The following is a 56,255-nucleotide window of genomic DNA, read 5'->3' on the forward strand; positions in this document are numbered from 1 at the left end:
GCTCGTCTGGGACGTCGCGACCCTGGGCGCCCCCGACGCGCTCGGCGTACTGAAGCACTTCAAGCAGGTCGTGCACTACACGGGCGCCGTCCGCCCGGGCGTGGCCACCCAACTCGAACTGCGTGCCTACCTCAACGAGGGCGGCAAGCTGATCGAGTCCGGTGAGAGCGCCGGCGGCGCCGTCGACCTCGGCGGCGGCACCCTGTCGAACGATTTCAGCCAGTACTACCTGGGCGCCTACAGCCGTACGTCCCTGCCGAACGCCACCTCCTTCGCGGGCAGCGGCAGGCTCGACGGCTTCACGGGAGCGCTCGGCGGCGCGCCGGGCAACCCGCTGGACACCGCCGGATCGTTCGGCCTCACCTCGGACGCCCTGCCCGTGGAGACGTTCCCGCAGTTCAAGAGCGCGGGCGCGGGCCAGTACCCCGGGACCGTCAACCCGTACGGCCCGTACGAGGGTGAGTCCATGGCGGCCGTCACGCACTCCGACTACGCCTGGAACCGCCTCACCCGCACCATCGACCTCACGTCGGTGAGCGCCGCCGACAAGCCCACCCTGCGCACTCAGCTCCTGTGGAACACGGAGGAGGGCTACGACCACGCGGTCCTGGAGGCGCACACGGCCGGGGCGGACGACTGGACCACGCTGCCGGAGGCGGGCGGCGCCACCTCCACCGCCGTGCCCACCGAATGCGAGGCCGGATACCTCGTACAGGCCCACCCGGCCCTGAAGCGCTACCTGACCCCGGGCTCCGGCGCCTGCACGCCCACCGGCACCAGCGGCGCCTGGAACAGCTTCACCGGTGCCTCCGACGGCTGGCAGCAGGTCGAGTTCGACCTGTCCGCGTACGCCGGCAGGACGGTCGAGGTGTCGCTCGGCTACATCACCGACCCCGGCTCCGGCGGTCGCGGACTCCTCGTCGACAACGCCACGGTCGTCAACGGCGGCACGGCCGGTCCCGTCGAGGGCTTCGAGACCTCCCTCGGCGCCTGGACCACCCCCGGCGCGCCCGAGGGCAGCCCGGCGGTCGTCAAGGACTGGGGTCTGTCCGGTGAACTCTTCAAGACGTACGGAGCGGTCACCACGGACGACACCGTGCTGCTGGGCTTCGGCCTGGAACAGGTCACCTCGGCGGTCGACCGCAAGGCACTCCTCGGCAAGGCACTGGCGGCCCTGAAGGTCTGAAATCAGATGATCAGAGGGGCGCTCAAAAGGTAATCACCTTGCAAAACCAGGGCGGTCCGTATCCCTACTGGCGGGTACGGGCCGCACCGCCATGTATAGGGCATCTCGATGTCACCGGACGGGCCCTGGGGAGGTAGGGTCGTAGGCGGTCGGGGACATCCCATACAGCTCGCCGGCACTGAGCCGGCGTACCAACGAGGAGATCGGTTCGTGACGATCCGCGTAGGCATCAACGGCTTTGGCCGCATCGGTCGTAACTACTTCCGCGCGCTGCTGGAGCAGGGTGCAGACATCGAGATCGTGGCTGTCAACGACCTGGGTGACACCGCGACCACCGCTCACCTGCTGAAGTACGACACCATCCTGGGCCGTCTCAAGGCCGAGGTGTCGCACACCGCCGACACGATCACCGTCGACGGTCACACCATCAAGGTCCTCTCCGAGCGCAACCCCGCCGACATCCCGTGGGGCGAGCTGGGCGTCGACATCGTCATCGAGTCCACCGGCATCTTCACGAAGAAGGCCGACGCCGCGAAGCACCTCGCCGGCGGCGCCAAGAAGGTCCTCATCTCGGCTCCGGCCAAGGACGAGGACATCACCATCGTGATGGGTGTCAACCAGGACAAGTACGACCCGGCGAACCACCACGTCATCTCCAACGCCTCCTGCACCACCAACTGTGTGGCGCCGATGGCCAAGGTCCTCGACGAGAACTTCGGCATCGTCAAGGGTCTGATGACGACGGTCCACGCCTACACCAACGACCAGCGCATCCTGGACTTCCCGCACTCGGACCTGCGTCGCGCCCGCGCCGCCGCCGAGAACATCATCCCGACCACCACCGGTGCCGCGAAGGCCACCGCGCTGGTCCTCCCGCAGCTCAAGGGCAAGCTCGACGGCATCGCGATGCGTGTCCCGGTCCCGACCGGCTCGGCCACCGACCTGGTCGTGCAGCTGCAGCGCGAGGTCACCAAGGACGAGGTCAACGCCGCGTTCAAGAAGGCCTCCGAGGACGGCGACCTCAAGGGCTACCTGGCCTACACCGAGGACCCGATCGTCTCCTCGGACATCGTCAGCGACCCGGCCTCCTGCACCTTCGACTCCTCCCTGACCATGGTCCAGGAGGGCAACTCGGTGAAGATCCTCGGCTGGTACGACAACGAGTGGGGCTACTCCAACCGCCTCGTCGACCTCACGGTCTTCGTCGGCAACCAGCTCTGATCAACAGAGCAGGCACTTGATGTGACGGCAGGGCTCGGGCGGCGCAGTGACGCGCCGCCCGGGCCCTGACTCACGTGCAGATCAGCCCTCTTAGGATCACGAGCACCACGAGTCCTCCCTCAGGAGCCCCTCTCCATGAAGACGATCGACGAACTCCTCGCCGAAGGGGTCACGGGTAAGCGGGTCTTCGTCCGCGCCGACCTCAATGTGCCGCTGTCCGGCACCACCATCACCGACGACGGCCGCATCCGGGCCGTCCTGCCCACCGTCAAGGCACTGGCCCAGGCGGGCGCGCGGGTCGTCGTCGCCTCGCACCTCGGCCGCCCCAAGGGCGCCCCGGACCCGGCCTTCTCGCTCGCCCCGGCCGCCGACCGCCTCGGTGAACTCCTCGGCGCCCAGGTCGAGTTCGCCACGGACACGGTCGGCGAGTCCGCCACGTCCACCGTCGCGGGCCTCACCGACGGCCAGGTCGCCGTCATCGAGAACCTGCGCTTCAACGCCGGTGAGACGGCCAAGGACGACGCCGAGCGCGCCGCCTTCGCGGACCGGCTCGCCGCCCTCGCCGACGTCTACGTGGGCGACGGCTTCGGCGCGGTGCACCGGAGGCACGCCTCGGTCTTCGACCTGCCGGCCCGGCTGCCGCACTACGCCGGGTACCTCATCGCCACCGAGGTCGGCGTCCTGAAGAAGCTCACCGAGGACGTCCAGCGCCCCTACGTGGTCGCCCTCGGCGGCGCCAAGGTCTCCGACAAGCTCGCCGTCATCGACCAGCTGCTCGGCAAGGCCGACCGCATCCTCATCGGCGGCGGCATGGCGTACACCTTCCTCAAGGCCAAGGGCCACGAGATCGGCAGCTCCCTGCTCCAGGAGGACCAGCTCGGCGCGGTCGCCGAGTACCTGGAGCGCGCGGAGAAGACCGGCGTCGAGCTGGTCCTGCCCGTCGACGCCGTCGTCGCGCCCGCGTTCCCGGACCTGAAGAGCAAGGAGCCGGCCGACGCCACCGCGGTCGCCGCGGACGCCATGCCGACCGACCAGATGGGCCTGGACGTCGGTCCGGAGTCCCGCAAGCTGTACGCCTCGAAGATCGCCGACGCCGCCACCGTCTTCTGGAACGGCCCCATGGGCGTCTTCGAGCACCCCGATTTCGCCGAGGGCACCAAGGCGGTCGCCCAGGCTCTCCTCGATTCCCAGGCCTTCACGGTCGTCGGCGGCGGAGACTCCGCCGCGGCCGTGCGCATCCTCGGCTTCGACGAGAACGCATTCGGCCACATCTCGACCGGTGGCGGCGCCTCCCTCGAATACCTCGAGGGCAAGACGCTCCCCGGCCTCGCCGCACTGGAGGACTGACCTTTGAGCACGCGTATGCCGCTGATGGCGGGCAACTGGAAGATGAACCTCAACCACCTGGAGGCCATCGCCCACGTCCAGAAGCTTGCCTTCGCCCTCGCCGACAAGGACTACGAGGCCTGTGAGGTCGCGGTCCTGCCGCCCTTCACCGACCTGCGTTCGGTCCAGACCCTGGTCGACGGCGACAAGCTCAAGATCAAGTACGGTGCCCAGGACCTCTCGGCCCATGACTCCGGCGCCTACACCGGCGAGATCTCGGGCCCGATGCTGGCCAAGCTCAAGTGCACGTTCGTGGCGATCGGCCACTCCGAGCGCCGCCAGTACCACGACGAGACCGACGAGATCGTCAACGCGAAGGTCAAGGCCGCCTTCAAGCACGGCCTGACGCCGATCCTGTGCGTCGGCGAGGAGCTGGAGGTCCGCGAGGCGGGCAACCACGTCTCCCACACCCTCGCCCAGGTCGAGGGCGGCCTCAAGGACGTCACCGCCGAGCACGCCATGACCATCGTGATCGCCTACGAGCCCGTCTGGGCCATCGGCACCGGCAAGGTCTGCGGCGCGGAGGACGCCCAGGAGGTCTGCGGGGCCATCCGCGGCAAGCTCGCCGAGCTGTACTCCCAGGAGACCGCCGACCAGATCCGCATCCAGTACGGCGGCTCCGTCAAGGCCGGCAACGTCGCCGAGATCATGGCCCAGGCCGACATCGACGGCGCCCTCGTCGGCGGCGCCTCGCTCGACGCGGACGAGTTCGTCAAGATCGTGCGCTTCCGCGACCAGTGAGGCGACCAGTGAGTATGCGGTAGCGGCGGAACGTCGTACCCTTGCGGGGGCATGGCGCTGCCGCCATGCCCCTGTCGTCCATCCAGATCCGAGGAAGTTGGTCCAGCCGTGGTTATGGGGTTCTCGATCGCCCTGATCGTCTTCAGCGGGCTGCTGATGCTGCTGGTGCTGATGCACAAGGGCAAGGGCGGCGGCCTCTCCGACATGTTCGGTGGCGGCATGCAGTCGTCCGTCGGCGGCTCCTCGGTCGCCGAGCGCAACCTCGACCGGATCACCGTCGTGGTCGGTCTGCTGTGGTTCGCGTGCATTGTCGTACTCGGCATCCTGATGAAGGTCAACAACTGACCGTCAGCCACGACGCCGGCGAAACAACGCGTCACGGACGCACCAATTCGCACGTAAAGCCCCATGCTGGGTACGCGACTTCGAGCGCGGCCTATCATGGGGCTTGCGTCTGTGGGAGGGATGTAACTCCAATCACTGGACGCGCGTTGGGCCTTACGTAGACTGAGGCGCTCGCAGCGAAGCGAAACGCCGACTCGCTTCGCCGCACCATCACGCAGGGAGTTACACCGTGGCAAGTGGCAACGCGATCCGAGGAAGCCGGGTCGGGGCGGGGCCGATGGGCGAAGCCGAGCGCGGCGAGTCCGCGCCCCGGCTGCGCATCTCCTTCTGGTGCTCCAACGGACATGAGACCCAGCCGAGCTTCGCCAGCGACGCGCAGGTCCCCGACACCTGGGACTGCCCGCGCTGCGGCTTCCCGGCCGGACAGGACCGGGACAACCCGCCGGACCCACCGCGCACCGAGCCCTACAAGACGCACCTCGCCTATGTGCGGGAGCGCCGCAGCGACGCGGACGGCGAGGCCATCCTCGCCGAGGCACTCGCCAAACTGCGGGGCGAGATCTAGAAGTTGAGACCGGCCGGGCATCCAGGGGTGCCCGGCCGGACGCGTTTACGGCGGCTGTGATCGCTCTGGTCCTGGTGGACGTATCTGTTGTCGAGCTCTGCTGTTGAGCCGGGCGACGACGAGGCGACAGCTTCGGTTTCGTCGTGATCAATTAAGTTGGACCGGCAGCGGGGCCAGGCAGGCAGGACCAGGTAGGAAAGAAGGCTGAAGTCCGAGATGAACGCAGAAAGCCGTACCAGGCTCAACCAGAGGCCCGAGTGGACGGCGCTGGCCGAGCACCGGGAGCAGCAGGGTGAGGTACAGCTGCGTGAGCTGTTCGCGGCCGACCCCGGGCGTGGTGCCGGGTACACGCTGGAGGTCGGCGATCTGCACGTCGACTACTCCAAGCACCTGGTCACGGACGAGACGCTGCGGCGCCTGCGCGAGCTGGCCGCCGCGACCGACGTGTTCGGGCTGCGGGACGCCATGTTCCGCGGCGAGAAGATCAACACCACCGAGGACCGTGCCGTCCTGCACACCGCGCTGCGTGCCTCGCGTGACGCGGTGGTCGAGGTCGACGGCGAGAACGTGGTGCCGGGTGTGCACGCGGTGCTCGACAGGATGACCGGCTTCGCCGAGCGCATCCGCTCCGGCGAGTGGACCGGCCACACCGGCAAGCGCATCAAGAACATCGTCAACGTCGGCATCGGCGGCTCCGACCTGGGCCCGGCGATGGCGTACGAGGTGCTGCGCTCCTACACCGACCGCGACCTGGTCGTCCGTTTCGTGTCCAACGTGGACGGGGCCGACCTGCACGAGGCCGTACGGGATCTCGACGCGGCGGAGACGCTCTTCATCATCGCCTCGAAGACGTTCACCACGATCGAGACGATCACCAACGCGACCTCCGCGCGGGACTGGCTGCTCACCGAGCTGAAGGCCGGCTCCGAGGCCGTCGCCAAGCACTTCGTGGCGCTGTCGACGAACGCCGAGAAGGTGTCGGACTTCGGTATCGACACGGCCAACATGTTCGAGTTCTGGGACTGGGTCGGCGGACGCTACTCGTACGACTCGGCGATCGGGCTGTCGCTGATGATCGCGATCGGTCCGGACCGCTTCCGGGAGATGCTCGACGGGTTCCGCATCGTCGACGAGCACTTCCGCACGGCGCCCGCCGAGTCCAATGTGCCGCTGCTGCTCGGCCTGTTGGGCATCTGGTACGGCAACTTCCACGACGCCCAGTCGCACGCGGTGTTGCCGTACAGCCACTACCTGTCCAAGTTCACGGCGTATCTGCAGCAGCTGGACATGGAGTCCAACGGCAAGTACGTGGGCCGGGACGGGGCCCCGGTGGAGTGGCAGACGGGCCCGGTGGTGTGGGGCACGCCGGGGACGAACGGGCAGCACGCTTACTACCAGCTGATCCACCAGGGTACGAAGCTGATCCCGGCCGACTTCATCGGTTTCGCCGAGCCGGTCGCCGAGCTCGGTGACCGGTTCAAGGCCCAGCACGACCTGCTCATGGCCAACTTCTTCGCCCAGACCCAGGCGCTGGCCTTCGGCAAGACGCCGGACGAGGTGCGGGCGGAGGGCGTGCCGGAGGAGCTGGTGTCGCACAAGACGTTCAAGGGGAACCACCCGACGACCACGATCCTGGCGAAGGAGCTGACCCCGTCGGTGCTCGGCCAGCTGATCGCGCTGTACGAGCACAAGGTGTTCGTCCAGGGCGCCGTCTGGAACATCGACTCCTTCGACCAGTGGGGCGTCGAGCTGGGCAAGGTCCTCGCGAAGAGGGTGGAGCCCGCGTTGACGGAGGGCGCCGAGGTGCCGGGACTCGACGAGTCCACGAAGGCCCTGGTCGCCAAGTACCGCCAGTTGCGCGGCCGGCAGTAGCCGTACGGGGGCGGGGAAGCGGGCGGCCGCGCGACGTCCGCTTCCCCACCCCCGGTCTCAGTGCCCTAGGCCCGCGCCTCCGTCGACGGGGATCACGGCGCCGCGGATGTAACCCGCGCGGGGACCGGTCAGGAAGGTCACCGCGTCGGCGACCTCCTCGGGGGTGCCGAGACGTCCGGCGGGGGTCGTGCGCAGCAGTTCGCGGCGCTGTTCCGGGGTGAGGGCGCGGCTCATGTCGGTCTCGGTGAGGCCGGGGGCCACCACGTTGCAGGTGATGTCGCGGGGGCCGAGTTCCTGGGTCAGGGAGCGGGCGAAACCGACCAGGCCGGCCTTGGCCGCCGCGTAGTTGGTCTGGCCGGGGGCGCCGTGCAGGGCGGCCGTGGAGGAGATCAGGACGATACGGCCGTGACCCGCGCGGAGCATGCCGCGCACCGCCCGCTGGGCGACACGGAAGGCCCCGGTGAGGTTGGTGTCGATGACGGAGGTGAAGTCCGCCTCGGTCATCCGTACGAGCAGCCGGTCGTGGGTGGCGCCCGCGTTGGCGACCAGGACGCCGACCGGGCCGTGGGCCGCCTCGGCCTCCTTGAAGGCCTGGTCCACTTGTTGGCTGTCCGTCACATCGCAGCGTACGGCGAGGAAATTCCCGGAGTTCTCGGTGTTCTCGGCTTCGGGTGGCATCTCGCCCCGGTAGGTGACCGTGACCCGGTCACCGGCAGCGGCGAAGCGGCGGGCTATGGCCAGGCCGATGCCCCGGTTTCCTCCGGTGACGAAGACCGAGCGGGCCGTCGCCTGCGTCATGGTGCTTTCCCTTTCCGTGCTGCTTCCAACGGTCTTGTGCGCTCTTGGCTCGTGCCTTCCGCCCGGGCGCGCAGCCCCACGACGGACACGGCGAAGCCGACGAGGGCCAGGGCGGCGATGGAGAGGGTGGCCGTGTACATCGCGTCGAGGAAGGCGCGGTCGGCCGTGGCGGCCAGTTCGGGCAGGCGCAGCGACTCGGCCAGGGAGCGGGCGGACTCGGCGGAGGTCCGGGCCTGTTCCTCGGCGGCCGGTGACAGCCCCTGCGCGGCGCCGGGCAACTCGGCGTCGGCCATCCGGTCCCGGTAGACACCGGACAGGATCGAGCCGGCCATCACCACGCCGAGGAGGCCGCCGACCTGCCGGGTGACACCGTTGACGGCGGATCCGGCGCCCGCGAGCCGCGGTGGCACCCCGCGCATCATCACGGCCGTGACCGGAGTGCCGACCAGGCCCATGCCGAAGCCCGAGATCCACAGCAGCGCGGCGATGACCCAGGCAGGGGTCTGCCCGTCGAGCCAGGCGTAGGCGAGGTATGTGGCGGCGGTGGCCAGGACGCCGGACGCGACCGTCCAGCGGGCCGTGAGCCACCGGCTCAGCGCAGGGGAGGCCTGGCTGCCCAGGACGATGCCGATCGCGGCGGCGATCATGACGGTTCCGGCGTCGGCGGGGGAGAGCCCCCGCGGGCCCTGGAGGTAGAAGGCCGCGTAGAACAGGTGCCCGGCCAGGGCCATGAAGGCGATCAGCAGCACCACGCTGCCGGCCGTGAAGCCGGGCTGCCGGAAGAGCCGAAGATCCAGGCTGGGCGTGGGGGACCTGCGCTGACCGGCGACGAACGCGGTGAGCAGAACGCCGCCCAGCGCGAGGGGCAGCAGCACATGGGGGCCGTACCAGGTGCTGCCGTTGCCGAGTTCGATGATGCCGTAGACCAGGCCGCCGAGGCCGAGCACCGACAGGGCGAGGCCCGGCAGGTCGAGCACCCGGCGGTGGGATCCGCCCAGGTCGGGCACGACGGCCATGACCGCCACCAGGCACAGGGCAACGATCGGCACGTTGACCAGGAACACCGAGCCCCACCAGAAGTGGCTGAGCAGCGCGCCGCCCACGACCGGGCCGACGGCCACGCCGAGACCGCTGGACGAGGACCAGATGGCGATCGCCCGGGTGCGCTTCTCCTCCGGGGTGCTCTGCATGATCACCGTCAGGGTCGCGGGCATCAGCAGCGCGCTGCCCGCGCCCATGAACGCCCGCGCCACGATCAGCCAGGCAGGACTGCCGGCGAACGCGCCCGCGCCGGAGGCCGCGCCGATCAGGGCGAGCCCGGCGAGCAGCGTGTTCCGGGGGCCGAACCGGTCGGCCAGCGCGCCGCCCGCGAAGAGCATGCCGGACAGGACCAGCGTGTACGCGCTCGCCACCCACTCCAACTCGGCGGGGCTCGCGCCGAGGCCCTCCTCCGGGTCGGCGAGGGTGGTGACGGCGACGTTGAGGATCGAGGTGTCCAGCCAGATCAGCATCTGGGCGCAGACCACGACGACGAGGACGGGCCACGACCGGGACGCCGGTGCCTTCTCCTCCGCCGGGCTCACGGTGCTCATGGGGTGCCTCCGTCGTTCTTGTACGCGCGTAGTGCCCGGTCGACCAGCGCGTCGGCCGCGCCCGTGTAGCGGGTGGGGTCGAGCAGTTCCGACAGCTCGGCGAGGGTGAACCGGTCGGACAGTTCGGGGTGGCCGGACAGCACCTCGCGCAGCGGGCGCCCGGTGTCGGCGGCCTCGGCGGAGGCGGCGGTGAGCAGCCTCTTCGCCCGCGCCTTGCCGAGCGCCGGGGCGAGCGCCACGTTCAGGCGTTCGGTGACGACGGCGCCGCCGGTCAGTTCGAGGTTGGCGAGCATCCGCTCCGGGTGGACGACCAGCCCCTCCGCGAGCTCCACAGCGGTGTGCGCCGCCCCGCCCGCCAACCGCAGCGCCTCCCGCAACGGCTGCCACTCCGCATGCCACGCCCCGGCGGGCCGCTCGTCCTCGGCCAGCAGGCACTGGGCGAGGACGAGCGCGTGCGCGGGCACCTGCCGGGCGGCCGACACGATCAGCGTGGCGAGCGCCGGGTTCCGCTTCTGGGGCATGGCGGAGGAGGCACCACGCCCGACGGCGGCAGGCTCGGAGACCTCACCGATCTCGGTACGTGACAGCGTCTGCACGTCGAGCGCGAACTTGCCGAGTGCGCCGGTGACGAGTTGGAGTACGGCACCGAGGTCGGCGATGGGGGTGCGGAGGGTGTGCCAGGGGAGGACGGGTTCGGCGAGCCCGAGGGCTTCGGCGAAGGGCGCGAGCAACTCGACCCCGCCGTCGTTCTGGCTGCCGTTTCCGATTCCGCCCCGCTGTAGCGCCCCTTCAGGGGCGCGGGGAACTGCGCGACCAGCCCCCAACGACCCGCAGCTACCCACAGCCTCATCGCCACGGTCCAAAGCCGCATACTCGCGGTAAGCGGCCAACGTGCCGGCAGCTCCCCCCAGCTGCGCCGGAAGCCGACCCCCGACCGACCGGACACGAACCAACGCATCGACGACCAACTGAAGCCACCCCGCGGCCTTGAGACCAAAGGTCGTCGGGACCGCGTGCTGGCCCAACGTACGCCAGGCCATGACCGTGTGACGGTGGCTGTCGGCCAGCCCAGCCAGCGCGGCGGCAACCCGCGACAGATCCCCGGCGATCAGTTCGAGCACCCGCCGGGACACCAGCATCGCCGCCGAGTCCAGGATGTCCTGACTCGTCGACCCTCGGTGCACATACTCCGCGGCGCCCGGATCCGTCGCCGCGACCACGTCGATGAAGGCCGCAACCAATGGCACCACCGGGTTCGCGGCGCCCCTGGCCGCGTGAGAGAGGGCGGCGAGGTCCAGCCTCGCCACATGCGCGGCCGAAGCGATCGCCTCCACCGCGGCGGCCGGCGTCAGCCCGACCGCGGGCTGGGCGCGGGCGAGCGCGACCTCGGCGTCGAACATGGCCTGCAGCCAGGCCTCGTCGGTCACCGCAGCCGCCGCGGGCGTACCCGCCCAGGTGGGGGCGAGCAGACCCGAGTCGGTGCCCACGGGCATCGCGTTCACACTCATTCACTCCCTCTCAGCGCCGCCCGCGTGATCGCGTCCGAGTCCTCCAGCGTCACCGAGCCGACACCTGGCCTGATGCCGACCGCCGTCACCCAGCGCACGCCCTCCGCCGGTACCCCGAAGGCGAACCGGCGAGGGTGCGCCCGGTCCGTCGCGTCCACCAGCCGGGGCGGACCGTCGGTCACCGCCAGCCCGCCCGGCTCGTAACCGTCCAGCCGGTACGGGCCGCACTCCCCGGCGGCGAGCAGCCCACGCAGCAGCGGACTGGTGCCGCGCCGCAGATCGACGGCGGGCAGCCGGGCCTCGACCAGTGCGTCGACCCGCACCGGGGGTTCGTTCACCTGCTCCGCGTCCACGAGGAATCCCCTCTCCGGCGCCGAGGGCCGTACCCGCATCCCAGGGCCCACCACGTGCAGCACCTCCGCCTCGATCAGCGCGATGAGCTGCTCGATGCGGAAGGCAGGCGGGCCGATGGAGGTGAAGGCGTTCAACGGGGTGTACCAGTCGTCTAGTTCGGCACGGTAGGAGTCCCCGGTGACGCCGCCATGGTCGACGACGAGCCGGATCTCGTTGCGCAGGTCGCGCAGGGCGTCCAGGGCCGCCTTCAGCGGGCCGTTCACGTTGCCCAGCCGCGCCTCGGCGACATCCCGCCGGAGATACTCCAGCAGCCAGTGCCGGAAGTCGTCCCGGTCGGCGAAGTCCCGCTCGCCGTACGGTCGTTCGATGCGCTGCCAGTCCCACCGCTCGGCCGGTGGTACGGCGTACCGGTCGAGCGGGTCCGCCTCGGGGACCCGGTCGTCGGCGAGACACGACCGTACGAACTCCTCGGCGGCCAGGGGGCCTTGGGCGGTCCGGATCCAGGCCTCGTAGTACACCGTGCGGATCTCGCGGTCGATCAGTGGCCAGAGGTCGCGGCGGAAGCCGATCGGTCGTTGCCGCAGTCCGGCGATGACCTTCGGGGTCAGGAACCGCGGCTCGTGGTGGCCGAGCGCGCCCTTCTCGTTCTCACCCCGGGCGTGGTACGGCACACCGCGCCGCGAGCCGGCGTACAGCACCGGCTCGTTGCCGCTCGGGAGGTACACGAGACCGTGCTGCCCCTCCTTGAACGTGCCGCCGCGGCCCTCGGTGAGCAGCGCCAGGCAGTCGAAGAAGTTCAGCCCCAGCCCGCGCAGGGCGACCGGGGCGCCCGGCGCGATCCCGCTCAGGTCGGCGTCGGCCGGGTTGGCCGCCGCCACATAGGTCAGGCCGTACCGGTCGGCGAAGGAGCGCAGCTCGCGCTCCGTCGGACTCGGCGTCAGGCCGCCGTGGCCGAGGGCCAGCACCACCGCGTCCAGCCCGGCCAGCGGGGCGCCCTCCGCCAACGTCACCGTCTGCCGGCCGTCCGTGGGGTCGTCGAGTGCGATCGCGGTCGTCCGGTGCGTGTGGACCGTGATCCGCGACGGGGCGGTGTGTAAGAGGTGCCGGAAGACCCACTCCAGGTAGTGGCCGTGGAAAGCACGGGTCGGGTAGGTGTCCGGGCCGAGCCGCCGGGCCTCCTCCAGGACCCGGGCTGGAAGGTCCAGGTCGATGGCCTTGTCGCGGATCGTGCACGCCCACTCGTACAGGCTGGGCCCCGGCACCGATGGTCCCGCGCACTCCACGCTGTCGTCGGTGAACAGGGTCACCTGGGAGGCGACCGTGTTCATCAGCAGCTCGGCGGGCTGGTCGGTACGCCACACCGCGCCCGCGCCGGGCGGGTACGGGTCGACGAGGTGGACCACGACCCGCCGCCCGGCGACCTCCTCGGCGTTGGCGAGGATCCGCTCCAGCACGGAGAGGCCGCGCGGGCCGGCGCCGATCACACAGAGGGCGAGAGCGCCACCAGCGTCACCGGGGTCGGTCATTCCTGGCCCAGCCCGTCACGCCAGCTCGGTCTCGCCGGCTTCCAGCCGAGTGCCGCGCGGGCCCGGTCGTTGGCCGCGCCGTGGGCGGCGGTGAGCTGATGAGCCATGAACCAGCCCAGCAGCCGGGGCGCGAGCGCCGCCGGAACCGTACGGGGCGACGGACCGGCCATCATGCGGGCGAGATGCGGCAGCCACTGCGCGGCCGGGGCCGGGTCGTCGTCCGTCACATGGAAGACCCCGGTGACGTCGGACTCGATGGCCGCCACCGTCGCCGTCACGGCGTCCTCGACATGCAGGAACGACATGATCCCGGCGCCGCCCCCGGGCAACGGAAGCCGCCCGGCCGCCACGGACTGCGCTGTCGAGCCGGTACGCGCGTACGCGGTGCGAGGGCCGTACAGCGTGCCGTACCGCAGGACCACGCCGGCAAGGTCGCTGCTCGTCACCAGCCGCTCCAGCTCGGCGACGGCCCGTACCGTCGAGGCCCAGCCCGGGTCGGGGGCGTCCACGTACAGCGGCGCGTCCTCGTCGAGGACCGGCTCCCCGGCCGGGGCGGCGGCGAACGCGATGGACTGGGCGACGAGCCGCCGCGCACCGGCCACCCGGGCCGCCTCGATCAGGTGGGCGGTGCCCTCGGTGCGCAGCCGCGCGGTACGGGCGAACGCCTCCGGCGGGTCGTCGCGCAGCAGCCGCAGGGCCGTCATCTGGTGGACGACCGCCTCGGGACGGGCGGCCGACACCGCCGACAGCAAGGCCTCACGATCGAGGGCGTCGGCGACCACCACCTCGTCCGCCTCGGGCGCCCGCCCCTGCGCCCCCTGACGCACCAACGCGCTCACCTCGTGGCCCCGCGCCCTGAGCGCGCCCACCAGCGGATACCCGATCACTCCAGTGGCCCCGGCGACAAGTACACGCAACGTTCAGCCCTCCCCACCCGCGGCCACCGGCAGGGCGACCCGCATCAGCAGCCGGCACTCCTTGTCGCCGTCCCGCAGACAGCTCTCGGCCCGGTTCTCCCTCAACGTCACGCCGAGACCCTCCGACCAGCCGGCGTGGATGTCGGTGCACGGACACTTGTAGCCCTCCAGGGAACCGGCCATCCGGACCATCGTGATCGCGAAGTTCCGCTTCAGGGTCAGCACGATCAGGTCGTCGTCCTCGACCTCGGTGGAGGCGTTGCGCAGCTCCGGCGGGAACATCCGGTCCCCGCAGTCGTCGTACCGGCGGCGCAGCTCCTCCAGGTCCTTGCGGCCGTCACCCGTGTCGGGGAGCGGCCCGGCCCGGCGGCCGACCCGCTGCCCCACATGCAGGGCGACCTTGCGCAGCGCCTCGGCGTTGATCTCGTTCGCGACGTCCTGCCCGAACCGCGCGGCCACGCCCTGGTACCAGTTGGCGTCGTGCTGCCACCACAGGCGGTACGCCTCACTCGCCCGGGCACGGTGGTTGACGGCGTCGGCGTCGGTGTTCGTGCTCATACGTGGTGCTCCTTGGCGGCGACGACATCGGCCGCGTCGGCGGCGAACCGGTCGCGCATCACTCGTTTGAGAACCTTGCCGGTGGCGCCCTTGGCCACGTCGTCGGGCTTCATCCGCAGGGCGCGGGTCACCGGTGGGAACCCGGTGTTCGTCAGCACGGAGTTGACCCGGTCCGTCCACCCTTCGTCGCCGTCGCCGCTCTCCTCGTCCGCCAGCTGGAGCAGCACGTACGCGTCGGCCACCCCGTCGCCGTCCCAGTCGGCCCGTACGCCGTCCGGGGCGACCCCGACGACCGTGCAGTCGGCGAGTCCGGGCAGCTCGGCCAGGAGCAACTCCTCGGTACGGGTGCTGAAGACGATGCCGGCGCGGGTGCGGATGGCGTCCGGGGCCCGGTCGAGGTGGTAGAAGTTGCCGTCCTCGTCCTGGTGGGCGAGGTCGCCGGTGAGCCAGTAGCCGCCGAGCCGCATCCGGTTCCAGGTCAGCGAGTCGTTCCAGTAACCCGGCGTGAGGGTGGGGGACTTGAGGCCCAGGCGGCCGATCTCGCCGGGCGGCAGCGGGGTGCCGTCCTCCGCGAGCACGGCGGCCTCGGCGAAACTGATCGGCTTGCCGACACAGCGCGAGTACGCCGAGGTGTCCTTGGTGTGCCGGTTGTGGAAGACGGAGTAGCCCGCCTCGGACGAACCGAGACCGTCCACGAAGACCGAGCCCTCGACGCGCGTCCGGCTGAGGTCCCGGCGGATCTCGATACGGCTCCCGTGCTGGACGAGCGATCGGATGTGGGCCTCGTGCGCCGCGTCCCCGGTGTTGAACCACACCTGCACGCTGGACAGATCACGGGCGCTCAGATCCTCGGCCGCCATCTCGCCGAACGTCCCGGCGAAGGCCAGCACGGTCGTCGGCCGGAACTCCTCGATGCCGTCCAGCACATCGGTGCCGCGCTGGCTGGAGAGCAGCTTGATGTCCGTGCGCAGCAGCAGGCAGTACAGCAGTGTCGCCACCATCGCGTTGTGCGCGCCCGGCAGCCCCACCAGCGTGCGCTCCATGTCGGTGCCGGTGGAGTAGCGCAGCCGGTGCAACTGCGCGTACATCAGCGTCCGATGGGTGTGCGGCACCCCCTTCGGCATGCCGGTGGTGCCGGAGGAGTGGGAGATGAGCACCGGGTCGGTGGGGTCGTGCCGGTACGGGTACGAAGCCGGGAGGGACGCGCGGTGCTCGGGCCGGATGTCGGCGGCGGTCACACAGAAGCCGAGCCCCGAGCCCTCCAGCACGTCGTGGTGCGTCGCGTCCGTGAAGGCGCCCACCGCGCCCTGCCGTCGTATGTACTCACGGGCGATCTCGGGGGAGAGGTTGCCGTTGACGAACGACGGGATCGCGCCGAGGGAGGTCAGCGCCAGGAAGTTCACGGCGAACTCGGCCGCCGAGTAGGAGTGGATGGCCACCGGGTCGCGGGGGCGTACGCCCCGGGCCGCGTACCAGCCCGCGTACGTCTCGACCACCTCGTACAGCTGCCCGAGCGTCAGCACCTCGGGGTGGCTGCCGTCCGGGGCCCGCCAGGTGCCGTCCGTACGCAGCACGGGCTCGTCCAGCGGACGGCCGTACGCCTTGAGGCGAGCCAGGACGTTGCCGGCGCCGAGTTCGGTGTCGGAGCAGATCCGCGCCCGCTCCTGCCTACTGATGAGCATGGGTGTAGGTCTCGTTTCTTTAGGGGAGCGCGTTCGTGGGGGGATGGGGGTCGGCGGTCAGGACGAAGGCGGGGGCCACCGGGAGCCGGCCGCCTTCGGCCGGCAGCCGCCGGTGGGCGGCGACCAGGTCGAACAGGCCCTGGACGCCGCCCGGGTGCCGGGCTCCGTCGGCGTGGGGGGACGTCTCGGCCGCTGTGACCGTCACCGGGGTGTCGGCGCCGGGGCGGCCGAGCAGCACCGCCGCCGCCAGGGCCGCGGACTCCGGGAGGTCCGGGACCGAGCGGCCGCCGTCCCCGACCAACTCCCGGTACGCGGCGGCCAGCCGCTCGCTGCCGCCCAGTTCGATGCCGATCACCAGGACCCGGTCCAGTTCGGGGTCCTCCAGGAGCAGGTCCGCCATCGCCAGCAGCTCGGTCACCGGGTCGTCGAGGGTGGAGAGGCTGAACATCTGCCCCGTGATCCCGAACTCCCGGCTCATGTGCCCCAGCACGGAGTTGGCGGTGGCCTGCATGAACAGCAGCGGGTTGTGCACCTTGCCGGAGACCACCCGCCGGCTCGCCAGATCCGCGGTGGTGGTGTCGCCCATCAGGCTCGCCAGCGCCACGGCCGTACGGGAGCCGTCCCCGGGGTACTCGGTCAGACACCGCGCGGCCACCTCGTACGCCAGCGGACTGAACGCCGACTCCACGAAGCCGGGCAGCCTCGGCAGCGCGATGTCGCCGTCGCCGCCGGTGCCGTGGGTGGCGGTGGTGGCGGTGAGGATGCCGAGGGGGGAGCGGAGAGCCGCTTTGTCCGTTGAAGTCGAGGTCGTGGTCACGGCCGCTCCAGGACGAGTGCGGTGTTGGCGCCCCCGAAGGCGGCGTTGATGGTGAGGGCCCGGTGGAGGTCGGCCGGGCGGGGCTCGTTCGGCACGTAGTCCAGGTCGCACTCCGGGTCCGGAGTGGTGAAGCCGGCGGTGGGCGGGAGTACGCCGTCCATCAGGGCCAGCATCGTGATCACGAACTCCACGACGCCCGCCGCCTCCAGCATGTGCCCGGTGGTGCTCTTGGTGGAGCTGACCGGTATCGCCTCGGCCCGCTCGGGGAAGGCGGCCCGCAGCCCCCGGGTCTCGGCACCGTCGTTGTACTTGGTGCCGGTGCCATGGGCGTTGACATAGCCGAGGGTCGCCCCGTCCGGATCACCGGCGAGCCGCAGCGCCTGCCGTGCCGCGCGGGTCAGGCCGACGCCCTCCGGGTGCGGCTGGGCGATGTGGTGCGCGTCCGTGGCCGCACCCCAGCCGACGATGCTCGTCAGCGGCCGGGCACCGCGCCGCCGGGCGTGCTCGGCGGACTCCAGTACGACGGCCGCGACCCCGTCGCCGAGCAGCAGCCCGCTGCGGTCGGCGCTGAACGGCCGCACCATGCCATCCTTGGACAGCGCCCGCCCGGAGTCGAACTTGCCGAACGTCTCCTCCTCCACCAGATAGCCCCCGGCGCAGACCGCCACATCGACGCGGCCGGAGGAGATCAGCCGACAGGCGTGGATGATCGCGGCGGCGGAGGCGACACAGGCGTTGGTGAAGGTCAGCCGGGGCCCGGTCAACCCCAGCCCGCCGGCCAGCAACTCGGCGAGCCGCGCGGGCACGGCGTCCGCGAGCCGGTCCACCGCCCCTTCCGGCACACCTGTTTCAGAGTCGGCGTTTCTCCAGTACCGCGTGACGCTCGTGCAGTCACCGGCGATGCCCAGCAGCACTGCCGCCTCCGAGCCCCGGGGCAGGTCCGCCATGTCGAGGGCGTCCGCCCCGCACTGGGCGAGGGCGTGCCGCAGGGCCCAGTCCTCGACGGCGTCGGGGCCCTCCGGGGCCACACCGGCCATCGGCGTACGGTACGGGCCGGTGTCGAACCTGGTGGTGGGGGCGAACGAAGGCACGCCCGCGAACACCCCGCGCCGCAGGGCCTCGGCACCCGTGCCGAACGCGGTACGCACGCCGAACCCGGTCACCGTCACCTCACCGGTCAACGGGCTCACCCCCCTCCGGGGCCTCCGGCCGGGCGGTGCTCAGGAACTCGGTGAGCCGGCGGAGCGAGGTGAGCTGGGCGATGTCGTCGTCGCTGGGCTCCACGACCAGGCCGTACCGCTCCTCCACCACATGCAGCAGCCACACCAACCCGAGGGAGTCCAGGACCAGTTCGGCGTCCTCGCCGAGGTCGTCGGGCACACCGGGGAAGATCTTGCGGTCCGACAGCAGCTCCCGGACGGTGTCGGTCGTGATGACGGCCGGCGCGGAGGCTTCCGCGCTCATGCCTTCGCACCGCGTCGAACGACCTCGGCGACCAGCCCGCCGAGGGTCAACGAGGCCAGCGGCTCGATATCGGTGTCCGGTATCTCCACCCCGAACCGCGACTCCAGCCGCAGCGTGAGCTCGATCAGCGACAACGAGTCCACCTCCAGCCCGCCGACGGTCACCGGGCTCTCGTCCGTGATGCCGTCGCGGCTGGTCAGGATGTTCATCTCGTCGATGACCGCGTTGAGAACGAACTCGCGGATCTCGTCTTCAAGCGTTGACGTACTCATGATCAAGTCTCCAGTAACTGTTTTCAGCAAGGTCCGAGTCGAGCGCCCCTTGAGGGGCGCGGCTCACCCGGCGGCGCGAAGGGCGTCAGCCTGGCGTACGAGCTTCCCGTTCGACGTACGAGGCAACGCCTCCAACAGCCGAACCACCCGAGGCAGCTTGTAATCGGCCAACCGCTCCCGGCACCAGCGCAGCAATTCCTCGGCGGATGGGGCCGGTTCGACCCCGTCGGTCAGCACCACATACGCCTCGGTCACGCCCTCGTGGACGAGGACCGCCTGCTCGACCGCCGGATGCTCACGCAGCACATGCTCGACCTCCGTGAGGTCGACCTTGAGGCCGCCGATCACGACGAGGGAGTCGGTCCGGCCCCGCACGGTGACGGTTCCGTCGGCGTCCACGGTGGCCCGGTCCCTGGTGTACAGCCAGCCGTCCGCGTACTGGCTGCCGCCCGAGTCGTAGAGGTACGGCGACTCGGCCAGCGCCACGTCCAGCTCGCCCGTGCGCTCCCGTACGACGACACCGGGCGCGGCGGGGCCGATGGCCGGCCGGGGCAGTGTGCCGCTCGCGTCCATGGCGACCACACCGGTCTCGGTGGTGCCGTAGGACTCGCCGACCGGCACGCCGTACGTCTCGGCGAAGCGCGCGGCGACCTCCGGGGGCATCAGCTCACCGCCCGACACGGCGACCCGCAGATCGGGCAGGGCGGGGGGATCGATCGCGGCGGCGAGCAGCTCGTAGTGCATCGGCACCCCGAACAGGGCGGTGATCCGGTGTTCCAGCGCCGTCCGCAGGATGTCCCGGGCGGTGACCCGGGGCGCGAAGACCACGCAGACACCGGCCGCGAGCGAGTGCAGCAGCCCGGCGATCAGGCCGAAGCTGTGCGCGGTCGAGCTGAGCAGCAGGAGTCGGTCGCCCTCGCCCGGCATACCGGGGATCGCGGCGAACCGCTGCACCTCCTCGGCCAGCGACCGGGCCGTCCTGCCGATCACTTTCGGCCGCCCGGTGGAGCCCGAGCTGAACTGGACCAGCCGGTGCCCGGTGGCGGCGGGGCGCCCGCCCCTGCGCACCTCGGTGGTGACCTCGTACTCGGGCCGGAAACCGAACGCCGCCCGGACGTTCGTACCCGCCCCGACCATGAACTGCGGCCGGCAGACGGCGGAGAGCGCCTCCACCTCGGCCGGTTTCAGCCGGAAGTCGAACAGCAGCACCTGCGCGCCCAGCCGCCACAGCGCGAGCAGCACCTCGACCTGGGTGAAACTGGGCGGGGTCCGGAGGGCCACCGTGCTGCCGGCCCCGATGCCGTACCCGGCGAACACGGCGGCCTGCTTGGCCACCCGTTCCCGCAACTCGCCCCGGGTGACGGTCTCCTGCTGGTGTGTCAGATAGGGAAGCCCGTCGTCCTGGGCGTCGAACAGCCGCTGGACGAGGGAGCCCATCCCGTCGTCATCCACGAGCTGAACCATGAGGTCTCAGACCTCCTTGCAGAACTCGCCGATGGGCAGGCCCACATGGCGCTTGTCCTGGGCCAGATAGCCGAGCAGCTCGTCGCCGGTCTGCAGTTCGGTGACGTTGAGGACCTTGCCGCCAGGGCCGAGCACCCGTACGTGCCAGTCGTCCTGCACGGTCAGGCTGACGAGCCGCCCGTCCTCGGCGTGGGTACGGATCTCAAGGAGGGGGCGTGACTCCAGCTTGGCCCGCCCGACCACCACGCGCCGGGTCCGCCCGTCGGCGCCGACCGCCAGCAGCGCGCTCCCGGAGCCGACCTCGCTGAGGTAGTTGGTCCGGTTGTCGGGGCCCAGCGTGTACGAGTGCAGGGCACCGGCGTTGACCCGGAACGGCCTGGTCGGCATGTACGGCAACGGGTGGGTCTCGCTGCAGCAGAGCACGAACCCGGAGGAGTACGAGCCGACGAGGATGCCCTCGTCCTCCTCGAAGTGCGAGCACGTGTCCACACAGACCCGGTCGCCGAGCCCGACGTGCCGGATGCTCTCCACGGTCAGGGTCGACAGCTCCAGCTGCGGCGTGGTCGCCTCCAGCAGCCGGGCCAGCGCGAAGACGTCGTCGGCGCTCCGGGGCGTGAACAGGATGCCGTCGGAGCCGCGTTCGAGGACGTCGAAGACGATGGCCGCCTCTTCCAGGTCACCGACGACGGTCACCAGCTTGCCCTCGGCCGGCTCGGCCGCCGCGAGGACGATCTCCAGCGGGATCTTCGTCGGGTCCGCGAAGTGGATGACCGTGTACGGCAACGCCATGGCGCCCGCGCACGACAGCTGGAGCGTCCGGTCGTCGCGTACGTCGATGAAGCCGGCCGCCGGGGTGCCGCTCGCGGCGCGGTTCTCCGCGGAGAGGGCGTCCAGCTCGTCCTGGGTGGTGAACTTCCGCAGCAGGAGGTCGATTCCGGTGCCGGACTTGGCCTCCTTGGCCTCCTTGGAGCTCCCGGAGTCCTTCGCCTCCTTCGCCTCCTTGTCGCCCTTCTTCGCGGAGGGCGTGGTCGGCCCGCCCGGAACCAGCACCCGCGTCACGGTCGGCGGCAGCGTCCCGAGCAACTCGGCGTCGGCGGAGACCACTCCGGCCATCCGGGCGTGGACGGCCGCGTCCACCACCGCCTGGAGCTGCGGACGGGGGACTTCACGGAGATCGATCCACGCGAACCTCATGCGACACCTGCCACGATCGTCGAGTAATGGGTATTGGGGGTATTCGGGGCATTCGGGGTATTGGGGGAATCAGTGGTACTGGAGGTCATGCTCATGCCGTCAGTGCCCCTGTCGCCGCCGTGGACGACCGCGGCGAGCCGGGACACCAGGGTGGCGGGAGAGGGGGACGAGAAGATCCGGCGGCCGACGGCCAGGCCCCGGCAGCCGGCGGCCATCACGGCGGTGCCGTACTCGATGAGGTCGGAGCCGTCCGGTGGTCCGCCCGCCGCGAGGACGGGGATGGGGCTGTGGGCCACCACCTCGGCCATCCGGTCGAGCGGCAGGGCCACCGTGGTCTTCACCATGTCGGCGCCCAGGTCGGCCGCGACGTTCACGATATGCGCGAGCAGGGCCGGGTCGTGCGGGTTCTCGATGCGGGGCCCGCGCGGGTAGACCATCGCGATCAGCGGCATGCCCCAGGTGTCACAGGACCGGGCCACCGCTCCCAGGTCGGCGAGCTGCCGCCCCTCGGTGTCCGAGCCGATGTTCACATGCACGCTCACCGCGTCCGCGCCGAGCGCCACCGCCTCCTCGGCATCGCCGACCAGCACCTTGGCGTCGACATCGGGGGAACAGGCCGTACTGGCGCTCAGATGCACGATCAGTGCGCAGCCCTTGAGGAGTTCGGGGCCGAGGGCGCGGGCCCGCCCTTTGTGGACGATGATCCCGTCGGCCCCGCCCGCCACCAGCGCTCTCAACAGCTCTTCCCATTGGCCCGGAGGGGCCACCGGGCCGTCCGAAACGCTGTGGTCGAGTGGTATGAGCAAGTGCCGGTCATCGCCGGTCAGGGAAAGTCTTCTTAAACGCAATGGCTTGCCAGTCTTCATCATGGGCAAAAAGCCTTCCCGGGCTGGAGACCGCATTTTTCATGTCCGAAAAACGATGGTCGTAGAACTTTCAAGTTCTGCCGGACGCCAGCATTCCGTGGGTGATCGTCGGTTGGCAAGGCGTGATCGTGGGCAAATTTTTATGCGGACATAGGTATGAATATTGACAGCACTTCGACAGGAAGCCCAGGGTTGACGGCATTGCGGGGGTCGTGTTCTTGGGTTGTTATGCGGCAAGTGTCGAGGAGGTGGATGTGGTGTGCTCTGGGTGTGTTTCGAGAGACATGCCGGATCTGTACTCACTCATAGCCGCATCACACACTTTATTTAGGTTGGACTGCGCAAAAGAGGCAGGAAAGAGGCGTAAAAGAGGGGCTTAATCCGTCCATGCGCGCACGCACAGTCCCGTCCGATTTATCGAACGCGAGACTTCCTTGTGTAAATCGAATTTCCCCGCCTAGGGTGACAGGCGCACTCCGGTTCGTGTTACATGCGTGGCCGTCCCCCCTCTGGTCCCGGACCATTCCTGTCCGGGCGTACCGGAAGTGAGCCCCCCATGCCCGAATCCCCGTCCAAGACCGTCAGTGAGGCCGTCGGCCCCAGATCGGCCGCCCTGCCCGCACCGCCGGCGGAGCAGACCAAGGCGTCGAAGGTCGCCGTCGCGAGCCTGGTCGGCACGACGATCGAGTACTACGACTTCGCCGTGTACGGCACGGCCTCCGCGCTCGTCCTCGGTCCCGCCTTCTTCCCCTCAGGCAACGCCACGGTCTCCTCCCTCGCGGCATTCCTCACCTTCGCCGCGGCCTTCGTGTCCCGCCCCCTCGGCGTCGCGCTCTTCGGGACGATCGGCGACCGGCTGGGCCGCCGGAACGCCCTCGTCACCTCCCTGCTGCTGATGGGTGTGGCCACGGTCGGTGTCGGCCTGCTGCCGACCTACGAGACCGCCGGACTCCTCGCCCCCGTACTCCTGGTGACGCTCCGTCTGCTGCAAGGCGTCAGCATGGGCGGCGAGTGGGGCGGGGCGGTACTCCTCGCCGCCGAACACGCCCCACCCGGACGCCGGGCCTTGTACGCAGCCATCCCGAACGTCGGTCCCTCGCTCGGCTTCCTGCTGTCCAGCGCCGTCATCCTGCCGACCCTCAACTTCGCCGGGCGGGACGGTTTCACCGACTGGGCGTGGCGGCTTCCGTTCCTGCTCAGCACGGTGCTCGTCGTCGTGGGGCTGTGGGTGCGTACGACCGTGTCGGAGTCGCCGGTGTTCAGCGCGGAGGCCCGCCGTGAGACGCGGGCGCCGGCCGCCCCGACGTCCCGCTTTCCGCTCGGGACGCTCATCGCGCGGCATCCCGGGCGGCTGCTGCTCGGTACCGGTGCGGCGATCGGTGGCTCGGCCGTCTACTACCTGACGATCGTCTACAGCCTCTCGTACGGGCCGAAGGCGCTCGGTATCGCGCAGAACACGATGCTCACCGCGGCGAGTGTCGGGGCGGCGGCCGGGATCGCCGTCACGCTGCCGGCCGCACGGCTCGCCGATCGGGTCGGGCGGCGGCCGGTGATGCTCGCGGGGGCCGTGGGCAGTGTGGTGTGGGCCGTGCCCATGTACGCGTCCCTGAGCACGGGGAACGGTCTCGTCATCACCGGGGCCTACACGGTCGGGCTCATGCTGCTGGCCCTGATGTTCTCGCCGGTGGCGGCGTTCCTCGCCGAGCTGTTCCCGGCGCGGCTTCGCTACACGGGGGCTTCTGCGGCGTTCATCCTCGCCAACACGCTGGGCGGCGGCTTCGCGCCGCTCGTTGCCACGTGGCTGAACAGCCAGTGGTCCTCGCCGCTGGTGCTCGGCTTCTACACGGGTGGCTTGTGTCTGGTGAGCCTGCTGTGCCTGATGGCTCTGCCGGAAACCCGAGAGGGCGAGTTCGCCAACTGAGGGATTACGCCCCCGCCGTCCCTACCCTCCCCCCACTCTCGACTTCGCTCGAGTGGGGGGACCCCCATCATCCCCAGGGGCGGCTGCCCCTTCGACCCGGCTTCGCCTGAGAGCTCGGGGGGTGCGGTTTGTATGGCGGGTGCGGGCTGTATTGGGTTGCTCGCGCAGTTCCCCGCGCCCCTAAAAGCACGGCCCTGCGGGCCGCTTTTTCAGGGGCGCGGGGAACTGCGCGACAAGCCCCCACCCGCCCGCACCCGGCGCAGGGGTTGAAGGGGCGCAGCCCCTGGGGGATGGGAATGGGCAGGGGCGGCGGGGGCGAAATCAGCCCCCTCAACCCCTCAGGCTGAGGCCGGGGGATACAGGGACCGGGGCAGTTGTGAGGCCGCCGCCGCGTCCAGGAGCCACAAGGTTCGCGACCGGCCGTACGCCCCGGCGGCCGGTGCCTGGATCTCCCCGGCACCGGAGAGCGCGATCGCCGCAGCCCCCGCCTTGTCCGCCCCCGCCGCGAGCAACCACACCTCACGAGCCGCCCGAATCGCCGGCAGCGTCAACGTCACCCGAGTCGGCGGCGGCTTGGGCGCACCATGCACCCCCACGACCGTCCGCTCGGTCTCCCGTACGGCCGGCAACTCGGGGAAGAGCGACGCCACATGGGTGTCCGGCCCGACCCCCAGCATCAGCACATCGAACGTCGGCACCGACCCATGGTTCTCCGGCCCCGCCGCCCGCGCCAACTCCTCCGCGTACGCCGCGGCCGCCGCGTCCACATCGGCACCCCACGGCCCGTCCGAGGCCGGCATCGCATGCACCCGCTTCGGATCCACCGGCACCGAGTCGAGCAACGCCTCCCGGGCCTGGGTGACGTTGCGCTCGGGGTCACCCTCGGGCAGGAACCGCTCGTCGCCCCACCACAGGTCCAGCCGAGCCCAGTCGATGGCGTCGCGCGCGGGCGCGGCGGCCAGCGCGGCGAGCAGGCCGTTGCCGTTGCGCCCGCCGGTGAGGACCACCGAGGCGTAGCCGCGCGAGGCCTGCGCGTCCACGACCTTGGTGATCAGCCGGGCCGCCGCGGCCTGCGCCATCAGCTCCTTGTCGTGGTGCACGACCAGCTGCGGAGTACTCACTGCTGTGTGTCCGCCTTCTTCACCGCAGGCATCTGCGCCGGAGTCGGCCGATCGACATCACCGTCATCAGTCGAACCCGAACCCGAACCCGAGCCCAGAGCCGGAGCCAAGGCAAGCGCCGACGACGCCGGAGCCGCAGAGGTCTCAGCCGACGAAGCCGCAGCCGAAGCAGTCGCAGCCGCCGCCACCCCCACCGACGACCCACCCCCCAACCGATCCACCCCGAACCGCAGCGCGGACGCATACGTGTCGTCCGGATCCAGCCGGCGCAACTCCTCCGCCATCAGCTCGGCCGTCTCACGGCGCTTGAGCGCCACCGCCCGGTCCGGCTGGTCCTCCAGCGTGAGGAGGGCGAGCCCACCGGCGGGCCGGTACAGCCGGATGGGTCCGGTGCTGGTCAGCATCCGTACCTCGGTGAGGCCGGGCCCGGCCGACACCCCGCGCCGTACGTGGACATGGAGCCGGTCCGCCAGCCACATGGCCAGCAGCTCGACGCTCGGGTTGTACTGCTCGCCCTGTACCTCCGCGGAGATGACCTCGCAGTCGATCTGGTCGAGCGCGGCGGCCAGCATGGAGCGCCAGGGCGTGATCCGGGTCCAGGCGAGATCCGTGTCGCCGGGCTCGTAGTTGTCGGCGCGGGCCCGCAGCTCGTCGATGGGCTTCTCGGCGGCGTAGCTGTCGGTGACCCGGCGCTGGGCGAGCGCGCCCAGCGGGTCGCGGGCCGGGTCGAGGGGCGCGTTGACCGGCCACCACACCACGACCGGCGCGTCCGGCAGCAGCAGCGGCAGGACCACCGACTGGGCGTGGTCCGCGACCTCGCCGTAGAGCCGGAGGATGATCGTCTCGCCGGTGCCCGCGTCCGCGCCCACCTGCACCTCGGCGTCGAGACGGGACTTCGTACGGTCGCGGGGCGAACGGGAGACGCGCTTGATGACCACGAGCGTGCGCGAGGGGTGCTCGCGGGACGCGTCGTTCGCGGCCTTGAGCGCGTCGTACGCGTTCTCCTCGTCCGTCACGATGACCAGCGTCAGCACCATGCCGACGGCCGGGGTACCGATCGCCCGGCGGCCCTTGACGAGCGCCTTGTTGATCTTGCTGGCCGTGGTGTCCGTGAGGTCGATCTTCATGGCCGGCGCCAGCTCCGTCCGTCTCGTTCGAGCATCTCGTCCGCCTCGACGGGACCCCAGGTGCCCGCCTGGTACTGCGCGGGCCTGCCGTGCTTGTCCCAGTACTCCTCGATCGGGTCGAGGATCTTCCAGGACAGCTCGACCTCCTCGGTGCGTGGGAAGAGGTTCGAGTCGCCGAGCAGCACGTCGAGGATCAGTCGCTCGTACGCCTCGGGCGAGGACTCCGTGAAGGACTCGCCGTAGGCGAAGTCCATGGACACGTCCCGGATCTCCATCGACGTGCCGGGGACCTTCGAACCGAAGCGGACCGTCACACCCTCGTCCGGCTGGACGCGGATGACGATCGCGTTCTGGCCCAGCTCCTCGGTGGCGGTGGAGTCGAAGGGGGAGTGGGGTGCCCGCTGGAAGACCACCGCGATCTCGGTGACCCGGCGGCCGAGGCGCTTGCCCGTCCGCAGGTAGAAGGGGACGCCCGCCCAACGGCGGTTGTCGATCTCGACCTTGATCGCCGCGTACGTGTCGGTCTTCGACTTGCGGTCGATGCCGTCCTCTTCGAGATAGCCGATGACCTTCTCGCCGCCCTGCCAGCCGGCCGCGTACTGCGCGAACACGGTGTCCCGGCCGAGGTCCTTCGGCAGCTTCACCGCGCCGAGCACCTTGGTCTTCTCGGCGGCGAGCGCGTCCGCGTCGAAGGAGGCGGGCTCCTCCATCGCGGTCAGGGCCATCAGCTGGAGCAGGTGGTTCTGGATGACGTCACGGGCCGCGCCGATGCCGTCGTAGTAACCCGCGCGACCGCCGATGCCGATGTCCTCGGCCATCGTGATCTGCACATGGTCGACGAAGGACCGGTTCCAGATCGGCTCGAACATCGTGTTGGCGAAGCGGAGCGCCAGGATGTTCTGGACGGTCTCCTTGCCCAGGTAGTGGTCGATACGGAAGACCTGGTCCGGGGCGAAGACCTCGTGGACCACCTTGTTGAGGTCCTCGGCGGACTCCAGGTTGTGGCCGAAGGGCTTCTCGATGACCGCGCGCCGCCAGGAGCCGCTCGACTGGTCGGCCAGACCGTGCTTCTTCAGCTGCTGGATGACGACCGGGAACGCGGACGGCGGCACGGAGAGGTAGAAGGCGAAGTTGCCGCCGGTGCCCTGCGCCTTGTCCAGCTCCTGGATGGTGTCGCGCAGCCGCTCGAACGAGGCGTCGTCGTCGAAGGTGCCCTGCACGAAGCGCATGCCCTGGATGAGCTGCTGCCAGACCTCCTCGCGGAAGGGCGTGCGGGCGTGCTCCTTGACCGCGTCGTGGACCTCCTGCGCGAAGTCCTCGTGCTCCCACTCCCGGCGGGCGAAGCCGACGAGCGAGAAGCCCGGCGGCAGCAGTCCGCGGTTGGCGAGGTCGTACACGGCAGGCATCAGCTTTTTACGTGACAGATCGCCTGTGACGCCGAAGATGACCAGGCCCGACGGCCCCGCGATACGCGGGAGCCGTCGGTCCGCGGCGTCACGCAGCGGATTGCTGCTCGACAAGGTTTTAGCCCTCCGAGGGTGCGAGGCGCGTCAGCTCCGCCTCGGTCGACTTGAGCAGGTCGTTCCAGGACGCCTCGAACTTCTCGACGCCCTCGTCCTCCAGCAGCTGGACCACGTCGTCGTAACGGATCCCGAGCTTCTCCACCGCGTCCAGTTCGGCACGCGACTGCTCGTAGGTCCCGGCGACGGCGTCGCCGCGGATCTCGCCGCTCTCGGCGGTGGCCTCCAGCGTGGCCTCCGGCATGGTGTTCACGGTGTTGGGCGCGACCAGCTCGTCGACGTACAGCGTGCTCTTGTACGCCGGGTCCTTCACGCCGGTCGAGGCCCACAGCGGACGCTGCTTGTTGGCGCCCGCGTTCTCCAGGGCGGTCCAGCGGTCGGTCGAGAAGACCTCCTCGTACGCCTGGTAGGCGAGGCGGGCGTTGGCGACACCGGCCTTGCCGCGGGCGGCCTTGGCCTCGTCGGTGCCGAGGGCGTCGAGGCGCTTGTCGATCTCGGTGTCCACGCGGGACACGAAGAAGGACGCCACGGAGTGGATCTTCGACAGGTCGAGACCCCGCTCCTTCGCCTTCTCCAGACCGGCCAGGTAGGCGTCCATGACCGCGCGGTAGCGCTCCAGCGAGAAGATCAGCGTGACGTTGACGCTGATGCCGAGGCCGATGGTCTCGGTGATCGCGGGCAGGCCCGCCTTCGTCGCCGGGATCTTGATCAGGGTGTTGGGGCGGTCCACCAGCCAGGCCAGCTGCTTGGCCTCGGCGACGGTCGCCTGGGTGTTGTGCGCCAGGCGCGGGTCGACCTCGATGGAGACCCGGCCGTCCTGGCCGCCGGTCGCGTCGAACACCGGGCGCAGGATGTCGGCGGCGTCGCGGACGTCCGCCGTCGTGATCATGCGGATCGCCTCTTCGACGGTGACCTTGCGGGCGGCGAGGTCGGCGAGCTGCTGCTCGTAACCGTCACCGCTGCTGATCGCCTTCTGGAAGATCGAGGGGTTGGTGGTGACGCCCACGACGTGCTGCTGGTCGATCAGCTCGGCGAGGTTGCCGGACGTGATGCGCTTGCGCGACAGGTCGTCCAGCCAGATCGCGACGCCCTCCTCGGAGAGGCGCTTGAGTGCGTCTGTCATGGAATTACATCTCCTACGTGTCGTATGTAGAGCGTCAGCGCTGGGCGGCCGCGATCGATTCCTGGGCCACGGTGGCCACGTTCTCCGCAGTGAAGCCGTACTCCTGGAAGAGGACCTTGCCGTCGGCCGAAGCGCCGAAGTGCTCCAGCGAAACGATGCGACCCGCGTCACCGACGTACTTGTGCCAGGTGAGCCCGATCCCGGCCTCGACCGCGACACGCGCCTTGACGGACGGTGGCAGAACGCTGTCCCGGTACCCCTGGTCCTGCTCCTCGAACCACTCCACGGACGGCATGGACACCACCCGTGTGGGCACACCCTGCGCCTGAAGCTGCTCGCGAGCGTCCACGGCGACGTGCACCTCGGAACCGGTGGCGATCAGGATGACCTGCGCCTCGCCGCCCTCGGCCTCGAAGAGGACGTAACCACCCTTGGCGGCACCCTCGTTGGGCTCGTACGTCGGCACGCCCTGACGGGTCAGCGCGAGGCCGTGCGGGGCGCCCTTGCCGAACTCCTTGGTCCAGCGCCCCAGGATCTCGCGCCAGGCGATCGCCGTCTCGTTGGCGTCGGCCGGGCGGACGATGTTCAGGCCCGGGATCGCGCGCAGCGAGGCGAGGTGCTCGATCGGCTGGTGCGTCGGACCGTCCTCACCGAGACCGATCGAGTCGTGCGTCCACACGTACGTCACCGGCAGGTGCATCAGCGCCGACAGCCGCACCGCGTTGCGCATGTAGTCGGAGAACACGAGGAACGTGCCGCCGTAGATACGGGTGTTGCCGTGCAGCGCGATGCCGTTCATCTCCGCGGCCATGGAGTGCTCGCGGATGCCGAAGTGGATCGTGCGGCCGTAGGGGTTCGCCTCCGGCAGCGGGTTGTCCGCCGGCAGGAAGGACGACGTCTTGTCGATCGTGGTGTTGTTCGAACCGGCGAGGTCGGCGGAGCCGCCCCACAGCTCGGGGATCACCGCGCCGAGCGCCTGCAGGACCTTGCCGGACGCGGCACGCGTGGCGACACCCTTGCCCGGCTCGAACACGGGAAGGTGCGACTCCCAGCCGGCGGGCAGCTCACCGGCGGCGATCCGGTCGAACTCGGCGGCCCGCTCGGCGTTGTTGTTGCGCCACTCCTGGAGCCGCTTCTCCCAGCTGGCCCGGGCCTCACGGCCACGCTCGCCGAGCGCACGCGTGTGCTGGATGACGTCGGCGGCGACGTCGAAGCTCTTCTCCGGGTCGAAGCCCAGGACCTGCTTGGTGGCCGCGACCTCGTCCGAGCCGAGTGCCGAGCCGTGCGCGGCCTCGGTGTTCTGCGCGTTCGGGGCGGGCCAGGCGATGATCGAGCGCATCGCGATGAACGACGGCCTGTCGGTGACGGCCTTCGCCGCCTCGATCGCCGCGTACAGCGCGGCCGGGTCGAGGTCGCCGTTCTCCTTCGGCTCAACACGCTGCACATGCCAGCCGTAGGCCTCGTACCGCTTGGTGACGTCCTCGGAGACGGCCGTCTCGGTGTCGCCCTCGATCGAGATGTGGTTGTCGTCCCACAGCAGGATCAGGTTGCCGAGCTTCTGGTGACCCGCGAGGGACGAGGCCTCGGCGGAGATGCCCTCCTGGAGGCAGCCGTCACCGGCGATCACGAAGACATGGTGGTCGAACGGGGACTCGCCCTGCGGGGCCTCCGGGTCGAACAGACCGCGCTCGTAGCGGGCGGCCATCGCCATGCCCACGGCGTTGGCGACACCCTGGCCGAGCGGCCCGGTCGTCGTCTCGACGCCCCTGGTGTGCCCGTACTCGGGGTGACCCGGGGTCTTCGAGCCCCAGGTGCGGAAGGACTCCAGGTCCTCCAGCTCCAGGCCGAAGCCCCCCAGGTACAGCTGGATGTAGAGAGTCAGGGACGAGTGGCCCGCGGACAGCACGAAGCGGTCACGGCCGGTCCAGTCCGGGTCGGCGGGATCGTGGCGCATCACCTTCTGGAAGAGGGTGTACGCGGCGGGCGCGAGGCTCATCGCCGTACCCGGATGGCCGTTTCCGACCTTCTGTACGGCGTCGGCGGCGAGGACGCGGGCGGTGTCCACGGCCCGCTGGTCCAGTTCGGTCCACGCGAGGTCTTTAGTGGTCGGCTTGGTGCTCACCCTGGGTCAGGGCTCCTCTCCACATGTTTTGGTGCCGGCGTTCTCAGGGCGCCGGCCGCAGTCGAGCCTACCCCTGTGACAACGCGCATTTTTTCGAGTCATTCCACACTGCAAGGGCTATGTCTGGCCCGCCTCCCGACCAGTGGTTCCGCATGGTGAGACCAGGGGGTTCCGCTGTTCGACATCTGAATACGGAGCCGCTCATCCGACTGCTCAACCGAAGTGCGTTCGGGGTCTCCGAGAGGGCCCTGCCAACACGACCCGACCCCCTTGAAAGGCTGACTCTGGGCAACGTCTACAGTGGCGTGGTACGCGCGAGCCGTTACGGGGAGTTCACAACCGGAGGGCTTGCTGGGAGTCTCTGTCAGGGGTGTGCGTGACGGCCGTCGAATCCCGTCCACCGGGAGCGCTGGGCGCGAGCAACACGATCAGCAGCCGGGGTCAGCGGCCGTTCGGGGCCCGCGTCAAGGCGTTCGTGGCGCTGACGAAGCCGCGGATCATCGAGCTTCTGCTGATCACCACCGTGCCGGTGATGTTCCTGGCCGAACAGGGCGTCCCGGATCTCTGGCTGGTGCTCGCCACCTGCATCGGCGGCTACCTCTCGGCGGGCGGCGCCAACGCGCTCAACATGTACATCGACCGCGACATCGACGCGCTCATGGCGCGCACCTCGCAGCGTCCGCTGGTCACCGGAATGGTCACCCCGCGTGAGGGCCTCGTCTTCGGTCTCACTCTGGCCGTTGTGTCCACCGTCTGGTTCGGCGTCCTCGTCAACTGGCTGTCCGCCTGGCTGTCGCTCGGCGCGCTCCTCTTCTACGTCGTCGTCTACACGATGCTCCTGAAACGGCGTACGTCACAGAACATCGTCTGGGGCGGCATCGCAGGCTGCATGCCGGTCCTCATCGGCTGGTCCGCCGTGACGAACTCGATGTCCTGGGCCGCCGTCATCCTCTTCCTCGTCATCTTCTTCTGGACGCCGCCGCACTACTGGCCGCTGTCGATGAAGGTGAAGGACGACTACGCGCGCGTCGGCGTCCCGATGCTCCCGGTCATCGCCTCCAACCGGGTCGTGGCCCGCCAGATCGTCCTCTACAGCTGGGTCATGGTCGCGGTCTCCCTGATGCTGACCCCCCTCGGCTACACGGGCTGGTTCTACACGTCGGTCGCCCTGGTGACGGGCGGCTGGTGGCTGTGGGAGGCGCACGGGCTGCAGAACCGCGCGAAGGGCGGCGCGACCGGCGCGAAGCTGAAGGAAATGCGCCTGTTCCACTGGTCGATCACGTACGTGTCGCTGCTGTTCGTGGCGGTGGCGGTGGACCCGTTCCTGAGGTGAGTTCTTCGGCCGCGTGGATTGGCCGCGTGGATTTCGTGGTCAAGGCCACGTAGCCCTGCCGTCGCTCCCCGCTCTACCCATCGGTAGCATCCTGACCATGGCAGACACCAAGCAGGTTGACGAGGCCAAGGACGCCAAGGCGGCGGCGAAGGCCGAGCGTAAGGCAGCCAAGTTGGCGAAGCAGATCGGCACGTTCGCCAAGGCCCACGGTGGAGCCGAGGCCCAGGTCGCCTACATCGGCCAGCGCGGCGCCCGTATCGTCCTGGTCGGCGAGGACGGCGGCTGGGGCGACCTCGTGGCCCCCACCTACGCCGTCGCCGAGGAAGCGGTGAAGAAGGCCGGCGTCACGGTCCACGACGACTTCGACGGCGAGTTCGCCGCCAAGGTGAAGACCGGCCCGTACGAGTGGACGCGGATGGCCGGAATCCAGCTCGGCGGACCCGGCAACAGCAACACCTGAGACCGACTCACCCGTTAGGACCTGTGGGAGCACACGGGTCCAGCCACGGGGAGTCCGGATGATCGAAACCATGTCCCTCGTGGACCAGTACTGCCACGGCGTACTGAGAACGGAGCTGGGCCTCGGCACCTTCGAGGCCCACCTCGCCCGCAGCGAGGGACCGCCGGCGCCCGGCACCACCTTCTTCGACACCCAGACCGGCTTCGCCGTACGCCGCTGGTGTCCGCCCCTGCTCGGCCTGGAACCCCACTGCCCACCGGCCCGCTATCTCGCCCGGCGCCGCGAACTGGGCGTACTGGAGGCGGGCCGCAGACTGCTGCGGGGCAGCGGCATCACCACCTACCTCGTCGACACCGGCCTGCCCGGCGATCTCACCGGCCCGGCCGAGATGGCCTCCACGGGGGACGCCGACGCCCACGAGATCGTCCGCCTCGAACTCCTCGCCGAACAGGTCGCCGACACCTCCGGCACCGTCGAGTCCTTCCTCGCCAACCTCGCCGAGTCGGTGCACGCCGCCGCCGAGCACACCGTCGCCTTCGCGTCGGTCGCGGGCGTACGGCACGGGCTGGCGCTCGCGCCCGAACCGCCGGGCCCGGGGGAGGTGCGGGGCGCCGCCGGACGCTGGCTCACCCACCGGCCCGTCGGCGGGAGCCTCACCGACCCGGTCCTCCTGCGGCATCTGCTGTGGATCGCCGTCGCCTCCGGCCGCCCCCTCCAACTCCACGCGGGCCTCGGCGAACCGGGCCTGCGCCTCGACCGCACCGACCCCGCCCTGCTCACCGACTTCGCCCGCGCCACGGCTGGCCTCGGCACCGACCTGGTCCTGCTGCACGGCTACCCGTACCACCGCCACGCGGCCCATCTCGCCGGGGTCTTCCCGCACGTCTACGCCGGCCTGGGCGCCGAGCTGGTCCGCACCGGCGCCCGGGCCGCCGCCGTACTCGCCGAGGTCCTCGAACTCGCCCCCTTCGGCAAGCTCCTCTTCTCCAGCGGCGCCCACGGCCTGCCCGAGCTGCACGTGGTCGGGGCCCGGCTGTTCCGCGAGGCGCTGGCACGGGTGCTGGGGACCTGGGTGGCGGAGGGCGCCTGGTCCCTGGGGGACGCGCAACGCGTGGCGGGACTGATCGCGGAGGGGAACGCGCGGCGGGTGTACGGGCTGGAGTAGCTGCCCAGAATCTCCGCATGACACATGAATTGACACATGGAATGACACATGGAGACGTGACTGGCCAGCTTCTCGGCCGCTTCCTCGCCGGATTACGCGACCTCGCGCCCGTCGCCGTCTGGGCCCACGGCTCGCTCGGCGGTGGCGACTACCGGGAGGGCCGCAGCGACCTCGATCTGATCGCCGTACTGGACGGCCCGATCACGCTCAGGACTGTCTGGCGCGTGGCGCGGCTGCACGCCCGCCTCGGTCGCGAGCCACTCGCCGGACAGCTCCACTGCACCTATCTGACGCCCGCCACGGCGCACGACGCGGAGCGCAAGCACCTCACCTGGGCGCACGAGCAGCTGTTTCGGCGGACGGTCACCCTGGTCACCCGGCGTGAGCTGCACACCTTCGGTGTGGTCCTGCACGGCGAGCGGCCCGAGGCGCTGCTGTTGCCGGTGTCGGACATCGAACTGGACGCCTTCGTCGTCCGGGACCAGAAGGAGTACCGGCGTCTGGTGGTCGACAAGGCCCACCTCTGGACCCAGGACGTCTGGGTCGACCTCGGTCTGCTCACCTTCGCCCGGGCCACGGCCACCCTGCGCGACGGCCGCCTGATCTCCAAACGCGAGGCCCTGGACCTGCTGCCCACCCTGGGCGCACCCGTCGAGGTGGTCGAGGACATCCGACGGCGCCGGTACGGGAAGCGGGCCGAGGAGGTACCCGGAAGGGCCGAGCTGACCAGGGAGTACCTCGCCCCGGCGATCGATGCCCTCGTACGGGCGTACTCCTGATACCGGCTTACGCGCCTGCCGCTTACGCGCGAGCGGCGACCGGGGTCTCCACCGCCGGTTCCGGCATGTCCACCTCGGCCGCCGGCCGCTCACGCAGGGCCAGCAGGACCCGGAGCGTCGCGATCCATACCAGGCAGGAGCCCAGCATGTGGGCGCCGACCAGGACCTCGGGGAGGTCGGTGAAGTACTGGACGTAGCCCACGAGCCCCTGAGCGAGAAGGATCAGGAACAGGTCGCGGGTGCGGTTCAGCGGGACGCGCGGGGCGTCGACCGCCTTCAGGACGAACCACAGGGCGAAGGTGAGCGTCACCACGATCCAGGCCAGGACGGCGTGCAGCCTGGTGACGTTCTCCCAGTTCAGCGGGATGCGCGCGACCTCGCTGGAGTCACCGGCGTGCGGGCCCGCGCCGGTGACGACCGTGCCGACCGCGATCAGCAGGGCGGTCGTGGCCACCAGGAACCACACCAGCTGCCGCACCGCCGTGCCGACCAGCGGACGCGGCTCGGTGTCGCCCTCGCGGGTCCGCTGCCACATCACCGTGGCGACGGCGATCAGCGCGGTGGAGAGCAGGAAGTGGGCGGCCACCGTATACGGGTTGAGGCCGACCAGCACGACGATGCCGCCGAGCACCGCGTTGCCCATGACGACCCAGAACTGCGCCCAGCCCAGCTTGGTGAGGCTCCGCCGGTACGGCTTCTCCGAGCGCGCCGCGATGATCGCCCAGCCGACCGCCGCGCACAGCACGTACGTCAGCATGCGGTTGCCGAACTCGATGTAGCCGTGCACGCCCATCGCGCGGGTCGCGGTGAGCGAGTCGTCGGTGCACTTGGGCCAGGTCGGGCAGCCGAGGCCCGACCCGGTGAGCCGTACGGCACCGCCGGTGACCACGATGACCACCGCCATGACGAGCGCGGCGAGGGCCGCGCGCCGGACCGTTCTGGGGTCCGGGGTCCAGCGTTCGGCGATGAAGGCGAGCGGGTTGCGCGCAGCGGATACGGCGTCGGCGCGGGTCACTTTTGGCACGGCCCCATGGTAGAGCGCAGCTTGTGCACGTATTCACGAGGGGTCGGACCGCCGCTATGACCTGCGGTTACTCCCAGCGGAAGAACCGGGCGGCCGCGCCCAGTCCGAGCACCGCCCAGACCGCCAGGATCCCCAGGTCGCCCCACGGCATTCCGGCGCCGTGCTGGAGTACGTCCCGCAGCCCGTCGGACAGCGCGGCGATCGGCAGCAGCCCGAGCACGCTCTGTGCCGCGTCCGGGAACTTGTCCAGCGGCACCACGACGCCGCCGCCCACGAGCAGCAGCAGGAACACCAGGTTCGCCGCAGCCAGCGTCGCCTCCGCCTTCAGCGTGCCCGCCATCAGCAGACCGAGGCCGGAGAACGCCGCCGTACCGAGGATCAGGAGGAGGAGTACGGCCACGGGGTTGCCCTGCGGCGACCAGCCCATCGCGAAGGCGATCACCGTGAGGAGAACCACCTGGAGGACCTCGGTGACCAGCACGGACAGGGTCTTCGCGGTCATCAGGCCCCAGCGGGGGAGCGGTGATACGGCCAGCCGCTTGAGCACGCCGTACCGGCGCTCGAAGCCCGTGGCGATCGCCTGCCCCGTGAACGCCGTCGACATCACGGCGAGCGCGAGGATGCCGGGGGCCAGGAAGTCGACGGCCTTCCCCTCACCCGTGTCGACGATGTCCACGGAACCGAAGAGGACCAGCAGGAGGGTGGGGATGACGATCGTCAGGAGCAGCTGCTCGCCGTTGCGCAGCAGCATCTTCGTCTCCAGGGCCGCCTGCGCCGCGATCATGCGGGGGAGGGAGGCGGCGCCGGGCCTCGGCGTATAGGTGCCGGTGGTCACGAGCGCAGCTCCTTGCCGGTGAGTTCGAGGAAGACGTCTTCGAGGGTGTGCCGCTCCACCGAGATCCTGTCCGGCATCACGCCGTGCTGGGCGCACCAGGACGTGACGGTGGCGAGGAGTTGCGGGTCGACCTTGCCGGTCACGCGGTACACGCCCGGGGTCAGTTCGACGGCGGTGGAGTCGGCGGGGAGCGCCTTCAGCAGGGAGGCGACGTCGAGGGCCGGGCGGCCGGTGAAGCCGAGGGTGTTCTCGGCGCCGCCGCGGCACAGTTCCTCTGGGGTGCCCCGGGCTATGACCCGGCCGGCGTCGATGATCGCGACGTCGTCCGCGAGCTGCTCGGCCTCGTCCATGTAGTGCGTGGTCAGGATGACCGAGACGCCGTCCGCGCGCAGGTCCCGTACGAGGTCCCAGGTGGCCCGGCGGGCCTGCGGGTCGAGGCCGGCGGTCGGCTCGTCGAGGAAGACCAGCTCCGGCCGGCCGACCACGGCCATCGCGAGGGCGAGCCGCTGCTGCTGGCCGCCGGAGAGCCGCCGGTACGTGGTGCGGCCGCAGCTGCCGAGGCCCAGGCGCTCGATGAGGGCGTCGACGTCGAGGGGGTGGGCGTGCAGTTTGGCCACGTGGCGGAGCATCTCGTCGGCGCGGGCGCCGGAGTAGACGCCGCCGGACTGGAGCATCACGCCGATGCGCGGGCGCAGTGCGGTGGCCTCGCGGATCGGGTCGAGTCCGAGGACGCGGACCGTGCCCTCGTCGGGCTTCCGGTACCCCTCGCAGGTCTCGATGGTGGTCGTCTTGCCCGCGCCGTTCGGCCCGAGCACGGCGGTGACACCCGCTCTGGCCGTGAGGTCGAGCCCATCCACCGCGGTCTTCTCGCCGTACCTCTTCACCAGGGCCCGGACCTGGACCACGGGGTCGCTTCGCATGGGCCCGAGTCTAGGTACGGCGCCGGGTGCCAAGGTGGGCGGGTCCGGAGAACTCCTCCTCACGGGGCCGGTGTACCGGGGTCGGCGCCTGGCGGATCGCGCCCCCGCCGCCCCTTCGACCTCCGCAGGAGAGTTCGGGGGGCGCGGTTTGTGTGGCGGGTGCGGGTGGGTGGGGGTTGTTCGCGCAGTTCCCCGCGCCCCTTAAAAGCAGGGGGCGCCCCCGGGTAACCAGGGGCGCGGGGAACTGCGCGACCAGCCACGACGAACCTGCAGCCGCCCCACGAACCGCACCTCCCGCGCTCTCCGGCGCCCCTCTCCGCCCCTCAATCTGATCGATCAAAGATCATTTCCGCAGGTCAGGTTAGCTTTACCTAAGTGATGCACGGCACCGTCCGTCGCCACCGGCGCGGCTTGCTCGGGTCTGATGAATTACGCAACAATGGCGTTGTGAAAAACGTTGGCGCGGCTCCGCAGGAGGAACTCGCGACCGGTGAGCGTTCTACGCGCAACCGGGTCGCGCGGTCGATCCTGGACCACGGCCCGTCGACCGTGGCCGATCTCGCGGGGCGCTTGGGGCTGACCCAGGCGGCCGTTCGCCGGCACCTCGACGCACTGGTCGCCGATGATGTCGTACAGCCGCGTGAGCAGCGTGTCTACGGTGCGCGGACGCGGGGGCGGCCTGCCAAGGTGTTCGCCTTGACGGACTGCGGCCGCGACGCCTTCGATCAGTCGTACGACAAGCTCGCCGTGGACGCGCTCCGCTGGATCGCGGACCGGGAGGGCGGGCCGCAGGCGGTCGCCGCCTTCGCCCGCGCCCGGATCGCCGCCCAGGCGGGCGCGTACCGCAAGGCCGTCGAGGCGGCCGGCCTCGAACGGAAGACCGAAGCCCTGGCCAAGGCCTTGAGCGTCGACGGGTACGCTGCTACGGCACGCAGCGCTCCCCACCCCCACCAGGGTGAGCAGCTCTGCCAGCACCACTGCCCGGTAGCCCATGTCGCCGAGCAGTTCCCGCAGCTCTGCGAGGCCGAGACCGAGCTCTTCGCCGAACTGCTCGGTACGCACGTCCAGCGGCTGGCCACCATCGCCCACGGCGACGGCGTCTGCACGACGTTCATCCCCAGAGTTTCCAAGACAGCCACCAACGCATCTGCAAGCACGGCCGGGAGGAACCCCGCATGACTCTCCCCATCGAGGAGACCGCCCACCCTGAGCTCGAGGGCCTGGGTAAATACGAATACGGCTGGGCGGACTCCGACGAGGCCGGTGCCGCTGCGAAGCGCGGTCTGAGCGAGGACGTCGTCCGCGACATCTCCGCGAAGAAGAACGAGCCGGAGTGGATGACCAAGCTCCGCCTCAAGGGCCTGCGCCTGTTCGAGAAGAAGCCCATGCCGAACTGGGGCTCGGACCTGTCGGGCATCGACTTCGACAACATCAAGTACTTCGTGCGCTCCACGGAGAAGCAGGCGGAGTCCTGGGAGGACCTGCCCGAGGACATCAAGAACACGTACGACAAGCTCGGCATCCCCGAGGCGGAGAAGCAGCGCCTCGTCGCCGGTGTCGCGGCCCAGTACGAGTCCGAGGTCGTCTACCACCAGATCCGCGAGGACCTGGAGGAGCAGGGCGTCATCTTCCTGGACACCGACACCGCCCTGAAGGAGCACCCGGAGCTCTTCAAGGAGTACTTCGGCACCGTCATCCCGGTCGGCGACAACAAGTTCGCGTCGCTGAACACCGCGGTGTGGTCCGGCGGCTCCTTCATCTACGTGCCGAAGGGCGTGCACGTCGAGATTCCGCTCCAGGCCTACTTCCGTATCAACACGGAGAACATGGGTCAGTTCGAGCGGACGCTGATCATCGTCGACGAGGACGCCTACGTCCACTACGTCGAGGGCTGCACGGCGCCGATCTACAAGAGCGACTCTCTGCACAGCGCGGTCGTCGAGATCATCGTCAAGAAGGGCGCCCGCTGCCGCTACACGACCATCCAGAACTGGTCGAACAACGTCTACAACCTGGTCACCAAGCGCGCCGTCGCCTACGAGGGCGCGACCATGGAGTGGGTCGACGGCAACATCGGCTCCAAGGTGACGATGAAGTACCCGGCCGTCTACCTGATGGGCGAGCACGCCAAGGGCGAGACCCTCTCCATCGCCTTCGCGGGCGAGGGGCAGCACCAGGACGCCGGTTCCAAGATGGTCCACATGGCGCCGAACACCTCCTCCAACATCGTGTCGAAGTCCGTGGCGCGTGGTGGCGGTCGTACGTCCTACCGCGGTCTCGTCGAGATCGGTGAGGGCGCTGCCGGATCCAAGTCGAACGTGCTGTGCGACGCGCTGCTCGTCGACACCATCTCCCGCTCCGACACGTACCCCTACGTGGACGTCCGCGAGGACGACGTGTCCATGGGCCACGAGGCGACCGTCTCCAAGGTCTCCGAGGACCAGCTCTTCTACCTGATGAGCCGTGGTCTGAGCGAGTTCGAGGCGATGGCGATGATCGTGCGCGGCTTCGTCGAGCCCATCGCGAAGGAGCTGCCCATGGAGTACGCCCTTGAGCTCAACCGGCTGATCGAGCTGCAGATGGAAGGCGCGGTCGGCTGAGGCCCGCCTCCGGAACCAGCTAGCGAAATCTGACGTAGGAAAGAGAGCAGACCGACAGCCATGGCTGAGGCTCAGAACATCCCCGTGGGGTCCACCACCGCGGGCCAGATCGCGGTGGCCGCCGAGTCGACCGTCGCCACGCGCATGAGCGCGCCCCCGTCCTTCGACGTGGCGGACTTCCCCGTGCCGCACGGCCGCGAGGAGGAGTGGCGGTTCACCCCGCTGGAGCGCCTGCGCGGGCTGCACGACGGCACCGCCGCCGCCACCGGCGACGGCCTGAAGGTCGACGTCCAGGCCCCCGAGGGCGTCACCGTCGAGACCGTCGGCCGTGACGACGCGCGCCTCGGCAAGGCCGGCACCCCGGTGGACCGCGTCGCCGCCCAGGCGTACTCGGCGTTCGAGAAGGCCGGTGTGATCACCGTCCCCAAGGAGACGGTCCTCACCGAGCCGATCCGGATCGCTGTGCACGGCGAGGGCGGCACCGCCTTCGCCCACCAGGTGATCGAGCTGGGCGCCTTCGCCGAGGCCGTCGTCGTCATCGACCACACCGGTGACGCCGTGCTCGCCGCGAACGTCGACTACATCCTGGGCGACGGCGCCAAGCTGACCGTCGTCTCGGTCCAGGACTGGGACGACAAGGCCGTGCACGTGGCCCAGCACAACGCCCTCGTCGGCCGGGACGCGAGCTTCAAGTCGGTCGTGGTCACCTTCGGCGGCGACGTCGTACGGCTGCACCCGCGCGTCCAGTACGCCGGCACTGGCGGTGAGGCCGAGCTCTTCGGCCTGTACTTCACCGACGCCGGCCAGCACCAGGAGCACCGCCTCCTGGTCGACCACAATACCCCGCACTGCAAGTCGAACGTGGTCTACAAGGGCGCGCTCCAGGGCGAGGGCGCCCACGCGGTGTGGATCGGCGACGTGCTGATCGAGGCCAAGGCCGAGGGCACGGACACCTACGAGATGAACCGGAACCTGGTCCTCACGGACGGCGCCCGGGTCGACTCGGTGCCGAACCTGGAGATCGAGACCGGCGAGATCGTCGGCGCGGGTCACGCGAGCGCGACCGGCCGCTTCGACGACGAGCAGCTCTTCTATCTGATGGCCCGCGGCATCCCCGCCGAGGAGGCCCGCCGCCTCGTCGTCCGCGGCTTCTTCGCCGAGCTGGTCCAGCAGATCGGCCTCGACGACATCGAGGAGCGCCTCCTCGAGAAGATCGACGAGGAGCTGGAGGCGTCGGTCTGATGACCACCTACGTACGCGCCTGCGGACTGAGCGAGCTGGAGGAGGACACCCCGAAGCGGGTGGAACTCGACGGCACGCCGGTCTCGGTCGTGCGGACCGAGGGCGAGGTGTTCGCCATCTACGACATCTGCTCCCACGCGAACGTCTCGCTCTCCGAGGGCGAGGTGGAGGACTGCCAGATCGAGTGCTGGCTGCACGGCTCCGCGTTCGACCTCCGCACCGGCAAGCCGTCCGGTCTTCCCGCGACGCGCCCCGTCCCCGTATACCCCGTAAAGATCGAAGGGGACGACGTGCTCGTCTCCCTCACCCAGGAGTCCTGAGGCACCCATGGCAACGCTTGAAATCCGAGACCTGCACGTCACCGTCGAGGCCGACAACGCCACGAAGGAGATCCTCAAGGGCGTCGACCTCACCGTGAAGCAGGGCGAGACGCACGCCATCATGGGCCCCAACGGCTCCGGCAAGTCGACCCTCGCCTACTCGCTCGCGGGTCACCCGAAGTACACGATCACCGGCGGCACCGTGCTGCTCGACGGCGAGGACGTCCTGGAGATGTCCGTCGACGAGCGCGCCCGCGCGGGCCTGTTCCTGGCGATGCAGTACCCGGTCGAGGTCCCCGGCGTCTCGGTCTCCAACTTCCTGCGCACCTCCGCCACCGCGATCCGCGGCGAGGCCCCCAAGCTGCGCACCTGGGTGAAGGAGGTCAAGGAGGCCATGCAGCGCCTCAACATGGACCCCTCCTTCGCCGAGCGCAACGTCAACGAGGGCTTCTCCGGCGGTGAGAAGAAGCGCCACGAGATCCTCCAGCTCGAACTGCTCAAGCCGAAGGTCGCGATCCTCGACGAGACCGACTCCGGCCTCGACGTCGACGCGCTCCGGGTCGTCTCCGAGGGCGTCAACCGCGTCCGCGAGACCGGCGAGGTCGGCACCCTGCTGATCACGCACTACACGCGCATCCTGCGCTACATCAAGCCCGACTTCGTCCACGTGTTCTCGGCCGGCCGCATCGTCGAGTCCGGTGGTGCCGAACTCGCCGACAAGCTGGAGAACGAGGGCTACGAGGCATACACGAAGGGTGGCGTATCCGCGTGACACAGCTGCCGGGCCTCCTCGACACCGAGGCGATCCGCAAGGACTTCCCGATCCTGGACCGGCTGGTCCACGACGACCGGAAGCTCGTCTACCTGGACAACGCGGCGACCTCGCAGAAGCCGCGCCAGGTGCTGGACGCCCTGAGCGAGTACTACGAGCGCTACAACGCCAACGTCCACCGCGGTGTGCATGTGCTCGCCGAGGAGGCCACGGCGCTGTACGAGGGTGCGCGCGACAAGGTCGCCGCGTTCATCAACGCGCCCAGCCGCGACGAGGTGATCTTCACCAAGAACGCCTCGGAGTCGCTGAACCTCGTGGCGAACATGCTCGGCTGGGCCGACGAGCCCTACCGGGTGGACTCCGAGACCGAGATCGTCATCACGGAGATGGAGCACCACTCCAACATCGTGCCGTGGCAGCTGCTCGCGCAGCGCACGGGCGCGAAGCTGAAGTGGTTCGGCCTGACCGACGACGGCCGTCTGGACCTCTCCAACATCGACGAGATCATCACGGAGAAGACGAAGATCGTCTCCTTCGTGCTGGTGTCGAACATCCTGGGCACGGTCAACCCCGTCGAGGCGATAGTCCGCCGGGCGCAGGAGGTCGGCGCGCTGGTCTGCATCGATGCCTCCCAGGCCGCGCCGCACATGCCGCTGGACGTGCAGGCCCTCCAGGCCGACTTCGTGGCCTTCACCGGCCACAAGATGTGCGGCCCGACCGGCATCGGCGTCCTCTGGGGCCGCCAGGAGCTCCTGGAGGACCTGCCCCCGTTCCTCGGCGGCGGCGAGATGATCGAGACGGTGTCGATGCACTCGTCGACGTACGCTCCCGCCCCGCACAAGTTCGAGGCGGGCACCCCTCCGATCGCGCAGGCGGTCGGTCTCGGCGCGGCGATCGACTACCTGAACTCGATCGGCATGGACAAGATCCTCGCCCATGAGCACGCGCTCACCGAGTACGCGGTGAAGCGGCTCGCGGAGGTCCCGGACCTGCGCATCATCGGCCCCACCACGGCCGAGGACCGGGGCGCGGCGATCTCCTTCACCCTCGGCGACATCCACCCGCACGACGTGGGCCAGGTCCTCGACGAGCAGGGCATCGCCGTCCGGGTCGGCCACCACTGCGCCCGGCCGGTCTGCCTGCGCTACGGAATTCCTGCGACCACACGAGCGTCGTTCTATCTGTACTCCACGCCGGCCGAGATCGACGCACTGGTCGACGGCCTGGAGCACGTACGGAACTTCTTCGGCTGACGGGACGAGCGATCGCATGAAGCTGGACTCGATGTACCAGGAAGTCATCCTGGACCACTACAAGCACCCGCACGGGCGTGGTCTGCGCGATGGCGACGCCGAGGTACACCATGTGAACCCGACGTGCGGCGACGAGATCACGCTGCGCGTGAAGTACGACGGCACGAAGATCGAGGACGTCTCGTACGAGGGCCAGGGCTGCTCGATCAGCCAGGCCTCGGCCTCCGTGCTGAACGACCTCCTCGTCGGCAAGGAACTGACCCAGGCGCAGAAGATCCAGGAGACCTTCCTGGAGCTGATGCAGTCCAAGGGGAAGATCGAGCCGGACGACGCGATGGAGGAGGTTCTGGAGGACGCCGTCGCGTTCGCCGGAGTCTCCAAGTACCCGGCCCGGGTCAAGTGCGCCCTCCTGAGCTGGATGGCGTGGAAGGACGCGACAGCCCAGGCCCTGGGCGAAGCCGACGCCGAAAGGAAGACGGCATGACCGACACCGTGGAGATGAAGCCGGCCTCCGAGGAGGAGATCCGCGAGGCCCTGTACGACGTCGTCGACCCCGAGCTGGGCATCGACGTCGTCAACCTCGGCCTCATCTACGGCATCCACATCGACGACGCGAACATCGCGACGATCGACATGACCCTGACCTCCGCGGCCTGCCCGCTGACGGACGTCATCGAGGACCAGGCCAAGTCCGCCACGGACGGCCTCGTGGGCGAACTCCGCATCAACTGGGTCTGGATGCCCCCGTGGGGCCCCGACAAGATCACCGACGACGGCCGCGAGCAGCTTCGGGCGCTCGGGTTCAACGTCTGAGATCGACCGTGCATATGGCTGTGGCCCCCGGCGGACGCCGGGGGCCACAGCTGTGTTCAGGGTGACGACCGCTCAGGACTCAGGAGGAGAAGGCCTTCGTCAGCTGGAAGGTCGAGTCGGCGAGGTAGAGCCGGTTGTGGTCGTAGCGGTCCAGGCGGAGCTGGAAGTTGCGGTGGCGGACGAAGTAGCCGGGGTAGTTGACCGACTCCAGCATGACCGTGCCCGAGGTGTAGGAGCGGGGGCAGAAGGTGGCGTCCTGCTTGAAGAGGTTCGAGCCGTCGTTGCTCGCCGCGCGCAGCACGAAACTCTGGTGGCGCACGTAGCGGCCGTCCGCCATGCGGAAGGAGTAGCAGGAGGAGTTCGCGAGGCCGGAGACCAGCTTGAAGGAGGAATCCTCCCTGGTCTCGCTGCCGCTGTGGGAACTCACCTGGTCCAGCTGGATCCCGCCGCTGCGGTAGTGCCAGTAGCGGTCCGGGTAGTTGACGGACCGTAGGGACTTCCAGTTGGCGGACGTGGACGGCGGCCTCTTGGTGGGCGTCGTCGACTTCGACGGCTTGGCCGTCGGTTCGGCACCGCCCTGCTCGCTCTCGGACGAGTCGGAGTCGCCGGAATTCTCGGAGTCCGAGGAGCCCTTGCCCGCGTCCTTGCCGTCCTTCGACGCGTCCGCGGACTCCTGCGGCTCGGACAGACCGCTCTTCCCGTCGGGAGGCGTGGTCTGGGTGGGCGGCGTCGGGGGCAGGGAGAGGGAGGGGATCACCGGCTCGCCGGCCGAGGTGGTCCGGTCCGTCCGGTTCTGTGACGCGTCGTCATCGCGCGTGTCCTGCAAGGTGATCGCCGTGACGCAGGAGGAGACGACGGCCAGGGCCAGGGCGCCGGCCAGCCAGAGGCGGCGCGTGCCCGGTATGCGGGTGTCCTCCGGAGCCACGCCGGTCTCCCACACCTTCGCGGATCTGAGCACGGGAAGGTTGGGCGTGGTCTGGTCCGGATCAGGTCCGGGCTTTTTTGGCGGCATGCGCGGTTCCCTCGGCGTCGCCGAAGCGGACGCGAACTCGTCATGTGGGTCGGTGGTGGAGTCAGCTTCACCGGGGTGCGGGATCGTTGCGGTCGTCACGCATCCGGGAGATCGACCGTTGAAACAGTAGTGGACCAAGTGGCGTCCGTGGAGTGCTTTCAGTCAGCGCTTCCATAACGGAACGGCCCCGAAAGAACGCGTTGTTGGGGCCGCATTGCGCATGCGGAGGGCGTAAACAGGGATATGTACGGCCGATACGCGCGGCCGATGTGTACGGCCGTACGCATCATGTGTACGCTCGTACACATGGGATATCTGTTGCTCGGCTTCGCGATCGCCGCCGAGGTCGCCGCCACCACCGCCATGAAGTACAGCGACGGGTTCAGCAAGCTGCTCCCCTCGGTGGTCACTGCCGTCGGCTACGTCGTCTCGTTCGTACTGCTCGCCCAGGCGCTGAAGTCGATGTCGATCGGTACGGCGTACGCGATCTGGTCCGGCGTCGGCACCGCCACCGTCGCCGCGCTCGGTCTGGTGCTGTTCGGGGAGGGGCTGAGCCTCCCCAAGGTCGCAGGGATCGTGCTGATCATCGCCGGAGTCGTGGTACTCAACCTGGGAGGCGCCCACTGATGGCCCGGCGCTACGACCCCGAGCGACGGCGGCGGATCATCGACGCCGCGATCCGCGTGGTCGGCGAGAAGGGCATCGCCGGGCTGAGCCACCGCACCGTCGCCGCTGAGGCCGACGTACCGCTCGGCTCGACGACGTACCACTTCAAGGACCTCGACGATCTGCTGGTCGCCGCGCTGCGCCAGGCCAACGAGGACTTCTGCAAGGCGGTCGCCGCGCGCGATGCCCTCCAGGACCCCGACACCGACCTCGCCGCCGAACTCGCCGCGCTGGGACGCGAATGGCTCTCCGGCGACCGTACGGGCATCGAGGTCGAGTACGAGCTCTACCTCGCCGCCCTGCGCCGCCCCGCCCTCCGCCCCGTCGCCGACGAGTGGGGCCGGAGTTTCGCCGACTGCCTCGCCGGCCGCACCGATCCGGTAACCGCGCGGGCGCTGGTCGCGCTGATCGACGGGATCTGTCTGCAGGTGCTGCTGACAGGGGCGCCGTACGACGAGGAGTACGCGCGGGAGGTGCTGGGGCGGGTGATTCCCTGAGAATCCGGTGGCGCCGACCGTGAACCTTCCTTCGCCCAGCGGGGAACAGGGGGATGACAGGAACACGGCCGAGCAGGGGGAGAGCCTGGTGAGCGGACCACCGCAACGGGTGGGTACGGAGAGCTCGGCCGAGCGTGTGGAGGACGACGCCGAGGTCGTCGCGCAGTCGCTGGAGCAGCCCGAGTTGTTCGCGCGGCTCTACGACCGGTACGCGCCCGACATCCACCGGTACGTGGCCCGGCGGCTCGGCGACGGCATGGCCGACGACATCACCGCGGACACCTTCCTCACGGCGTTCCGTATCCGCGCCCGCTACGACCGCGCCCACACCAACGCCCGCCCCTGGCTCTACGGCATCGCGGGCAACCTCATCGGCAGGCACCGCCGTACGGAGGTGCGGGCGCTCAAGGCGCTGGCGCGCACCGGGCACGATCCGGTCGCCGCGTCCTGGAGCGAGACCTGGGTCGAGGAGACCGACAGCCGGGTGGCCGCGCAGGGGCCGCTCGCCGGAGCGCTGGCGGCGCTGTCGGCGGGGGACCGGCATGTGCTGCTGCTGGTCGCCTGGGCCGACCTCAGCTACCAGGAGGTCGCCCGGGCCCTGGACATCCCGGTGGGGACGGTCCGCTCGCGGCTCAACCGGGCGCGGCGGAAGGTGCGTATGGCACTGGGCGCCGATCCGACATTCGTGACCGACGCGGCGGAGGTGATGTGATCATGCAGGAACTGACGCGGGTGAGGGAGCTGCGCGCGGACGCCCCCGCCCCCGACAGGGCCCGCCTGACGCCGGGACGGCAGCGGCTGCTGGCGGCGGCGCGGACCGACGAGCGACCCCGGGCGGTGTGGGATCAGCGCCGCAAGGTTGTGGTCGCCCTGGTCTTCGTGGCCGTGTCGGCGATCGCCGTCGCCACGACGGTCGTCGTGGACGGGGGCGGCGCCGAACGGAAGGTCACGCCCGCGGTGTCGCCCACCACCACCGGCCCGCACCTGGAGGGGATGACCGCCCCCGAGCTGCTGGAGCGGGCGGCGACAGCCGTGGAACGGCAGCGACTCCTCGTCGAGCCACGGGAGACCGACTCGATCGTCACCGAGCAGTACCTGGAGTACCCCGGCGTCGAGGACTCCGTCAGGGAGCGGTGGGTCAAGTTCGACGAGGCCGCCTACAACCTCGGCCCCGCGACCCCGGCGGACCGGAGGGAGGAGCGCCGGATCGTGCACGACGGCCCGGAGGACTGGCAGCCCCTCAGCCACTCGCCGAAGCAGGTGTACGACTTCCTGGCCACCCTGCCCGCCGACGGCGAGGGGACGCTGCAGGCGCTGCGTGAGCGGAACGCCGTTCCCGATGCCGCCGGCGCCGGTCAGGCAGAGCGGGACTATGCCGAGATCGCCCCCCTCCTGGACGCCGACGCCCAGCCGATGAGGGGGCTCGCGAGCCTCTACCGTGCCCTCGCCACCGTGCCGGGCGGCACCGTCGTCGACCACCAGGTCGAGTACGGGTACGGGGAACGAGCCGTGGCCCTGAGCTACCCCGCCCGCCTGGACACCCCGAACGCCCCCGCGAACGCCACGACCGAGTGGCTGCTCGACCCGGAGACGTACCGGGTCGTGGGCCACCGTTCGCTCGTCGACGGCGAGGTGCGCAGCAGCGTCTCGGTGGCGAGCCGGATCGTGGTCCACGAGGAGCAGGAACAGCAGGAACGCAAGACCGACTGACCACTCCCGAAACGGGCGGCCCGCGCCATTGGGGGGACGCGGGCCGCCCGTACTTTCCGCGGCGGGGCGCCGCCGGCCCGTACCCTGAGACGCCCCGGCGGCTGGTTGGCCCGCACCCTGAGACGCCCCCGCCGCTGGTTGGCCCGTACCGCCCCCGGCCGGTTAGGTTGCCCTCATGACCGAAACGACTGCTCCTCGCACCACCGGCGCCGTGGCCGCCGGCCTCGCCACGATCGCCGCCGACGGCACTGTTCTCGACACCTGGTTCCCCGCGCCCGAACTCGTCGCCGAGCCGGGCCCGTCCGGTACGGAGCGGCTCTCCGCCGAGCAGGCCTCCGACCTGCTGGGCGGCGGCGCGACGGCCGCCCTCGGTCCGGACACGCGCCGGGGCGTCGAGGTCGTCGCGGTCCGTACGGTCATCTCCTCCCTCGACGAGAAGCCGATCGACACGCACGACGCCTACCTGCGTCTGCACCTGCTCTCGCACCGCCTGGTCAAGCCGCACGGCCAGAGCCTGGACGGCATCTTCGGCCTCCTCGCCAACGTCGCCTGGACCTCGCTGGGCCCGGTCGCCGTCGACGACATCGACAAGGTCCGCCTGAACGCCCGCGCCGAGGGCCTGCACCTCCAGGTGACGTCCGTCGACAAGTTCCCGCGCATGACGGACTACGTGGCCCCCAAGGGCGTCCGTATCGCCGACGCGGACCGGGTGCGGCTGGGCGCCCACCTCGCCGAGGGCACGACCGTCATGCACGAGGGCTTCGTCAACTTCAACGCCGGCACCCTCGGCACGTCGATGGTCGAGGGCCGCATCTCTGCGGGCGTCGTCGTCGGCGACGGCTCGGACATCGGCGGCGGCGCCTCCACCATGGGCACCCTCTCCGGCGGCGGCAACGTCATCATCTCCATCGGCGAGCGCTGCCTGATCGGCGCCGAGGCGGGCGTCGGTATCGCCCTCGGCGACGAGTGCGTGGTCGAGGCCGGCCTCTACGTCACCGCCGGTACCCGCGTCACCATGCCCGACGGCCAGATCGTCAAGGCCCGCGAGCTCTCCGGCGCCTCCCACATCCTCTTCCGCCGCAACTCGGTCACCGGCGCGATCGAGGCCCGACCGAACAACGCGGTCTGGGGCGGCCTGAACGAGATCCTGCACAGCCACAACTGAGCCCACGAAAGTCCCACGTACGAGGTATTCGGCGTGACCTTCCGGCGGTGCAGGCAGATGAACGGGTGGACCCAGGGTCCGATCAGAAGCCGAACCGACGAAATGAGGGGCCGAGGGATGAGGAACGACCGGGCGAGGACCGTGGCACGAGTGGCCACCGGGGTACTGGCCACGGCGGTGGTGTGCTGGCTGCCGGCCGGGGCCGCGCACGCCGACGAGACCAACAAGAACTCGCACAACGGCCCCCGGATCGGGCTCATCAACGTCGGGCAGGTCGACGACCCGGCGGAGGACGTGCTGGAGCACACCCTGCTGTTCGGTAACGGGTACCGCTGGGGCTGATCCCCACCGTTCGTTTCGGGGCCCGTACGCGTTCGCGCGTACGGGCCCCGAACCCGTTTCCGGGACTTTCTTCGCCGTGGTGGCATAGCGGGGGGCGGGTCGGCTCGTCACATGGGGCACAGGGGGCGGGACACAGGGCTCCCCGAGGAAGAGAAGGTGACGATGGATGCCGCAGGGCAGGAGAGTTTCCGGGAGTTCGTGGCCGGGCGGTCGTCGGCGCTGCTGAAGACGGCCGTACTGCTGAGCGGCGGGGACCGGCACGCCGCGGAGGACCTGCTGCAGAACGCGCTCATCAAGGCGGCCGGGCGGTGGCAGCGGATCGACGAGCCCGAGGCGTATGTACGGCAGATCCTCTACCGGCAGCAGGTCAGCCGCTGGCGGCTGAAGTGGCGGCGCCGGGAGCTGACCGTCGCCGAACCGCCGGAGAGCGCCGGCGCCGCGGACGGGGTGGCCGGGGTGGAGCTGCGGCTGGTGATGCGCGGCGCGCTGGCCCGGCTGACCGCGCGTCAGCGGACCGTGCTCGTACTCCGTTACTTCGAGGACCTGCCCGAGGCCGAGGTGGCCCGGATCCTCGGATGTTCCGTCGGGACCGTCCGGTCCACGACCCACCGCTCGCTCGCCCGGCTGCGCGCCCTCGCGCCCGAACTGGGCGCGCTCGGCCCCGCCGCGGTCGAACAGAAGCCGTCCGCTGACTTCTCGCCCGTGGAGGTGCGTCCGTGAACGTCGATGAACTGGTGCGTGACGCGCTCCGCGAGCAGGCCGACGAGCAGTCGCCGCTCGCCTCGGGCTTCGCCGACCGGGTGCTGGCCGTCCGGCGGCGCCGCCGGAACCGTACGATCGCGGGTGCTGCCGCCGCCACGGCCGCGGTGGTGGCCGTCGCGGTGGGGGTGCCCGCGCTGAGCGGCGGCGGGGAGGACGTGCGGCCCGCCAGTGAGATGAACAAGAGCGACATCATCGCGCACCCCGACCAGTCGCCGCCGAAGAACATGATCGCCGCGGGGGACACGGCGCTCGCCGCGTTCTTCGTGTACGACCTTGTCAAGCAGTCGAACGGCGACAACATCCGCACCCGTACCTACGGGCTCCTCGACCAGAAGACGGGCAAGTACCGCAAGGTCAAGTGGGCGTTCCTCGACGTCGCGCCCGGTATGCGCACCGCGGCCGTGCTGGAGGGCGAACTGCCCGCCAAGCGGATCGGGTTGCTCGACATGATCACGGGCAAGGTGGACCGCTGGATCCCGGTGGACCACGGTGTCGCGTTCGTCGAGTTCTCCCCGGACGGGCAGAAGCTGCTCGCGACGACCTACTCCAAGAACCCCGACCGGAACTTCGCCGACCATCCGCAGAGCGTCAACGGCAAGGAGGAGCCGGGCCCGGTCGCCAGCCGGACCGGGTTCTCCGTCGTGGACGTGGACACGGGCGAGGAGAAGTGGCACAAGGCGCCGCAGTGGAAGGACGAGTGGGGCTTCTTCTACAACAGCCGGGAAGACTTCCAGTGGAGCCACGACGGCGAGACCGTCTGGTCCGACACCGGCGAAGAGCCGTTCAAGGAGTTCTACGACCTCAACGGCGACAAGACGGGCATCCCGGATTCCGAGAAGTACGTCAGCTACGCCAAGGCAGGGCTGTCCCCGAACGGGAAGCTGATCGGGGGCGAGTTCGCCGGTCGCGGCGAGGAGATCTCCTCCGAGATCGTCGACGCGCGCACCGGCGAGAGGGTCACCACCGTGCCGGGCCAGCAACTGCTCGCCTGGGCCGACGACGAGCGGGTCATCGCCTGGGGCTGCGATCCGAAGAGGTGCGGCGGCAAGGGCGAGTTCCGCAACCAGCTCATCCTGCTCACCATCGGCAGCGACAAGGTCGTCCAGCTCAGCGACTTCCGCAAGGCCTCGGCGGACTATCCCGGCCGCTGGGAGCCGGTCTTCGCCGAGCGCTGGAGCTGACGGGCGGCGCCTGGACCCGCACTTCGCAGGTCGCCGGAAAGGTTCTCCGCAGCGGCCCCACCGCGTCCGATCTCGACCGGGCCGGGCCGGGACAGTTATCGCCGCTGCGGTTCCGATCGGCTGGCGATCAGCTACGACCGCTTGATCTTCACGATCGGGTGACCTGCGAAGTCCGGGCCTAGACCGTCGTCAGTTCCTCGTACGCCCTCAGCAGCCCGTCGGCCGTCTCGCGGTCGGCGGGCCGCAGGGGTGCGCGGACCGGGCCCGCGGGCAGGCCCAGCCTGTCGAGCAGGGCCTTCGCCGTCACGGTGCCGGGCAGGCCGGAGGACATCATCAACTCGGTGAGGGGGATGGTCCGTCGCTGGAGCCGGGCCGCCTCGGCGGTGTCACCGGCGTCGAACGCGTCGATGATCGTCCGGAAGTGCCGGGGCGCCACATTCGCGACCGTACTGATGTAGCCCGAGCCGCCGATCGCGTACAGCGCGAGGACGTACTCGTCGCAGCCCGTGTAGTACGCCAACTCCGTCTCCGCCAGCACCTTCTGGGTGCCGAGGAGGTCGTACGCGCAGTCCTTCACCGCTACGATCCGGGGGTGGGCCGCGAGCCGGATCATGGTTTCCGGTTCGATACGGGTGCCGGTGCGGCCGGGGATGTCGTACAGGGCGACAGGCAGGCCGCAGGCGTCGGCGAGTTCGCGGAAGTGGGCCTCGACCGCGTCCTGCGGGGGCCTGCTGTAGTACGGCGTCACCGCCAACAGGCCGTCCGCGCCCGCCTTTTCGGCCGCCCGGGCCAGCTCCACGGTGTGCAGGGTGTCGGCGGTGCCCACGCCCGCCACGACGCGGGCCCGGTCCCCGACCGCCGCGCGGACCGCGCGGATCAGCTCCGCCTTCTCCGTGTCCGACGTCGTCGGCGACTCACCCGTCGTACCGGACAGCACCAGCCCGTCGCAGCCCTCCGCCACGAGCCTGTCGGCGAGCCGCTGGGCACCGTCGAGGTCGAGCGCGCCGGTCGCGGTGAAGGGCGTGACCATCGCGCACAGGGCGCGGCCGAAGGGGATGGAGGGGGTGGGGCGTGGAGTCGTCATGGGGGTAGTCTCGGCAGACCGACGGTGAAGCTCCACTTAATTCTTCTACGAAGTACTGGTCAGGTTTGCTAAAGCGGGACGCAAGCACCGGGCGCCCGCCCGCCGGTGCGACTGCGGCTTCCGCTGCGTCCACGACCGTACGGCGGCCGAGGCGCTGCTGTGCACCGCCGAGCACCGTGCGGCCCTGCTCCTTGAGGTCTCCGTCCTCGGCGCGTACATCCGCGGGTGCGTGCGCGGGCGTACGTCGGTGTCGCCCGACTCCTTCGCCCGACTCCTTCGCGCGGCTCGCGGCGCAGGGGTAGCGCGGGGCGAGCGGGGTACCCGGGGTGTCCCGATATGTGAGGAGGCGGGACACCGTGACCGGAACCACCCAAACCAGGCCCGCGTCATCCGCGCCGTCCGTGGCATCTGAGCCGTCCGTGGCATCCGCGCCGTCCGTGCGTTCCGGACCCGGCGGGCACAACGGCCACCACTCCGTGGGACAGCTGGTCGGGCAGGCCACCGAACAGCTCTCCCTCCTCGTACGGCAGGAGGTCGCCCTCGCGAAGGTGGAGCTGGCCCAGAAGGGGCGGCGCGCGGGGCGTAGCGGCGGGCTGCTCGGCGCGGCCGGAGCCGTCGCGTACGTCGGGTTCGTGGCCGGGGTCGGCGCCGCGGTCGCCGCGCTGTCCCTGGTGGTGGAGGTCTGGGCCGCCGCACTGATCGTCATGGGAGCGCTTTTCGTGATCGCCGGCGTACTGGCCGCGATCGGGCGCGCCCAACTGCGGCGGGCCACACCGAAGGAGGCCCTGTACAGCGTCAAGGCCGATGTGGACGAGATCAAGGGAAGGGCACGGCGATGATGATGGCCATGGGAGCTTCCGGCGGTCACAAGCAGTGGGCCGGCGCCAAGGGACCGGATGAACTGCGGCGGCAGATCGAGATGACGCGGAGCCGGCTCGGGGACACCGTCGAGGAACTGGCCGCCAAGGCCGATGTGAAGGGGCGGGCCCGTGCACGGGTGCACTCCGTGCGGGAGCGGGTGCCCGGGCAGGCGGTCGCAGCCGGCGGAGCCGGGGTGGCCGCAGTGGCCGCCGGGGTCTACGCGTGGCGGCACTCCACCATGTCCCGTCCGGCGACGCCACTGGCGCGGCTCACCAAGCTTCGTCCGGCGCCGACCCCAATGGCGCGGCTGCGACGCCAACTGCCGTCCGTGCACTCCCTGCACGCGAGGGGACGCCAACTGCCGTCCTTGCACTCCCTGGACCCACGGGGACACGGGCTGCCGTCCTTGCACTCCCTGCACCCGAGGCGACGCCGGCTGCCGACCCTGCACTCCCTCGACCCGAGGCGGTGAGCATGGCGACTGCGGAGCGGCCCGGCGTCCCGACGGTGCGGGCGGGCGACGAAGCCGTGGGTGACGGGACCCCGGTGACGGCGGCGCCCCCGGATGTGACGGCCGACGCTGAGGCACCTCTTGAGTCGCCGGTAAGTTCGCACAACGAGTGGGATCCGCTGGAGGAGATCGTCGTCGGGCGCCTCGACGGGGCGACGATCCCCTCCGACCATCCGGTCGTGACCTGCAACATCCCACCGTGGGCGGCCCGGTTGCAGGGCCTCGCCGCCGGCTACAGGTATCCGCGCCTGCTGATCGAGCAGGCGCAGCACGAACTCGACGAGTTCGTCACCCTCCTGCGGTCCCTCGGGATCACGGTCAGGCGCCCGGACCCCGTCGACCACCGGCGACGCTTCGGCACCCCCGACTGGTCGTCGCGCGGCTTCTGCAACACCTGCCCGCGCGACAGCATGCTCGTGATCGGCGACGAGATCATCGAGACCCCGATGGCGTGGCCGTGCCGGTACTTCGAGACCCACTCCTACCGGGCGATCCTCAAGGACTACTTCCGGCGCGGCGCCCGGTGGACGGCGGCACCGAAGCCGCAGCTCACCGACGAACTGTTCGAGCCGCACTTCCGCGTCCCCGAGGACGGGGAGCCCTTGCGTCACATCCTCACCGAGTTCGAGCCGGTGTTCGACGCGGCGGACTTCGTACGCGCGGGCCGCGACCTGTTCGTCACCCGCAGCAACGTCACCAACCGCATGGGCATCGAGTGGCTGCGCCGTCACCTCGGACCCGGCTACCGCATCCACGAGATCGAGAGCCGCTGCCGCACGCCGATGCACATCGACACCACGTTCGTCCCGCTTGCGCCCGGCAAGGTACTGGTCAACCCCGAGTACATCGACGCCGACCGGTTGCCCGGCGTCCTCGACGGGTGGGACGTCCTGGTCGCCCCCGAACCCAACCGGCTCGACGAACGCCTGCTCAGGCTCACCTCGATGTGCGGCAGGTGGCTCAGTATGAACGTGCTCATGGTCGACGAGAAACGGGTGATCGCCGAGCGGCACCACACCGACATGCTGCGCGCGCTGGAGACATGGGGGTTCGAGCCGATCCCGTGCGACCTGCTGCACTACGCGCCGTTCGGCGGCTCGTTCCACTGCGCGACCCTCGACATCCGGCGGCGCGGGACGCTCGAATCCTATGTCGACTGATCCGCCTGATCAGCTTTCGTCCGAGCCCGATCCTCTCGTCGGGCCCGCAGCCGTGGTGGCCACTTGCGGGTGTCCCGGGGCTCCACGTAAGGCTCTTCCGTGGCGGGCCGGCCCCGGGTGATGCCCTGTTCGCGGGAGAGCTCGGCGTCGAATTCGAAGCCGAGGAGGATCGCGAGGTTGGTGAGCCAGAGCCAGACGAGGAAGACGACGACGCCGGCGAGAGTGCCGTAGGTCTTGTTGTAGGAGCCGAAGTTCGCGGCGTAGACGGCGAACCCGGCGGACGCCGCGAGCCAGATGAGCGTGGCGAGTACACCCCCGGGGCTGACCCAACGGAAGCCCCGGCCGCGGACGTTGGGCGCGGCCCAGTAGAGCAGCGCGATCATCAGGGTCACCAGCACCAGCAGGACCGGCCACTTGGCGATGTTCCACACCGTGATGGCCTCGTCGCCGAGCCCGATCGCCGTGCCCGCGCGCTCGGCCAGCGGACCGGTGAACACGACGATCAGCGCGCTCGCGGCGAGCATCA

At 70.2% G+C, this 56,255-nt stretch carries 56 protein-coding genes and 1 pseudogene (2 of these 57 cut by a window edge); 32 read left to right on the forward strand and 25 right to left on the reverse strand.

Features of this window, described 5'->3' with window-relative positions:
• The 7 genes from F3T56_RS01525 to pgi all read left to right on the forward strand — a co-directional run.
• Window positions 1-1,186, forward strand: the final stretch of a protein-coding gene (locus F3T56_RS01525; protein ID WP_149822801.1) for a M14 family metallopeptidase. 1,772 nt of this gene lie to the left of the window's left edge; 1,186 of the gene's 2,958 nt are visible here — the last part of the coding sequence; its start codon lies off the left edge, out of view; the stop codon is at window positions 1,184-1,186.
• Window positions 1,187-1,396: 210 nt separating this feature from the next.
• On the forward strand, window positions 1,397-2,407 hold the full coding sequence (gap, locus tag F3T56_RS01530; protein ID WP_149822802.1) for a type I glyceraldehyde-3-phosphate dehydrogenase: 1,011 nt from the start codon (window positions 1,397-1,399) through the stop codon (window positions 2,405-2,407).
• A 135-nt stretch (window positions 2,408-2,542) separates the two neighbouring features.
• On the forward strand, window positions 2,543-3,754 hold the full coding sequence (locus F3T56_RS01535; RefSeq protein WP_149822803.1) for a phosphoglycerate kinase: 1,212 nt from the start codon (window positions 2,543-2,545) through the stop codon (window positions 3,752-3,754).
• Window positions 3,755-3,757: 3 nt separating this feature from the next.
• Window positions 3,758-4,534 carry a triose-phosphate isomerase gene (gene tpiA, locus F3T56_RS01540; RefSeq protein WP_149822804.1) on the forward strand — a complete coding sequence of 259 codons (777 nt, stop codon included), beginning with the start codon at window positions 3,758-3,760 and terminating at the stop codon, window positions 4,532-4,534.
• Window positions 4,535-4,648: 114 nt separating this feature from the next.
• The gene (gene secG, locus F3T56_RS01545) at window positions 4,649-4,879 is read left to right on the forward strand and encodes a preprotein translocase subunit SecG (protein WP_055514354.1); all 231 of its coding nucleotides are present in this window, start codon (window positions 4,649-4,651) and stop codon (window positions 4,877-4,879) included.
• A gap of 277 nt (window positions 4,880-5,156) precedes the next feature.
• Window positions 5,157-5,444, forward strand: a complete 288-nt coding sequence (locus F3T56_RS01550; RefSeq protein ID WP_004002138.1) for an RNA polymerase-binding protein RbpA — start codon at window positions 5,157-5,159, stop codon at window positions 5,442-5,444.
• A 216-nt stretch (window positions 5,445-5,660) separates the two neighbouring features.
• Window positions 5,661-7,316, forward strand: coding sequence for a glucose-6-phosphate isomerase (pgi, locus tag F3T56_RS01555; RefSeq protein ID WP_149822805.1), 1,656 nt, complete (start codon window positions 5,661-5,663; stop codon window positions 7,314-7,316).
• A gap of 57 nt (window positions 7,317-7,373) precedes the next feature.
• Here the strand turns inward: pgi and fabG are convergent, their stop codons facing one another.
• From fabG to F3T56_RS01625, 14 genes are all read right to left on the reverse strand, one after another.
• Complete coding sequence (gene fabG / locus F3T56_RS01560) at window positions 7,374-8,114, reverse strand: 3-oxoacyl-ACP reductase FabG (RefSeq protein WP_149822806.1); 741 nt, start codon at window positions 8,112-8,114, stop codon at window positions 7,374-7,376.
• On the reverse strand, window positions 8,111-9,706 hold the full coding sequence (locus tag F3T56_RS01565; RefSeq protein ID WP_149822807.1) for an MFS transporter: 1,596 nt from the start codon (window positions 9,704-9,706) through the stop codon (window positions 8,111-8,113). The genes fabG and F3T56_RS01565 overlap by 4 nt, the downstream gene beginning before the upstream one ends.
• Window positions 9,703-11,214 (reverse strand): class-II fumarase/aspartase family protein, encoded by a 1,512-nt coding sequence (locus F3T56_RS01570; protein WP_149822808.1) that lies wholly within the window; start codon window positions 11,212-11,214, stop codon window positions 9,703-9,705. Before F3T56_RS01570 ends, F3T56_RS01565 begins: the two co-directional genes overlap by 4 nt.
• Window positions 11,211-13,094, reverse strand: coding sequence for an FAD/NAD(P)-binding protein (locus tag F3T56_RS01575; RefSeq protein ID WP_149822809.1), 1,884 nt, complete (start codon window positions 13,092-13,094; stop codon window positions 11,211-11,213). Before F3T56_RS01575 ends, F3T56_RS01570 begins: the two co-directional genes overlap by 4 nt.
• On the reverse strand, window positions 13,091-14,011 hold the full coding sequence (locus F3T56_RS01580) for an NAD-dependent epimerase/dehydratase family protein (protein WP_149822810.1): 921 nt from the start codon (window positions 14,009-14,011) through the stop codon (window positions 13,091-13,093). The genes F3T56_RS01575 and F3T56_RS01580 overlap by 4 nt, the downstream gene beginning before the upstream one ends.
• Window positions 14,012-14,014: 3 nt before the next feature.
• Window positions 14,015-14,569: a hypothetical protein gene (locus F3T56_RS01585; RefSeq protein WP_149822811.1), complete on the reverse strand. Its 555-nt coding sequence runs from the start codon at window positions 14,567-14,569 to the stop codon at window positions 14,015-14,017.
• Window positions 14,566-16,251 carry a class I adenylate-forming enzyme family protein gene (locus F3T56_RS01590; RefSeq protein WP_149822812.1) on the reverse strand — a complete coding sequence of 562 codons (1,686 nt, stop codon included), beginning with the start codon at window positions 16,249-16,251 and terminating at the stop codon, window positions 14,566-14,568. Before F3T56_RS01590 ends, F3T56_RS01585 begins: the two co-directional genes overlap by 4 nt.
• A 19-nt stretch (window positions 16,252-16,270) precedes the next feature.
• The gene (locus F3T56_RS01595) at window positions 16,271-17,068 is read right to left on the reverse strand and encodes a hypothetical protein (protein WP_149822813.1); all 798 of its coding nucleotides are present in this window, start codon (window positions 17,066-17,068) and stop codon (window positions 16,271-16,273) included.
• On the reverse strand, window positions 17,065-18,249 hold the full coding sequence (locus F3T56_RS01600) for a beta-ketoacyl-[acyl-carrier-protein] synthase family protein (RefSeq protein WP_149822886.1): 1,185 nt from the start codon (window positions 18,247-18,249) through the stop codon (window positions 17,065-17,067). Before F3T56_RS01600 ends, F3T56_RS01595 begins: the two co-directional genes overlap by 4 nt.
• Entirely contained in the window at window positions 18,239-18,532 is a 294-nt protein-coding gene (locus F3T56_RS01605) for an acyl carrier protein (RefSeq protein ID WP_149822814.1), read from the reverse strand. The genes F3T56_RS01600 and F3T56_RS01605 overlap by 11 nt, the downstream gene beginning before the upstream one ends.
• Window positions 18,529-18,804 (reverse strand): acyl carrier protein, encoded by a 276-nt coding sequence (locus F3T56_RS01610; RefSeq protein ID WP_149822815.1) that lies wholly within the window; start codon window positions 18,802-18,804, stop codon window positions 18,529-18,531. The genes F3T56_RS01605 and F3T56_RS01610 overlap by 4 nt, the downstream gene beginning before the upstream one ends.
• A 63-nt stretch (window positions 18,805-18,867) precedes the next feature.
• The gene (locus F3T56_RS01615) at window positions 18,868-20,268 is read right to left on the reverse strand and encodes a class I adenylate-forming enzyme family protein (protein WP_149822816.1); all 1,401 of its coding nucleotides are present in this window, start codon (window positions 20,266-20,268) and stop codon (window positions 18,868-18,870) included.
• Window positions 20,269-20,274: 6 nt separating this feature from the next.
• Window positions 20,275-21,462 carry a 3-dehydroquinate synthase II family protein gene (locus F3T56_RS01620; protein WP_149822817.1) on the reverse strand — a complete coding sequence of 396 codons (1,188 nt, stop codon included), beginning with the start codon at window positions 21,460-21,462 and terminating at the stop codon, window positions 20,275-20,277.
• Window positions 21,459-22,331 carry a class I fructose-bisphosphate aldolase family protein gene (locus F3T56_RS01625; RefSeq protein WP_149822818.1) on the reverse strand — a complete coding sequence of 291 codons (873 nt, stop codon included), beginning with the start codon at window positions 22,329-22,331 and terminating at the stop codon, window positions 21,459-21,461. The genes F3T56_RS01620 and F3T56_RS01625 overlap by 4 nt, the downstream gene beginning before the upstream one ends.
• A 553-nt stretch (window positions 22,332-22,884) precedes the next feature.
• On the opposite strand from F3T56_RS01625, the gene F3T56_RS01630 reads away from it, so the two are divergent.
• Window positions 22,885-24,249 carry an MFS transporter gene (locus F3T56_RS01630; RefSeq protein WP_149822819.1) on the forward strand — a complete coding sequence of 455 codons (1,365 nt, stop codon included), beginning with the start codon at window positions 22,885-22,887 and terminating at the stop codon, window positions 24,247-24,249.
• Between the two features lie 338 nt (window positions 24,250-24,587).
• On the opposite strand, the gene pgl is transcribed toward F3T56_RS01630, so the two are convergent.
• From pgl to tkt, 5 genes are read right to left on the reverse strand one after another with little or no spacing between them, the layout of a single operon-like run.
• A complete protein-coding gene (gene pgl, locus F3T56_RS01635) occupies window positions 24,588-25,370 on the reverse strand; it encodes a 6-phosphogluconolactonase (protein WP_149822820.1) in 783 nt (260 codons plus the stop codon).
• Window positions 25,367-26,497 (reverse strand): glucose-6-phosphate dehydrogenase assembly protein OpcA, encoded by a 1,131-nt coding sequence (opcA, locus tag F3T56_RS01640; protein WP_149822821.1) that lies wholly within the window; start codon window positions 26,495-26,497, stop codon window positions 25,367-25,369. The genes pgl and opcA overlap by 4 nt, the downstream gene beginning before the upstream one ends.
• Window positions 26,494-28,017 (reverse strand): glucose-6-phosphate dehydrogenase, encoded by a 1,524-nt coding sequence (gene zwf / locus F3T56_RS01645; protein WP_149822822.1) that lies wholly within the window; start codon window positions 28,015-28,017, stop codon window positions 26,494-26,496. Before zwf ends, opcA begins: the two co-directional genes overlap by 4 nt.
• Before the next feature lie 4 nt (window positions 28,018-28,021).
• Window positions 28,022-29,140, reverse strand: a complete 1,119-nt coding sequence (gene tal, locus F3T56_RS01650; RefSeq protein WP_149822823.1) for a transaldolase — start codon at window positions 29,138-29,140, stop codon at window positions 28,022-28,024.
• A gap of 34 nt (window positions 29,141-29,174) precedes the next feature.
• Window positions 29,175-31,262 carry a transketolase gene (gene tkt, locus F3T56_RS01655; protein ID WP_149822824.1) on the reverse strand — a complete coding sequence of 696 codons (2,088 nt, stop codon included), beginning with the start codon at window positions 31,260-31,262 and terminating at the stop codon, window positions 29,175-29,177.
• A 376-nt stretch (window positions 31,263-31,638) separates the two neighbouring features.
• Here tkt and F3T56_RS01660 point away from each other — a divergent pair, with 376 nt between their 5' ends.
• The 4 genes from F3T56_RS01660 (at window position 31,639) to F3T56_RS01675 (ending at window position 34,999) form a co-directional block, all read left to right on the forward strand.
• Window positions 31,639-32,595, forward strand: a complete 957-nt coding sequence (locus F3T56_RS01660; RefSeq protein ID WP_149822825.1) for a heme o synthase — start codon at window positions 31,639-31,641, stop codon at window positions 32,593-32,595.
• Between the two features lie 97 nt (window positions 32,596-32,692).
• Window positions 32,693-33,055 (forward strand): hypothetical protein, encoded by a 363-nt coding sequence (locus tag F3T56_RS01665; protein ID WP_149822826.1) that lies wholly within the window; start codon window positions 32,693-32,695, stop codon window positions 33,053-33,055.
• A gap of 58 nt (window positions 33,056-33,113) precedes the next feature.
• Entirely contained in the window at window positions 33,114-34,220 is a 1,107-nt protein-coding gene (locus F3T56_RS01670) for an amidohydrolase family protein (RefSeq protein ID WP_149822827.1), read from the forward strand.
• 41 nt (window positions 34,221-34,261) lie between these two features.
• A complete protein-coding gene (locus tag F3T56_RS01675) occupies window positions 34,262-34,999 on the forward strand; it encodes a nucleotidyltransferase domain-containing protein (RefSeq protein WP_172638756.1) in 738 nt (245 codons plus the stop codon).
• Window positions 35,000-35,021: 22 nt separating this feature from the next.
• Here the strand turns inward: F3T56_RS01675 and F3T56_RS01680 are convergent, their stop codons facing one another.
• The 3 genes from F3T56_RS01680 to F3T56_RS01690 all read right to left on the reverse strand — a co-directional run bounded on the left by F3T56_RS01680 (window position 35,022) and on the right by F3T56_RS01690 (window position 37,778).
• Window positions 35,022-36,023 carry a COX15/CtaA family protein gene (locus tag F3T56_RS01680; protein WP_149822829.1) on the reverse strand — a complete coding sequence of 334 codons (1,002 nt, stop codon included), beginning with the start codon at window positions 36,021-36,023 and terminating at the stop codon, window positions 35,022-35,024.
• Window positions 36,024-36,090: 67 nt separating this feature from the next.
• Complete coding sequence (locus tag F3T56_RS01685) at window positions 36,091-36,858, reverse strand: ABC transporter permease (protein WP_149822830.1); 768 nt, start codon at window positions 36,856-36,858, stop codon at window positions 36,091-36,093.
• Window positions 36,855-37,778, reverse strand: coding sequence for an ABC transporter ATP-binding protein (locus F3T56_RS01690; protein ID WP_149822831.1), 924 nt, complete (start codon window positions 37,776-37,778; stop codon window positions 36,855-36,857). Before F3T56_RS01690 ends, F3T56_RS01685 begins: the two co-directional genes overlap by 4 nt.
• 447 nt (window positions 37,779-38,225) lie before the next feature.
• Here F3T56_RS01690 and F3T56_RS01695 point away from each other — a divergent pair, with 447 nt between their 5' ends.
• The 8 genes from F3T56_RS01695 to F3T56_RS01730 are packed head-to-tail and all read left to right on the forward strand — an operon-like array spanning window position 38,226 to window position 44,778.
• A complete protein-coding gene (locus tag F3T56_RS01695; RefSeq protein WP_149822832.1) occupies window positions 38,226-38,957 on the forward strand; it encodes a helix-turn-helix transcriptional regulator in 732 nt (243 codons plus the stop codon).
• Window positions 38,954-40,378 carry a Fe-S cluster assembly protein SufB gene (sufB, locus tag F3T56_RS01700; protein WP_149822833.1) on the forward strand — a complete coding sequence of 475 codons (1,425 nt, stop codon included), beginning with the start codon at window positions 38,954-38,956 and terminating at the stop codon, window positions 40,376-40,378. The genes F3T56_RS01695 and sufB overlap by 4 nt, the downstream gene beginning before the upstream one ends.
• 60 nt (window positions 40,379-40,438) lie before the next feature.
• The gene (gene sufD / locus F3T56_RS01705; RefSeq protein WP_149822834.1) at window positions 40,439-41,620 is read left to right on the forward strand and encodes a Fe-S cluster assembly protein SufD; all 1,182 of its coding nucleotides are present in this window, start codon (window positions 40,439-40,441) and stop codon (window positions 41,618-41,620) included.
• Window positions 41,620-41,940 carry a non-heme iron oxygenase ferredoxin subunit gene (locus F3T56_RS01710; RefSeq protein ID WP_149822835.1) on the forward strand — a complete coding sequence of 107 codons (321 nt, stop codon included), beginning with the start codon at window positions 41,620-41,622 and terminating at the stop codon, window positions 41,938-41,940. The genes sufD and F3T56_RS01710 overlap by 1 nt, the downstream gene beginning before the upstream one ends.
• Before the next feature lie 7 nt (window positions 41,941-41,947).
• Complete coding sequence (sufC, locus tag F3T56_RS01715; protein WP_149822836.1) at window positions 41,948-42,712, forward strand: Fe-S cluster assembly ATPase SufC; 765 nt, start codon at window positions 41,948-41,950, stop codon at window positions 42,710-42,712.
• Entirely contained in the window at window positions 42,709-43,965 is a 1,257-nt protein-coding gene (locus tag F3T56_RS01720) for a cysteine desulfurase (protein ID WP_149822837.1), read from the forward strand. Before sufC ends, F3T56_RS01720 begins: the two co-directional genes overlap by 4 nt.
• A 16-nt stretch (window positions 43,966-43,981) precedes the next feature.
• A complete protein-coding gene (sufU, locus tag F3T56_RS01725) occupies window positions 43,982-44,449 on the forward strand; it encodes a Fe-S cluster assembly sulfur transfer protein SufU (RefSeq protein WP_149822838.1) in 468 nt (155 codons plus the stop codon).
• Window positions 44,446-44,778: a metal-sulfur cluster assembly factor gene (locus F3T56_RS01730; RefSeq protein ID WP_149822839.1), complete on the forward strand. Its 333-nt coding sequence runs from the start codon at window positions 44,446-44,448 to the stop codon at window positions 44,776-44,778. The genes sufU and F3T56_RS01730 overlap by 4 nt, the downstream gene beginning before the upstream one ends.
• 79 nt (window positions 44,779-44,857) lie before the next feature.
• Here F3T56_RS01730 and F3T56_RS01735 read toward each other — a convergent pair whose 3' ends face one another.
• A complete protein-coding gene (locus F3T56_RS01735) occupies window positions 44,858-45,790 on the reverse strand; it encodes an AbfB domain-containing protein (RefSeq protein WP_172638757.1) in 933 nt (310 codons plus the stop codon).
• 306 nt (window positions 45,791-46,096) lie between these two features.
• On the opposite strand from F3T56_RS01735, the gene F3T56_RS01740 reads away from it, so the two are divergent.
• The 8 genes from F3T56_RS01740 (at window position 46,097) to F3T56_RS01775 (ending at window position 52,113) form a co-directional block, all read left to right on the forward strand.
• Window positions 46,097-46,417 (forward strand): DMT family transporter, encoded by a 321-nt coding sequence (locus F3T56_RS01740; protein WP_149822840.1) that lies wholly within the window; start codon window positions 46,097-46,099, stop codon window positions 46,415-46,417.
• Window positions 46,417-46,953, forward strand: coding sequence for a TetR/AcrR family transcriptional regulator (locus F3T56_RS01745; RefSeq protein ID WP_149822841.1), 537 nt, complete (start codon window positions 46,417-46,419; stop codon window positions 46,951-46,953). Before F3T56_RS01740 ends, F3T56_RS01745 begins: the two co-directional genes overlap by 1 nt.
• Before the next feature lie 88 nt (window positions 46,954-47,041).
• Window positions 47,042-47,665: an RNA polymerase sigma factor gene (locus F3T56_RS01750; RefSeq protein WP_246203316.1), complete on the forward strand. Its 624-nt coding sequence runs from the start codon at window positions 47,042-47,044 to the stop codon at window positions 47,663-47,665.
• 2 nt (window positions 47,666-47,667) lie between these two features.
• A complete protein-coding gene (locus F3T56_RS01755) occupies window positions 47,668-48,663 on the forward strand; it encodes a CU044_5270 family protein (protein WP_246203317.1) in 996 nt (331 codons plus the stop codon).
• 175 nt (window positions 48,664-48,838) lie between these two features.
• Window positions 48,839-49,828, forward strand: coding sequence for a 2,3,4,5-tetrahydropyridine-2,6-dicarboxylate N-succinyltransferase (gene dapD / locus F3T56_RS01760; protein ID WP_149822842.1), 990 nt, complete (start codon window positions 48,839-48,841; stop codon window positions 49,826-49,828).
• A 117-nt stretch (window positions 49,829-49,945) separates the two neighbouring features.
• Entirely contained in the window at window positions 49,946-50,170 is a 225-nt protein-coding gene (locus F3T56_RS01765) for a hypothetical protein (protein ID WP_149822843.1), read from the forward strand.
• 162 nt (window positions 50,171-50,332) lie between these two features.
• Window positions 50,333-50,890, forward strand: a complete 558-nt coding sequence (locus F3T56_RS01770; protein WP_149822844.1) for a SigE family RNA polymerase sigma factor — start codon at window positions 50,333-50,335, stop codon at window positions 50,888-50,890.
• On the forward strand, window positions 50,887-52,113 hold the full coding sequence (locus F3T56_RS01775) for a WD40 repeat domain-containing protein (protein WP_149822845.1): 1,227 nt from the start codon (window positions 50,887-50,889) through the stop codon (window positions 52,111-52,113). Before F3T56_RS01770 ends, F3T56_RS01775 begins: the two co-directional genes overlap by 4 nt.
• A gap of 178 nt (window positions 52,114-52,291) precedes the next feature.
• Here F3T56_RS01775 and dapA read toward each other — a convergent pair whose 3' ends face one another.
• A complete protein-coding gene (dapA, locus tag F3T56_RS01780) occupies window positions 52,292-53,197 on the reverse strand; it encodes a 4-hydroxy-tetrahydrodipicolinate synthase (protein WP_172638759.1) in 906 nt (301 codons plus the stop codon).
• Between the two features lie 76 nt (window positions 53,198-53,273).
• Here dapA and F3T56_RS49975 point away from each other — a divergent pair.
• The 4 genes and pseudogenes from F3T56_RS49975 to F3T56_RS01800 all read left to right on the forward strand — a co-directional run.
• Window positions 53,274-53,609 (forward strand): annotated as a pseudogene (locus F3T56_RS49975) (hypothetical protein); the annotation flags it as partial.
• A gap of 25 nt (window positions 53,610-53,634) precedes the next feature.
• The gene (locus tag F3T56_RS01790; RefSeq protein WP_246203318.1) at window positions 53,635-54,036 is read left to right on the forward strand and encodes a phage holin family protein; all 402 of its coding nucleotides are present in this window, start codon (window positions 53,635-53,637) and stop codon (window positions 54,034-54,036) included.
• A gap of 8 nt (window positions 54,037-54,044) precedes the next feature.
• Window positions 54,045-54,530, forward strand: coding sequence for a DUF3618 domain-containing protein (locus tag F3T56_RS01795; RefSeq protein ID WP_172638761.1), 486 nt, complete (start codon window positions 54,045-54,047; stop codon window positions 54,528-54,530).
• A 2-nt stretch (window positions 54,531-54,532) separates the two neighbouring features.
• A complete protein-coding gene (locus tag F3T56_RS01800) occupies window positions 54,533-55,729 on the forward strand; it encodes an amidinotransferase (protein WP_246203319.1) in 1,197 nt (398 codons plus the stop codon).
• Here F3T56_RS01800 and F3T56_RS01805 read toward each other — a convergent pair.
• Window positions 55,717-56,255, reverse strand: partial view of a YihY/virulence factor BrkB family protein gene (locus F3T56_RS01805; RefSeq protein WP_149822849.1) — the 3' portion only. It continues 493 nt past the right edge of the window; only the last 539 of its 1,032 coding nucleotides appear in the window; its start codon lies off the right edge, out of view — the gene reads right to left on this strand; its stop codon occupies window positions 55,717-55,719. The two genes, F3T56_RS01800 and F3T56_RS01805, sit on opposite strands and share 13 nt — an antisense overlap.

Source organism: Streptomyces tailanensis, assembly GCF_008386495.1.
Lineage (GTDB): Bacteria > Actinomycetota > Actinomycetes > Streptomycetales > Streptomycetaceae > Streptomyces > Streptomyces tailanensis.

Coding starts and splice junctions, on each gene's coding strand:
- F3T56_RS01630 (WP_149822819.1), top strand. CDS start 22,885: ATGCCCGAATCCCCGTCCAAGACCGTCAGTGAGGCCGTCGGCCCCAGA.
- F3T56_RS01605 (WP_149822814.1), bottom strand. CDS start 18,532: ATGAGCGCGGAAGCCTCCGCGCCGGCCGTCATCACGACCGACACCGTC.
- F3T56_RS01675 (WP_172638756.1), top strand. CDS start 34,262: ATGACACATGGAGACGTGACTGGCCAGCTTCTCGGCCGCTTCCTCGCC.
- F3T56_RS01690 (WP_149822831.1), bottom strand. CDS start 37,778: ATGCGAAGCGACCCCGTGGTCCAGGTCCGGGCCCTGGTGAAGAGGTAC.
- sufU (WP_149822838.1), top strand. CDS start 43,982: ATGAAGCTGGACTCGATGTACCAGGAAGTCATCCTGGACCACTACAAG.
- F3T56_RS01665 (WP_149822826.1), top strand. CDS start 32,693: ATGGCAGACACCAAGCAGGTTGACGAGGCCAAGGACGCCAAGGCGGCG.
- F3T56_RS01730 (WP_149822839.1), top strand. CDS start 44,446: ATGACCGACACCGTGGAGATGAAGCCGGCCTCCGAGGAGGAGATCCGC.
- sufD (WP_149822834.1), top strand. CDS start 40,439: ATGGCTGAGGCTCAGAACATCCCCGTGGGGTCCACCACCGCGGGCCAG.
- F3T56_RS01770 (WP_149822844.1), top strand. CDS start 50,333: ATGGATGCCGCAGGGCAGGAGAGTTTCCGGGAGTTCGTGGCCGGGCGG.
- F3T56_RS01590 (WP_149822812.1), bottom strand. CDS start 16,251: ATGCTCATCAGTAGGCAGGAGCGGGCGCGGATCTGCTCCGACACCGAA.
- F3T56_RS01765 (WP_149822843.1), top strand. CDS start 49,946: ATGAGGAACGACCGGGCGAGGACCGTGGCACGAGTGGCCACCGGGGTA.
- F3T56_RS01710 (WP_149822835.1), top strand. CDS start 41,620: ATGACCACCTACGTACGCGCCTGCGGACTGAGCGAGCTGGAGGAGGAC.
- F3T56_RS01535 (WP_149822803.1), top strand. CDS start 2,543: ATGAAGACGATCGACGAACTCCTCGCCGAAGGGGTCACGGGTAAGCGG.
- F3T56_RS01550 (WP_004002138.1), top strand. CDS start 5,157: ATGGGCGAAGCCGAGCGCGGCGAGTCCGCGCCCCGGCTGCGCATCTCC.
- F3T56_RS01570 (WP_149822808.1), bottom strand. CDS start 11,214: ATGAGTGTGAACGCGATGCCCGTGGGCACCGACTCGGGTCTGCTCGCC.
- tal (WP_149822823.1), bottom strand. CDS start 29,140: ATGACAGACGCACTCAAGCGCCTCTCCGAGGAGGGCGTCGCGATCTGG.
- secG (WP_055514354.1), top strand. CDS start 4,649: ATGGGGTTCTCGATCGCCCTGATCGTCTTCAGCGGGCTGCTGATGCTG.
- F3T56_RS01740 (WP_149822840.1), top strand. CDS start 46,097: ATGGGATATCTGTTGCTCGGCTTCGCGATCGCCGCCGAGGTCGCCGCC.
- F3T56_RS01735 (WP_172638757.1), bottom strand. CDS start 45,790: ATGCCGCCAAAAAAGCCCGGACCTGATCCGGACCAGACCACGCCCAAC.
- dapA (WP_172638759.1), bottom strand. CDS start 53,197: ATGACGACTCCACGCCCCACCCCCTCCATCCCCTTCGGCCGCGCCCTG.
- sufC (WP_149822836.1), top strand. CDS start 41,948: ATGGCAACGCTTGAAATCCGAGACCTGCACGTCACCGTCGAGGCCGAC.
- fabG (WP_149822806.1), bottom strand. CDS start 8,114: ATGACGCAGGCGACGGCCCGCTCGGTCTTCGTCACCGGAGGAAACCGG.
- F3T56_RS01800 (WP_246203319.1), top strand. CDS start 54,533: ATGGCGACTGCGGAGCGGCCCGGCGTCCCGACGGTGCGGGCGGGCGAC.
- F3T56_RS01585 (WP_149822811.1), bottom strand. CDS start 14,569: ATGAGCACGAACACCGACGCCGACGCCGTCAACCACCGTGCCCGGGCG.
- sufB (WP_149822833.1), top strand. CDS start 38,954: ATGACTCTCCCCATCGAGGAGACCGCCCACCCTGAGCTCGAGGGCCTG.
- F3T56_RS01565 (WP_149822807.1), bottom strand. CDS start 9,706: ATGAGCACCGTGAGCCCGGCGGAGGAGAAGGCACCGGCGTCCCGGTCG.
- F3T56_RS01620 (WP_149822817.1), bottom strand. CDS start 21,462: ATGAGGTTCGCGTGGATCGATCTCCGTGAAGTCCCCCGTCCGCAGCTC.
- F3T56_RS01670 (WP_149822827.1), top strand. CDS start 33,114: ATGATCGAAACCATGTCCCTCGTGGACCAGTACTGCCACGGCGTACTG.
- dapD (WP_149822842.1), top strand. CDS start 48,839: ATGACCGAAACGACTGCTCCTCGCACCACCGGCGCCGTGGCCGCCGGC.
- F3T56_RS01575 (WP_149822809.1), bottom strand. CDS start 13,094: ATGACCGACCCCGGTGACGCTGGTGGCGCTCTCGCCCTCTGTGTGATC.
- pgi (WP_149822805.1), top strand. CDS start 5,661: ATGAACGCAGAAAGCCGTACCAGGCTCAACCAGAGGCCCGAGTGGACG.
- opcA (WP_149822821.1), bottom strand. CDS start 26,497: ATGAAGATCGACCTCACGGACACCACGGCCAGCAAGATCAACAAGGCG.
- F3T56_RS01615 (WP_149822816.1), bottom strand. CDS start 20,268: ATGGTTCAGCTCGTGGATGACGACGGGATGGGCTCCCTCGTCCAGCGG.
- F3T56_RS01755 (WP_246203317.1), top strand. CDS start 47,668: ATGCAGGAACTGACGCGGGTGAGGGAGCTGCGCGCGGACGCCCCCGCC.
- F3T56_RS01625 (WP_149822818.1), bottom strand. CDS start 22,331: ATGATGAAGACTGGCAAGCCATTGCGTTTAAGAAGACTTTCCCTGACC.
- F3T56_RS01795 (WP_172638761.1), top strand. CDS start 54,045: ATGGGAGCTTCCGGCGGTCACAAGCAGTGGGCCGGCGCCAAGGGACCG.
- F3T56_RS01745 (WP_149822841.1), top strand. CDS start 46,417: ATGGCCCGGCGCTACGACCCCGAGCGACGGCGGCGGATCATCGACGCC.
- F3T56_RS01610 (WP_149822815.1), bottom strand. CDS start 18,804: ATGAGTACGTCAACGCTTGAAGACGAGATCCGCGAGTTCGTTCTCAAC.